Genomic DNA, 57,671 nt, shown 5'->3' with positions numbered 1-57,671 from the left:
TACACATATTTCTCTGTTTCCTAGTATTTCCTTAGCTACCGATAAAGTATTTATCAAACGAGGAACCGTTTCAAAAAAAATCAAAGTAGCCTTAAGATTTACTAGTTCAGAAAAAATCTTTTTCTTACTTTCTATAGTTTTAGGTAAAAACCCGTGAAATAAAAATCGATCAGTAGGAAGAGCCGATAAAGTTAGAGCAGTAACCGGTGCAGATACTCCTGGTACTACGTCTATATGACAATTAAGATTGCGTATACCTCTAACTAACTTATAGCCGGGATCGGAAATTAAAGGAGTTCCTGCATCAGAAATTAAACTTATTATATTGCCCGATTTTATTAAACTTATGATATTTTCTCTATCTTTCTCGTCACTATGATCATTATAAATTTGTAATTTTGTATGAATATCATGTTTTGCTAGCAATTTTTGTGATATTCTAGTATCCTCGCATAAGATAATATCCGAATTTTTTAAAGTCGATATAGCACGAAGCGTTATATCTTCAAAATTACCGATCGGTGTTGAAACAATATATAATCCCGGTTTGGAAAGATATCTAATCATAGTTTTTTAATTTTAAGTAACATTATGGCTAGTATAAAACATAAACTACGAATCGTTCTATCATTTTTTTGCTTGATATATTTAACGTCCTGTCAAACTCCTAAAGAAGAACCTATAAGTTTTCCTAAAAAAGAACAAACAGAAATTGAGATTGCAATTTTAATGCCAAATCAGGGTCCTGATAGTATTGTCGGGAAACAATATAAAGATTTAATTAAAATGGGACTTAACGACGGAATCAAATCTTACATACATGTTACTTCTTACGATGGTTCAGACGAAAAAAACGTTTTAGCTGCTATGGATAAAATAGTAGCACGTAAAACTAAGATTATTTTAGGTCCTCTATATTCTAACTTTACCTCTCTAATAGCCGAAAAAGCAAAGGCAAATGATATTATTATAATAACTATGTCAAATAATCCGGCTCTTGCAGAAGATAAATTATTTGTATTCGGTCATGCACCTTTAAAACAACTGATACGTATCATTAATTATTACGCAAGTAACAACCATAAAGATTTTATGGCATTATTACCTAAAGGGAAGCATTCGCAAACTATTAGTCAAGTAATGCAAAATATATTGATTCAGAACAATGCATCATTATCACGCACTGAATTTTATGAGGATAATCCTGAATCTATAGCAAAAGCCGCAAGAAATATTTCAGACAATACCGATATTATAAATGAACATAGCGACACGACAAAACCGGTTATTTATCTATCAGACAATCCAAAAAATTTAAACCTACTTGCTGATAGTATTCGTAAATATAATTTAGATAAAAAAGCTATTTTAATCGGTGATCATCGTATTGATATCGATTACCCTGAAAATATCGATCTTAGCTTTACCGGCTCTTTAAATTTACTCAATAGCAACGTTCCGGATAGGGCAAAAAACTTAGGTATTAACCATATAGGCTTCATGCATCTTCTTTCTTATGATTTAGGACGTATGACTGCAAACTATATAGGCAATGAATTTGTATCTGAAAGGTTTTTAAATAGAATGAACAGTAGACAACCTTATATAGGTTTATCCGGTAATATTTATTTCATCGATGGAGTAGCTCAGAGACGATATGATGTTATTAGGAAAGAGAATGGGATATATTCTACTGTTTCAGGAAATTAGGGCGTTGTTGTATCTTGGTCACTCAGTAACCTGACCATGTGTTGTACGAATGTTCAGGATGTCATTCCCGCGGAAGCGGGAATAACATTGAGTAGGTTTTTCAAGCCATGCAACAATGCTGGTCAAACCACATGATGACAAAGGGACACTAACTAAAGATTAATTATTTATTTTTATCATTATCACTACCGTCGTCTTTCATGCCGTCTTTAAAAGCTTTAAGACCTTTAGCAAGATCGGACATGACTTGCGGTAATTTGCCGGCACCGAATAATACAAAAATAATTAATAAAACTATTAATAAATGGCTAAAGCTCATTCCCATGATATTTTTTTACTGTATAAGTTAAAATTTAATTATATAAGATATTATAGCTCTAATCTAGGATAAAATAATTAAAGAAATGTTTACTAAAAAACAATTTTCAGAATTTTTTGCTACTTTTTTTTATATCGGGAAAATAAAATACTACCCAGGCACTTTTGGATCGATTGCTGCTTTCCCTCTAACTTATTTCTTAATATATTTTATTGTTAATAACAAAATAATCATTCCTTTCTTAAGTCTTACTCTCGGTGAAGCTCAACTTGTCAGTATATTTATTATAAGCTTTAGCCTATGTTTGATACTCTTAATACTCGGCACTTATTTTACTAAAATATATTTAAATTATACAAATTCAGAAGACCCTAAAGAAGTGGTCATTGATGAAGTAGTAGGGCAAATACTAACTATTGTTTTAGTATTTTTTTCCGCTTTATTTGCTAATGAATCGTATTTAATTAAATATTTTAGTCCGCTAACAATAAATATTATATTACTTTTCGTATTACCTTTTTGTCTATTCCGATTTTTTGATATAGTAAAGCCCTGGCCTATTAATTGGTTGGACAAAAATATTAAGGGCAGTATCGGCATTATGCTTGATGATTTGCTAGCCGCAATATTTGCTGCGGTAACTCAATACGCAATTATATTTGTGTTAATAGATATTCGACAATAGATTTGCTATAAAAAAAGATCATTGACTAATTTCTAATATAATAATATGATACGATAAATATTTATAAATTTTTAAAGAGATAGTTTTCATGTTCGCAGTTATAAAAGCAGGTGGAAAACAATATAAAGTAGACAGAAATAGTATTATTAAAGTCGAAAAAATTGATGGAGAACTTGGCTCTAAAATTCAGTTTGATCAAATTTTAATGATTGGCGAATACTCAAAGCCTTCTTTTATTGGGACTCCAATAGTTAAAGGGGCTGTCGTTACGGCTGAAATTACTAACCAACTTAAAGATAATAAAATTATAGTCTTTAAGAAAAAGCGTAGAAAAAATTATCGTCGTAAAGCCGGTCATCGTCAAGAATTGACGGAATTAAAAATATTAGATATTACCAAACAATAATAATAACTTAAAAGGAATTATAAAATGGCAACCAAAAAAGCCGGTGGTAGTTCTAGAAACGGAAGAGACTCAGCCGGTCGAAGGCTGGGAGTTAAAAAAGCCGATGGACAATATGTAATACCCGGTAATATTATAGTTAGACAACGCGGCACAAAAATTCATCCTGGAACGAATGTAGGGCTTGGTAAGGATCATACAATATTTGCTTTGATAGAAGGTAGAGTAGAATTTTTAACTAAGCGACATCATAAAATCGTGAATGTTAAAGAAATTGCAAGGACTTAAGTATTGCGATTTGATCTACTAGTGTTACGTGGAACGAAAAATGCTTTTTATGGCATTGTTACGTTGATTGGTAAAGTCCACTTGGTCACCCCGTGGCGTGGCTTGACTAAAGGGCCCATAAAAATAATTTAAAGTACTAATATTATTAGTATTTTAAGCTGGATCCCGTGATCAAGTCGCGAGATGACAATTGAAAACCGTTCCATACAATAATGTCTGTAAGTGCGCTAGATGACGACAGGCGGAAATTAATTATATAACATAATATTCTATTAGGCTTTATTTATGGCCTTAATAATTCAAAAGTTCGGTGGCACTTCCGTTGCAAATATTGATAGAATAAAAAAAATCGTTCCTATCATAAAAACCGAAATAGCTAAAAATAACCAAGTAATTGTAGTAGTTTCGGCTATGGCAGGTGTTACTAATCAACTTGTCACATTGTGTAATGAAGTATCAAGCCTTAATAACATTTCTCAATTTGCAGAATATGATGTAGCACTTTCTAGCGGTGAAATAGTCACTGCTTCATTACTAGCGCTCGCTCTTCAAGAAGAAGATATAAAGGCGCGATCATTTCTAGCTTGGCAATTACCGATGCTCACCGATAATAATCATAGTAAAGCTTTAGTAGAATCAATTACTACAGATTTACTAGAAAAATATTTACAGTTAAATACCATCCCTATAATAGCCGGTTTTCAAGGAATTAACAAATCCAATAGGTTAACTACTTTGGGCAGAGGAGGATCTGATACTACTGCCGCCTTAATCGCTGCAGCTATGAAAGCCGATAGATGTGATATTTATACCGATGTAGAGGGAATATTTACTGCTGATCCAAGAATTATTCCAAATGCCAAGAAGATAAAAGAAATAGATTTTTTAGAAATGTTAGAACTAGCATCAAGTGGAGCAAAAGTACTACACCCTAGAGCCGGAGAGTTAGTAATGAGGTATAAAATAGATATGCGTGTTCTGTCAACATTTTCACCGGATACAGAAGGTACGTTAATCACTTCAAAGGATAAAAATATGGAGAATGGGATTATTAACAGCATTACTTCTAATAAAAATTTATTAAAAATATCTGTAAAGAGCATGTCTTTAAGTTTTTTGCAAGTTGCAAATATGATTACACAAAATAATAATCATATTGAGTTTATGCAAGAGATAAAAAATAATGAAGAATATAGTTTTATTACAAATTTAACCGATAAAAATAATTTACAAGCTTTACTGACTAATTTAAAAGATGATAAGCAGATACAAGATTTTACTTTTGATACCGAAATTGCTACAATCTCTCTTATTGGTTATGGGATTAAAAATGATTGTAAATTACTTGAAACGATATTATCAAAGTTAACGAACGATAATATAAATGTTTACATGATACAATTATCAGAAGTTAAAATTACCTTATTCATAAATGATCAAGATACAGAAAAAACAATTTTTAATTTATATAATCTTTTTAAAATATCTTAGATTCTGCATCTGAAATTTAATTTATAGAAAAAGAAGTGGAACAGACATGGCTCATACTACAGAAAAATTTTATAATTTGTGACAAAAAAAGTTAAAATAGATTAATTTAAATTTCATATATAAGACCTAAATACTTAATTCAATAGCTTAATTTATTATTTTCATTATAATTATCTTCTATTTACTATTTTTATTAGTTATATATTAATAAATAAGTCTAAGAGACTATCTATGAAGTTATTTTAACTCTCAATTTTTAGGAAATTTTACAGGAACAAATAATGAGCGAAGATATAAGGTCAAAAGAACGATTTAATCGGATTAACGATATATCAGAAACAAATAAAGATGATCCAGAAGAAATTAGAAATAATTTTAAAAAATTTGTACTGAATATATTAGAAATAGACAATATAACCCCGTATAAGTTAAGTGAAAAAACAGGTACTCATGAAACAGCGTGGAAAAATTTTCTAGATGGTCGTACAAAAATGCCTGATATGGGAGCAATTGTTGCTCTTGCAGATTATAAAAATGTTCCACTAGATGAAGTAATAGGCAGAGATATAAATAAAGCAAAAAAGATAACGGTAGAAATAAAACAAACTCCGCAAATATCGGCATCTATAGCTAAACTACCAAAAGATATACTGCAAGAAGCCATGTTGATAGGAGAAAAAACTAGAGGGTTTATTCATAAACCACAAAATAAAACTGAACAAGTTAAAAGCTCTAATAAACCGAAAGGAAGGTCTATCTAAATAAAAATATGTTTTTCAATATTGAGCCTAATATAAAACTTAAAACCTTACTTGATATTCTAAAATGGAAAATAACTTCAAAACAACCAAAATGGCCGACAACACTGCCGTTTACTTCCACTGATATTCCACCACAAAAAATAACTAGCAGTAAAAATACACAGCTAAATCTCGATCGCTTCAGACAAGATGAATTTAAGGACGAGTCTGCACAGTGTACATTAGTACGTGACTACAGACGAGTTCCACGAAATTCATTAGTATCAAGCGATCGAGATGACGCTGTACGAATAGCCTACGTAGGACATGTAACCTTTTGAATTCAAATAGACGGTTTAAATATCTTAACCGATCCGGTATGGTCGGAGCGGGTTAGTCCTTTTACTTTTACAGGACCAATGCGAGTGGTAAAACCCGGTATTAATTTTACCGATTTACCTAAAATAGATGTTATATTAATAAGCCATAATCACTATGACCATTTAGACATCAGAACAATTAAAGATTTATGGGTACAAGATAACCCTAAGATTATTACACCGCTAATGAATGACGTAATAATCAAAAAACATATTACCGATGCAGAAATTGTTACCTTAGGGTGGGGAGAGTCATATAAAGAACAAGAAATACAGCTAAATTCAAAAAGTTTCTAAGAAGATGAAATTAAAGGCGATGTAGAATTTTATTTAGAACCGACACAGCATTGGTCGGCTAGAGGAATATTTGATAAAAATAAAGCATTATGGGGAACTTTGATCATTAAAACTAAGATAGGAGATATTTGTTTTATAGGTGATTCGGGTTATAACGATAATCTTTTTAAAGAGATCGGAAAAAAACATAATATTGATGAAAATAAGTTGATTACCCCTGAAATAGGTGAATTTTTCCTATTTGATAAAAATGATTTATAGTTTATGCACTTAAATTAGATGTGTTTTGTCTACCCATACTATATGTTTTACTGGATCCCGTGAATAAATCACGGAATGACAGAGAGGAATAATATAAGCCACACCAACCACCCCTGAACGACACAAAATTCAGTTTATAATGGAGATAAAAGCATATTTATTACTGAATAAAAATTGACAATTTCTGATTTATCACAAGAAGAGAAAATAGAGCTACTAAATGGTTGTGCTTGGGGCGTTGCATTAGTCCATAATATTCTACCACCTTTTGCTTCTACTATTCCTATAGACATAAATATATTATCTGCATTACTTACTGAACAACCCAAAGCACTCATTAAAAAGTCATGTGTACGAGCTCCATTATTCTTTATCATTTGCACATAATTAAGTAATACAAATATATCAGCTCCTGTTTTTTCTCCTAACATTATAACAGGTTCACCTCAGGCCATAATAAAGGCGTATATAAAGCAGTATAAGTATTATTATAGGAGCTACGGAAACGAGATACTAAATCACATCAAGCTTTTGTGTTCTAATATCTTTGTTGTACCATAGCTTAACTCTTAAACCATCCTTCTGCATTGCTAAAGAAATTTCTTGCTTCAACAATTCTTCCAAATGATCTTCATAGTTATATTTACGTTCTTTGCAATTACCAATATCTAACGTATATACTTCCGTTTGCATCGGTAAAACTAATATTTCCTTGTATACATAAGATACTAAAAATTATAGATTTATGAAAAATTTTACGCATAACATTTAAAGTTACCGTCAAGATTTATTTTTTACCTATTACGGTTAAATAATATGGTCATAGAATAAGCAAGTACGGCAAACATGCAAAGATATAAAATCGGGAATAGGTTAAAATCAAATGATTTTATTACCTTTGCACAAATATAATTAGCAGTACCGGACATTAACATTGAGCCGATATTATGTCCTAAACTTATAATACGATAGCGTTCTTTAACTACAAAAGACTTAATAACTATACTATGAGCAAGAGAATTAAAAGGTGCAACTGATGCAGCTAACATTAAACTAGCTGCAAGCCCTAAATTAGTCATTTGATATTTTACTGCTATCACAAAAAATACACTTGCTGTAATAGTACATATAAATGCGATTTTTAATACTGAATTAACTCCTAAGCGATCGGCAATAAAACCGGCAATCGGCATGCAAACAGCAAAACATATTACTATTAAGACCGAAAAAGCACTCATAATAATACCGACTGAAGGTAATACGATCGGTAAATAGTGCTTCATAAAGATGATCACAATTTGATATGTTGCTCCAAAACCTCCGGCTAAAAATATTAACGGTGCAATATTTTTCCATTGCTTTTTAATTATAGAGCTAAGTTTTTCAATAGAATCTTGGCTATAGTGTGCTTTTTTAAACTCCGGTGTTTCATCAAATTTCCGGCGATAATAAAGAGTTATTAATGCAAGTGGTAAACTTAGTAAAAACGGAATACGCCAACCCCACTCCGGAAAAATATGAGAATTAAAGAAATTAGTTGCACCGATTCCGCATAATAAACCCATTACTCCTGTACATCTAGTTATTGCCGAGGCAGTAAATCGGTATTTTGCTCCTAAATGTTCAATAACATAAATCGCTGCACCGTCATATTCCCCTCCAATAAAAATACCTTGCATAAAGCGACATAAAACTAAAATTATTGTACTCCAAACTCCTATCGAGGAATAATCGGGCAATAAACCTATTATTAAGGTAGGGATTACAATACCGATAATCGTAAAACTTAAGGCTTTTTTTCGACCGTATATATCCCCTATACGTCCAAAAATATAAGCACCCATAGGCTTTGATAAATATGCTGCTGCATAAACGGCAAAAACATTTACAAGCTTTGTTAATAGATCAGTACTGGCTGAAAAGAATTTATCAGCGATAATTGCCGCTGAAAAACCATATAAACTATAGTCGTAATATTCAATAATAGTGCCTAAAAAAGCACCGAGAACTTTATTGCGTGATTTTGTTTGTTTCATTTTAAAGGTATACTGTGAGTAAACGAAAAGTAGGTAGACGACGAAGTTTAATTTGGAAAAGAGCAAGGCGTTTTGAAGCTGATAACCGCAGTGTACATACTAGTAAGTGAAGATTATCAGCAAAAGACAACGTAACCAATTTTTCAAATTAAACGAGTATACATGACCGCTTTGGCCGTTACTTAAAATCCTTCAAAGACCTTTATGTAAAGGTGGACTTCATATATCTAAACTGAATTAGTATTAGACAGGGACGATGTCCTAAACGTTAGTGGTAGTCCTAGGCTAATATTAAGCTCACGAACCAAGCAGCTAATAGTTAATATATCACTTTCCCATTTTACGTGCAAGGTTTTCTAGGTAACCTGCTATAGTATTTAAGGTTTCTGCGAATTTTTCTTCGTCGGGATGATTTTTTTGAAGACCATTTTTATTAAGTTTTGCTGTTAGACTAGCTATTTCAGCTTGTGCATTAAGTAATGCCATAACTAATAATAGCTCAAAAGAGGCTGTGGGACTACCAAGTTTAATTTCCGCTATTTTATCATTCAATTTATTCGCTAAAGATAGTAATGCTTCCTCATCTCCATTATTACAATATAATTGAAAACTCTTGTTATTTAATGTTACCGTAACAATTGACATAATTATTTTTGCTGTTTTTTTATTTCTTCAAGTTCATTAATATAAATGTTAATTTGATCTAGCATTATTATATAATTATCTTTTAATGCTTTATTTGCGTTTTGTAATTTTTGAACTTCATTTTGATTATTTACAAGCATACTCAACAAATCATCGAGTTTATGTTCTACTTCTTCCATTAATTTCTTTAGACTGCTTACATAACTTGCTTCTAAAGGTAATTTGTACGTCGATCCTGTACTCGCATCCTCATGTACGTCTATGTACGCTGCGGTGCCGCGTTCCGTGTCTCCTTCAAATGCCTCTTTATTAGCTTCATTCTGTAAGCAGTCTAATATTTCATTATCCATTTTCGTTTAAGCGTTAATTATGAATGGATGACTTACAATAATAATTGATAACATTATAATAGATATAAGTACTAATTGTTTTTTACGTTTATAATTTATCACCGTAGCTCTTTTATTATTTAATAATTTTTCGGTTTCGTTCTGTTTAGTAGCTTCTATCTGCTCTGCATTTCTATCTTTTACATTAAGATAATCCAAGTATAATTTTAAGTAACCTCTTACGTATACTTCTCCCGGTAAAACATCAAAATCACCCTCTTCTAAAGCTACTAAATATTTTTTTCTAATTTTTAAATCACTAGATACCTGATTTAAAGTTTTACCTGAATCTAACCTAATTTGCTTAAGCATTGACAACATAATTTACTCAAGTTTCTGTAAGAATATTTCAAATTTCTTGTTTGCTAAAATAATTATATTTAAGTCTATAGTTTCTTGAGCTTTAATTTCTTTAATAAAATCAAGCAAATTTCTAACTAAGTTATTATTATTATCAATCCATAAATCTAAATCAATAGTTGTTTTAGATTTATTAATTATTTTTATTAATAATCTACGTTGTTTGTCATATAAATCATCTTTTAGCGATTGAATACCTAAGCGACGCCAAAATGAATCGTTCAATTGCCTATCACAAGCTTTACGTAACCAATCAAAACTAAACATATCACTTATAACAAAATAAACTTTTGCTATCTCTTTATTATTCCCTGAAGTCTGTTTTGTTACATATATAATGTCAAATACTGAAATTAAATTGTCAAATGTAGCGATAGTAGCAGCCAATGATTCCTCTACCCCGCTAGTGGTATAATAATTTAATTTTTCTTCAAATCTTATTTTAGTTTCTCCGACTAATAAAGTATCTACCGTTTTTCTTAACTTTTGTGCAGGAACTCTAAACTCTTCTATAGTTTCACTAATATTAATAGGATGTTTTAAATTTTTAATAAACCACGAAATACCTCGACGCATTAATTTCGTTATTTCGGTAAACATGTCGATTTTTACATTGTAATCAATATTAGTAGGTAGCTTACTTATCGTTTCCCATATATCATCAAGATCAAAAATTTCACAAATAATGGTATATGACCTTATTATATCACAAAGAGGAGCCCCAATCTCACGCTTTACAATACTAATAAGCGGTCCTCCAAGCTGATTCATTATTTTATTTATAGTAACGGTTTTAATAATCTCATGTTTAAGTGGATGAGACAAAATTTCATTACGAAACTTTTTTTGCATCATTTCAGGAAAATAATCTATAAGACATGCATCAAAATATTTATCATGGGAAAAAGTAGAATTAATTAACTCATGATAAGCAGATCTCTTACTATATGATAGCAATATGCAAAGCTCAGGACGAGTTAATACTTCACCGCTCATAGCTCTGCTATTCAATTCTTCTGCACTAGGCAAGAATTCATTTTCCCGCTCTAATACTTTTTCTTCTTCTAAAATATCTATAAATTGACTAAGTATATTAACAGTTAAAGTAGGAGATAGTTGCATAATTGTTATTGCTTCGGTTTGCTTATAATTATCAAGTAATACTAACTCTTCAACTTGCTTTGTCATATCGTTTAGAAGTTTATTACGTTCTTCTAAAGTAATTTTTCCTGAGGTTATCGCACTACTTAAAGCAATCTTGATATTTACCTCATGATCGGAGCAATCAACACCTGCTGAATTATCAATAAAGTCAGCATTTATGCACCCGCCTTTTTTAGCATATTCAACTCTACCTCTCTGTGATACCCCAACATTACCGCCTTCTGCTATAACTTTTGCTCTAATTTCTTCACCGTTACATCTAAGGTTATCATTTGCTTTATCACCGATTTCTAAATTATTTTCCGTTTTAGCTTTGATATAAGTGCCTATTCCGCCATTCCACAATAAATCAACATCTGCTTTTAAAATAGCTTTAATTAATTCTTCCGGTGATAATTCATTATCATTTATATCAAGTAATTTTTTAATTTCCGGCGATAATTTTATTAATTTACTACTGCGTTCAAATACTTTGCCTCCTTTAGAAATAAGCTTAGAATCATAATCAGACCAATTAGACCCCTTTAAATTAAATAAACGCAAACGCTCATTAAAACTTGATAAAGGATCAGGAGTAGGATCAATAAATATATGTTTATGATTAAAGGCAGCAACTAACTTAATAGTCTCTGATCTGAGCATACCGTTACCGAACACATCTCCCGACATATCTCCTATACCTACGACAGTAATAGGGTCTTTTTGGACATCTAACCCTAAAGTTTTAAAGTGATTAGTTACGGAAATCCAAACTCCTTTGGAAGTAATAGCCATTTTTTTATGATCGTAACCTGCAGAACCACCGGAAGCAAAAGCATCATCAAGCCAATAATTATATTCTCTTGCCACACTATTAGCATAATCCGAAAATGAGGCTGTACCTTTATCGGCAGCAACCACTAAATAAGGATCTTCTTTATCATAAATAATAACGTCTTTTGGATGTACTACTTTACCGTCAATGATATTATCAGTTATGTCTAATAAACCTCTAAGGAAATTCTTATAGCACTCTACCACTTTTTCCATATATTCATCACGAGTAAGCCCTTCCTCAGTAAAATGAACATAAAATCCGCCTTTAGAACCGACAGGGACAATAACAGAATTCTTAGTCATTTGTGCTTTCATAAGCCCAAGGACCTCAAGCCTATAATCTTCTGCTCTATCCGACCATCTAAGCCCTCCGCGTGATACGGGACCGCCTCTTAAATGAACAGCTTCAAAATTTCTAGAATAAACAAATGCTTCGGCAAACGGAACAGGTTTAGGTAAATCCGGTACTTTTGAAGAATCAAACTTAAATGAAAAAATATGTTTATGTGGTTGATAGTAATTTGTTCTAGTAATAGCATTAACTATACCAAACATATTACGTAGTACTTTATCTTCACTACTCATCTCAACGGTTACTAAGTAATTATTTAGTTTATCTTTAATTACGTCACAATTATTATCCGAATGTTTAGGATTAAATTTTATATCAAATAGATTTACCAACATTTTTGTATATTCGGGATGTTTAAGTAACGTTAACTGTACATAGCCTTTACCGTAACTAAATCCCGTTTGATGTAAATATCTTGTTAAAGCTTTGACGAGTTTAACTTGCTTCCAATTAAAACCGGCAAGCACTATTAATTTACTTAAAGAATCATTAGCAAGCATCCCAAGTGCCATTTTGTCTAAAGCTTCTTCAACATTTATTTTTAATTCGGTAATATTATCCTTTACAGGTACAATAGAAGTTAAGATAAAATTATATATCCAGCTTTCTTTGATTTCGAGAGCCTCCTTAATTGCAAAAGTTTGTTCATCAATTGCTTTAAAACCTAAATTTTCTATTGGCGGCAATATGTTAGAAAGTGCAAGTTTTACTTTTGGACTATATATTTTTAAGTAAAATTCCGTTTCATTTACAGAAACTAGATTAAACATACATTTTTGTGACTTACTTGCTTCCGTTAGATATTCAATATCTACTAAAGCTATTTCCGGAGAAAATTTTTGCCGATAATCTGCCGAAAAAACATTATCAAAAAGCTTTAAATTAATACCTGCTTGATATTCGCCGAATTTTTTAGAAAACTTAAAATAAAAATCTTCACTCCAACATGTAGAGATACGATCTAAATCGTGCTGTATTATTTCTGCTTCAAAATTTATTTTATGTTCCCCTTGTGCTTCAAGCGTTACAAAAAGATAAGAAAAATTACCGGCTACTTCAGTGATATAGTTGGATAAAATTTTACTACCGAATTTTTCTGCTAAATAACAATCTATCATATTATGGATTTCAGCCGTTAAACGTTCTCGTGGCAGAAAAATTATGATATTAAGAAAAGAACTAGACCAATCATATTGAATAAATAATTTAAGCTTCTTACTCATCATACTTGAGAGCATATGTAAACACATACAATATAAATCGCCTTGATCAATTTGTATTAAAGCTTCTCTCGGTAACAACTCCATTAAAATTCTTAACTTATCAGCATTATAACCAGATAATGCAAAACCAGCTTTCTCAATTACAAAATTAAATTTTTGTCGTAGGATTGGAATATTACTTATTGAATGGTAATACATATTTGAATTATATATACCGAAAATTATACTTCCCGCAATATATTCACCCGAAGAGTCAAAATTTTTCACTAAGATATAGTCGATTAAATTATCTGAATGGATAAGCGACGCACTATTTATTTTACCGAGTATTATTAATTGATTTTGATATAAAGGATTAGCAGAACATTTTATAATATCATCAATCTCGTCTTTTACTTCTTGCCATATTTTTGCTGCTCCTATTTCATTGCTTAATTTTAAAGATTTTACTTCAAAATCAAGAGTCCCTAATAAAACCAAATTATCGTTTTGTAACCAATTTAAGAATTCTTTAGCCTCTTTAAAATTTAATTTATAATTATCAATTATATTTTTAGATAAATCTTGTAATTTTGTGCGTAATTGCGGTAAATAGCTATAGCTTTGCTCTAACTTTTCTAATCTTTCATTTATAGCCTCGGTTAAAAATGTAGTAGTTTTATCGTCAAAATTTCCTAAAATGGTTAAATGTAGTATTGATTCTGATTTTTCATCCGACACAGAATTTGCTAATATTTTTTCTAATTCTCCTTTACTATTTCGGACACAGTTTATTACCGGATGGAGTAAAAACTTAGTTTGCAAATTCATGTTTTTAAGCAGACATATGATAAAATCAACAATATGCGGCTTATTATCAAGTAATATTAAGACATTTATTGCCGGATCATTTTCGATAACTGCCTTTGTTATTGCTATTTTTCTTGCTCTTGCTATCCTTTGCTTAAAAAACTTAAAGGCTTCATCTGCAAAATTTTGGAATAATTTTGCTCTATTCTCAAAATCATAATCTATCGGAATATAATTTAAAAACTTTTGAACAAAATCTATATATATGGAACTTGACTCACGTTCCTTGCTAAGTTCTAGAATTTTAGTTTTATAATTCGGGATTTGACAATTTAAACAGCTAAAGTTTAAAGAGGTTGTTTTTGGGGTCATGATTTTCTTAATTAATAATAATATGATTATTTCTGTTGTTATTATATTATATAAAATAACTTAAGCAAGAGGCATAGAAAATAAGTGGAAACGATATTTGCACAAAGCTCTGCATTCGGTAAAGCAGGCGTAGCAGTTTTTAGGATTTCTGGTCCTAAAAGTTTAGAAGTTTTACAACTACTTACCGGTAGAAAGGACTTTAAATCAAGATTAATGTATTATCAACAAATTACAGTCCCTGAAACTAAGGAGCTAATCGATAATGTTATGGTTGTTTATTTTAAGTCACCTGGTAGCTTTACCGGGGAAGACGTAGTCGAAATTCACACGCATGGCAGTAAAGCTATATCTATAATGCTGACAAATACATTATTAAATATAGCTGGTATTCGTTTGGCAGAAGCAGGAGAGTTTACCAAAAGAGCTTTTTTAAATAACAAATTTGATTTAACAGCAGCAGAGGGGATAGCCGATTTAATTAATGCCGAAACTATAATGCAGCATAAGCAAGCAATTAGACAAGCAAGCGGCAAACTTGAAGCATTATATAATAATTGGCGTAGTCAGCTTTTAAAAATGATCTCTCTGCTTGAAGCTTATATAGATTTCCCGGATGAAGATATACCTGATACCGTCCTTAATGAAGTTACTAATACTCATACAATTCTTGTACATACAATATCGGAATATCTTAATGATAACAGAAAAGGAGAATTACTACGAAGTGGTCTTAAGCTTGCAATTATCGGTCCGCCAAACGTTGGTAAGTCTAGCTTACTAAACTTCTTAATGCAGAGAGATATAGCGATTGTCTCAAATATTGCAGGAACTACTAGAGATATAATTGAGGGACATTTAGACATTGGCGGCTATCCTATTATTTTACAGGATACAGCAGGTATAAGAGAAGAAAGTAGTGACATTATCGAGCAGGAAGGTATAAAACGAGCTATAAATTCAGCTAAAACAGCAGATATTAAAATTATAATGTTTGATGCCGAAAAATTAGACTCCTCTATAAATGAAAATATTATTAATTTAATTGATGAAAATACTATCACAATAATTAATAAAATCGATTTAATCGAAGCTAGTAAAATCTTTTCTATTGAAAATAAATATAAATGCTTAAGAGTTTCAGTAAAAAATAATATTGCTCTTTCAAGTATATTAAAAAATATTGAAAATATTGCCGAAAATATGGCAGGATTTACTGAAACTCCTTATATAACAAATCAGCGTCATCGTAACTATTTACAACAAGCTCTCTCACATTTAACGGCTTTTAGCTTAGATAATGATTTAGTTCTAGCAACTGAAGATATTAGAATGACGGCACGCTGCATCGGTGCAATTACAGGTGTTATCAACGTAGAAGAAATACTAGGCGAGATCTTTAAAAATTTCTGCATAGGTAAGTAATATTGTATAGCTCGTTCTATGTCATCCCCGCAAGGTATTATTGCATGGACACCAAATCATCATTGCGCGCGACTGTAAGGAGCGTGGCAACCTCATGAAACAGTAGATTTCTTGCATAACCTCCTTCTAAAGATAATTTGTACTTCAATCCGGTACTCACATCCGTTTCCTGTAAATTCCTCTTTATAAGATAGGTTATGCAAGAAGTCTAGTACAAAATGATTGCCAAGTCGAGGCTTTGTCTCTCCTCACAATGACGAAAAAACGAAACATTACAGCATAACAATCATCTTTCTCAAATCTTTCCATATATTAATTTATTTTAACTTTATCTTGACAAAAACATTAACATACTTTAGAAACCACGTTTTATTAATTAAAGGAGTAACATTATGGCATCTATATTAAATATAAATTTTAACTGCGTTATGCCTATATTTAGCAATGAAATAGTAAGCCGTTTACCGGGTAATGTAAGCCACATCATTCATAAATTAAGCAGTACTATATTTTCATCAGTATATAGTACTGTTGAAGGAGCTTTTAAAAAAGGTTATATAGTGGATAATACACAGTGTAATTGGAAAAACATTGAACAATCTTTCAATGAGTCCCCAAATGATTTTTCAATACTATACCAAGAGTGCAACAATGGTTTAAATATTCCAATAAATAATATTTTTATCGATGCTGAAAATAATCCTCATATACTTTTACAACAAGTCGTAACACCTCATCAAAACGATACGGCTAGTATTCTTAGTCAACTTTATAAAGTAATAAATGATTATATATTCTCTCAAGGCAATATTACCGAAACTAGCGGAGCTGATTTCTTAGGTTTAAATGAATGCACTAAAGAAGAAGCTATGAGTGCTTTACAAAACTATAACGCTTATAAAAAAACTTTAATCCCTCGTGAATCGTTTATAAATACTCTTGAAAATACTCTAAATCACTTAGGTCTCTCTTTAGATAATGTCTCTCCTACAGAAATAGGTAAAAATATTTTAGATCAACTCGGTAAAGCTTACACTGACCCTACTACTACAGAAAGACCTAACGATGATACAAATGACGGTGGATATAGCAGCGGTGCTTATATAGCTGGAATAGCATTAGGAACATTAGCTGTAGGTACGATCTTAGGGTATTGTATTAAATATGGATGGGATTGGTATAAGGGAAGAAATATACAAAATGAAAATTTAGCTTTAATAATGAAGAATAAAGAATTAGTATTTGTAGAACAACTATATGAAAATTTTAAGAAGAATGCAGTTATATTCGATGAAGTTATAAAAATAAATAATTTACATGATATTATAAAACTAGCAAAATCTATTAAGGAATATGAATTCTCAATACTACCACTAACTAATTTAAATAATGAAATTGTAAAATTAAATTCCCCATCCGCTATAGCAATAAACTTAGATTCTGCAAGCGGAATATTGCATGAAATATGTAAGAGTCTTGGCGGTGATGATAGTTTTCAGACTATCAGCAACTTTGCACGCTTAATAACAATTATACGAACAACAAATCCCAAGTCTGAAGAATATAAAGAAAGCATTATAGAAATATTTGAGATATTTAATCCTTGTTACACAGATATTAACTATCAAAATTGTGAAATGCCGTTATTAGCCGATGTATCATCACCATATAACTCCTTAGGTATAGAAGCATAGAACGTTGTTAGTACCATAACAAACCATCATTGACTTTTTGAAAGTTATATATAAAATGATGCTTAGATTAGCAAAGTGTTATTTCGAGGTGTCGAAACCTCTGCCAAAAGTGAGAACATTTCTTACAAAACTGATGCAATCCTCGACTTCACAGTCGGGGTTATAATAGTTATGTCCAAGATTTAAAGCTTAGAACCTAAAGGCTATTATGGCTATCGTTGATGGTTTTCTTACTCCCCCGACCACTAAGAGTTTATTTCTCTTCGGTGGTTGAAACTTAAGCAGTATAAGTTTAATTAATCGGGAACAAATATGTCTGACCACAATACTAAAACCATCTCAAGACTCATCATAGAATTTATTTTAAATGAACATAAAAAAAATCTAAGAGCCAAGATAGCAGATTTACTAAAAAGACCTATAACAAAAAGCAATATCGAAAGAATAGAACAACGCTTAACAGAATTAGAAAAAATATTTAGTAATGATTTATAGCCTTGAAAATATCATCATCTCATTTTATTAACTACCTACTATAAAAATAAGCACTACGATCATTATTAACCATTCATGGTAAATAGTGCAAAAATAGCAAAAGACGGTAAGGTGTCTATACCAGTTTCATCATATTAATGTAGAGAGGTAGATACTTTAAAAGGAGGAAGAACATACATAATCACACCCGCCAATATTAGCATGATTATTCCTAGAATAATACCTACTATATTAAATGCATTTATAAAAGTAATATTAACATCCTTAATTAATGCGTAAGCAAATGAAGGTGGTAGTTGTTGAGCAATAATTATTCCTTCACCGATTGAGTCATGAGCTATTTCTGCAATTGATACAGAAACACCGTGAGGCATTACTAGATTGTTACTATATATATAAAGACGTAATACTCACAATAACAGCTATACCTAATACATTACCTAATTCATATGCTGTTTCTTGTAATGCTGCTGCACCTCCAGACCTCTCTGCCGGTACTGCATTCATCATAACTGTTACGGTGTAGAGAGGCATAGACTACTTCCTATACCAAGCAATCCAAGATATATAACATAATATTCGATAATAAATCTCTATAGTCTAATATACTAGGTAAAATCAATGATATAGTAGTAAAGATAAACCCACTAAACATTATTACACGTGCGATAAATCGTGTGAGTAAATATGACATAACTAAAGATGCAATTAAAGCAAAAACTGCTGCAGGCAACATATAAAGACCTGCATACAAAGGACTTAACCCTTTGATAAACTGTAACCATAAGGACATAAGATACATTATGGATCCTAAGACACACGTAATCAGCAAATAAACTATTACTCCTATACTAAAATTGCTAATTAAGAATAAACGCATATCCACTAACGGATCATCACTTTTAAGTTGGCATAACGTAAGGTAACTATTATTAGTAACACAATGCCAATTAATAGCATTCCGCCGGATGCTAGATTCATAATACCGTATTTAGCCAACATCTCAATGTCTTGAACTAAAGCTGCCATCCCAAAAAACGATTGAAATACTCCTATCCAATCCCATGGGTTCATTACTAGGATTAGATGATTTAGGAATCCAAACTATACCAAAAGCAATAATTACTAATGCAATAGGTGCATTTATTAAAAAATGCCAATTGCTAACTTAAAAGCTCAACCAATACTCCTCTCCTAGTACTGGTCCTATAGCTGCTCCTACGGTTGCCATTATTCCCCACACGGATATTGCAATCATACGTTCATGTGTATTATAAAGTGGAAGGCATCATCTCTGATCCTCCTAACCCAAGTAAAGCACGACATAATACTAATCCCCATGAGCTATCACATAAACTAACATTGAAGCGATGGAAAAAACTAAAAGCCCCCAAAGTAATAATCTTTTACGACCAAATCTATCTCCTAATGCACCTGCGGTAATGAGAAGACCTGATAATACTAATGCATATGCATTGATTATCCATAATTGTTGTAAATTAGATGGTTTTAAATCAAGGATTAAGGAATAACAGCATACAAGACTGTAGCATCCATCGATATCAAAAGTAAGCAAATGCTTAAAATAATTAAAATATGCCATCTAAATTTATAAGATATAGATGATGAATTATCTTTAGCGATATATTCAGTTTGCGGAAATTGTGGTACCATATGTGATAAGTTATTTAATAAGGGTTTTACTAAATCTATCTTTTTCGAGCACTATGGGACTGTTAACAAGTAATTTAATTAGCTTTAAAATTTCTTTTGTTAATAGTCCTAGGTTAATTCAGTTGGTAACATAGTAAGCAAGTCCAAATCAATTAACCATAACACAAGTAAATTTAACATCTAAACATCACCTAGTATGGAAGTCAAGATTTAATCTTACAAGCACAATAACATAAATAAAATTTGATTTTTCTTTCTCAAGCTTATATTTTAATTGGTAAGTTTATAATATGGAAATTTATGTCAAATACAGATAAGGAAAGAGCTATTGCCGCAGCACTCGCACAAATTGAAAAAAGCTACGGTAAAGGTTCGGTAATGAAACTAGGGCAGCGTCCGCATGTTGATATAGAGGCCGTATCAACCGGCTCACTTGGGCTAGATATAGCTCTTGGAATCGGCGGTGTTCCCAAAGGTAGAATCATCGAAATTTTTGGTCCTGAAAGCTCAGGTAAAACCACTCTAACATTGCATTTAATTGCAGAAGCTCAAAAAAAGGGTGGTACATGTGCTTTTATTGATGCCGAGCATGCATTAGACCCTGCTTATGCTAAAAAATTAGGCGTAAATATTGATGAGCTTATTATTTCACAGCCCGATACAGGTGAACAAGCCCTAGAAATTGCCGATACATTAATTCGCTCCAGCGGTATTGATATGATAATAATAGATAGTGTTGCGGCTTTAGTACCGAAATCAGAGATTGAGGGCGAAATGGGTGATGCTCAAATGGCTTCTCAAGCAAGGTTAATGAGCCAGGCTTTGCGTAAACTTACTGCATCAATTAATCGCACCAATTGTATTGCTGTTTTCATCAATCAAATCAGAATGAAAATAGGTGTGATGTTCGGTAGTCCTGAAACCACGACAGGCGGTAATGCCTTAAAATTCTATGCTTCTGTTAGGATCGATATAAGAAGAATCGGCTCCATTAAAGATAAAGAAGAAGTAATAGGCAGCCAAACCAAAGTAAAAGTAGTCAAAAACAAAGTATCTCCTCCATTTAAAACTGCAGATTTTGATATAATGTACGGTTCAGGTATTTCAAAAGAAGGCGAGATAATCGACCTTGGAGTTAAGCTTGATATTGTTGAGAAATCCGGCTCTTGGTTTTCCTACAAGAACGTACGCATAGGTCAAGGACGTGAAAACGTCAAACAATATTTAAAAGAACATCCACAAATTTCCAACGAAATTGAGAAAATAATACGTGAAAAATCGTCAAAAATTACTAATATAAATCTTGATCAAACGGAGGAAGAAAATGATTGATTTAACAGGTAAAACTTCCTTAATTACGGGAGCTTCAGGAGGCATAGGCGGAGCTATAGCGAGGTTACTGCACAAACTCGGAAGCCATGTAATTATTAGCGGTAGTAATGAGGAAAAATTAAAATCCCTTGGAAAGGTTGTAAAAGATAATTATACGATAGAAGTATGTAATCTTGCCGATAAGGAAGAATGTAGCAATTTAATATCTAAAGCATCAAAGTTAGATATTTTAGTATGTAATGCCGGTATTACTAGCGATACGCTAGCAATTAGAATGAAAGATGAAGATTTTGACAAAGTTATTGATATTAATTTAAAAGCAAATTTTATTTTAAATCGTGAAGCAATAAAAAAAATGATACAAAACAGGTATGGACGTATTATTAACATATCTTCAATAGTAGGAATTTCAGGTAACCCCGGACAGGCTAATTATTGTGCTTCTAAAGCAGGTTTAATAGGTATGACCAAATCGCTCTCTTACGAAGTTGCAACCAGAGGCATTACGGTTAACACAGTAGCTCCAGGATTTATTAAATCAGATATGACCGATAAACTAAATGAAAAACAAAGAGAAGCTATAATACAAAAAATTCCGCTAGGCACTTACGGTATGCCGGAAGACGTGGCAAACGCAGTTGCATTTTTAGCAAGCGATCAGGCATCATATATTACCGGTCAAACTATACATGTAAACGGTGGTATGTTAATGGTATAAAAATTAATAAGATTATTTTGTGCTAGCATAAAATAATTTTTTGTGCTAGAAGTTCCTTTAAAGATAAAATGCAATGAATATTTTAAATAACTATTCATACAGTTAAAATAAAGTCTAATAGCTGAATAACCACTATTATACGGCATATAAAATTAAATGATTTATGGAGTTCAAAATTATGAGTACAACGGATAAGATCGAACAGAAAGTTATTGAAATGGTTGCTGAAAAGCTAAATAAAGATAAATCGATAATAACTACGGATTCAAGATTTATAGAAGATTTGAAAGCTGATAGCCTTGATACCGTAGAGTTAATGATGGCAATAGAAGTTGAATACGGTATTGATATTCCTGATGATGAAGCCACTAAAATTAAAACCGTATCCGATGTTATAAAATATATCAAAGAACGCCAATCTTAATCTGCATAAAAAATCCCTAATAGATAATAAAAATGTCGAATCAAAGAGTAAATAAAAGAGTAGTTATTACCGGACTTGGACTTGTTACTCCTGTTGGGCTTAATGTTAGCTCATCTTGGAAAAATATTGTAGATGGAGTAAGCGGTATAAAAACTATTACAGAATTTGACACTTCTAAACTTGCGTGTAAAATTGCCGGACTTATAGATAACTCTGAGAAAGATGGATTTAAACTTGAAAATTTCACACAAGCAGATGACATTAATAGACTAAGTAAAATGGATAAATTTATCCATTACGGAGTAGCAGCCGCAACCGAAGCAGTTGAAGATAGCGGCTGGTTACCCGACGATGAAAAATCTCGTGATAGAACCGGCTTGATATTAGGTTCAGGAATCGGTGGGCTTAAAATGATCGCAGATACCTCTATCAAACTTTATCAAGAAAATAACGGCAAAGTTAGTCCTTTCTTTATCCCCGCTTCATTAATTAATCTTTTATCCGGTCTTGTTTCTATAAAATACGGTTTTAGCGGTCCAAACCAAACGGCAGTAACAGCTTGCTCTACAGGGGCACATGCTATAGGCGATGCTATGCGTATGATAAAACACGGCTATACCGATGTTATGATCGCAGGCGGTGCGGAAGCTCCAGTTACACCTGTCGGAGTTGCAGGTTTCGTTGCTGCTAGAGCATTATGTACTAAATATAACGATAATCCTAAAAAAGCCTCAAGACCTTGGGATAAAGACCGCAACGGCTTTGTTATGGGTGAAGGAGCAGGCGTTGTAGTCTTAGAAGAATATGAGCATGCCTTAAATCGAGGGGCTAAAGTTTACGGTGAAGTTATAGGATACGGCTCTACAGGTGACGCCTATCATATGACAGCTCCACATCCTGAAGGTAGAGGAGCTTATAGAGCGATGAGAGACGCAATGCTAGATGCAACTATCACGCCCGATATGATTGATTATATTAATGCACACGGTACTTCTACTACACTTGGTGATGGAATAGAATTAGCAGCCGTACAAAAATTATTTTTAGAAGCGAATCCCAAAGTTTTAATGTCTTCTACTAAATCATCAATAGGACATTTGCTTGGTGCGGCAGGAAGTGTTGAGTTTATCTTTTCAGCTCTTGCAATTAGAGACCAGATTGCACCGCCAACCTTAAACTTAGATACCCCTATGGATGAGGTGAATATAGATTTAGTTGCACTTAAAGCTAAGAAAACTAAGATAGATTACGTGCTTTCTAACTCGTTCGGATTCGGTGGTACTAATGCTAGTTTAGTGATTAAGAATATACTCGTTTAATTTAAAAAATTGGCACAAAGTCCTATAAGCACCGTACTCACGTATTAAGTATACGTTCCGCTCCTCGTCTTATGGACTCCTTGTGCTTTTCCAAATTAAACTTCGTTTACCAACCTTTAACTTAATGTCATTCCTGCTTTCACAGGAATGACATTAAAACTAGCCAATAATCAACTATGACCCCAATTTATTACATTAAAGACGGTAACTTAAGTTTTGCGGATACAGTAATTTTATCTGATTTAGAGCTTTATTTGTACACAGGCGATAAGATTTGTCTTATAGGACGTAACGGCTGCGGGAAATCAAGCTTAATGAAAGTCATATCAGGTGATTATGAGTTAGATAATGGTGCATTATTTCAAGATCCTTTAGTTACAACCGGTTATTTAAGACAAGATATTTCTATAAAAACTCATCTAACTGTTTATGATTTTGTTTTACAACAAACAGATAGTACAAAAGAAATAGATAAATACCAAATCGATATAATTCTAGAAAAATTACAAATCAACGGAACAGATAATTTATCCACCTATTCAGGCGGTCAACTGAGAAGAGCAAGCCTTGCTAAAGCTTTAATATTAGAGCCGGAAATATTATTACTTGATGAACCGACTAACCATCTAGATATTGCAACAATCGAATGGTTAGAAGAATTTGTTAAATCTTATAACGGTGCTATTATTTGCGTTAGTCATGATAGAACATTCCTCTCAAATGTTACTAATAAAATTTGGTGGCTTGATAGAGGAATTTTACGTAAATCCGATAAAGGATTTAAATTTTTTGATGAATGGCAAACAATTATCATAGACCAAGAAGAAGCCGCTCTTCGGAAATTAAATAAAAAATTATCTCAAGAAAATGAATGGTTAAATGCCGGTGTTACTGCTAGACGTAAACGAAATCAAAAGAGACTTGCGGATTTGAAAGCTTTAAGAGCAATAACACAAGAACAAACTGCAAAACTAGCTAGTTCAACACAAAGAGTTAGGGCAGAACTTGCCGAAAATATAGCTAAAAGTAAAGTCATTATTGAAGCAGATAATATTACTTTTAGTTATAAAAATACTAAAATTATCAATAATTTTAGCTTTCGTGTAAAAAACGGCGAGAAAATTGGTATAATCGGTGCAAATGGCTCAGGCAAATCTACCTTTATCAAACTACTAACAAAACAGCTTACCCCTGAAAGCGGCAAAATTATATATGGCGGTAATTTAGATATTTCATATTTTGATCAACATAGAGAAAAACTAGAGTCTAATCATACATTACAACAAACTTTATGTCCTACAGGCAGTGATCAAGTATTTTTGCCACACGGTAAAACCATGCATGTTGCCGGTTATTTAAAACAATGCATGTTTAATCCTAAACTACTTAATGCAAAAACCGCTATTTTATCAGGCGGTGAAGCTAATAGATTATTACTTGCAAAAATTCTAATTAACCCTGGCAATCTGTTAATTTTAGATGAACCGACTAATGACCTCGATATGGATAGTCTGGAAATTTTACTAGATATACTTACAGATTATTCAGGTACTTTAATAGTCGTGAGCCATGATCGTGACTTTTTAGATAGGTTAGTTACTAGAACTTTAGTTTTCGCTCAAGGTAAAATTCATGATTTAACAGGAGGTTATGAAGATTATAAGCAGTATTTTACTACCTCTCCTATAGCCAAAAAAGCTTCAAAACCACTACCACTAACTTCTCAAAAAGAACCTCTAAATAAAAAGCTATCTTATAAATATCAGCGTTTGCTTGAAACATTACCCAACTATATTGAAAAGCTAGAAATATCCATCAAACACTTAGAAAAAGAACTTGAAGACGTTAATCTATATTTAGATAATCCTCAAAAATATAACCGCATTACTAGCCAATTAATTAATGATAAAAAGAAACTAGACGAGTTATTAAATCAATGGCTAGAAATACAAGATTAATTTTTATTAAAATTTTCTTGACTTAATTATTAACTTTTGTTAACATTTTTTGGCGTTAATATTAAAGATGATGAGCATGTCTGATATAACAGCTACATTAAAATATAAATTCGATAATTTAAAAGAGCATCTTAACAATTCTTATTCTCGCTCTCAAATAGAAATAATTCTAGGAGAATTGAGTAGTTTACAAAGCGAAGCAGTTTCATATGGCTTGAATTTTGACATATCCAATCTAAAAGAGACTGCTGAAACTAAGCTCAAGCACTATGAAGTAGAACAATCTATTAAGAAAGCTAGGGTTCAAGAAGAAGAATTTCTAAAATCACAAAGAGCAATAAAACTTACCGAAGAAGAAAAAGAAATCGCACAAAGAATTGCTGCACTTAATAATTTGCATAATAAATTTATAAAAAATATTACTAAAGATACTAAAAGAATTGAAGAAAGTAATAAGCGTTTAGATAAGATAATAAATAAACTAGAAAAGGAAAACATTATTGATCATGAAGAGTTAAATCGTGAAATATTAACTCATGAAGAAATATTTAAACTAAATCAAGCGTATAAAGTATTACATAAAAACCATAAAAAAATAACTGAAGAACACAAACAAGCACATACAGAATTAAATGAATTAAATAAAACAATAACGAATTTATCACAACAATTACAAGAAAAAGGCTTAGCACCAAAAAAAGTTAAAGAATTAAAAGAAGAATTAGAATTTCACCAAGAAATGTTAAAAATACATAAGGCACATGTAGAGAAGATTGAAAATAGTAAAAAAATATTAGATCAAGAAATTATTAAACATGAAAAAGCATACAACATAAATAAAGATAAAATAAAGAAATTAGGAAGTGATATTAAAGAGCGTTATAAAAAAGAACCAGAAAAATATTTAGATGCATATGAAAAATATTTAGTTCTAAAACATCAGCATAAAGCAATTAAGACAGACGGCGTTGTAAAAGATATAGAGCATCATAATAAAGTACTAAATAAAATTAACGTGGATAAAACTAAATCTTTAGCTAATAAAATCAAAGAACAAACACAAGTAAAAGATCCTAATACTAGGAGTTTATCTCCTGCTCGTACTCCTAATATTAAAATTACAAATAATAAAACGAGAGGAATTTAACTAAAGTAGTAATTATTATGTCTAAATTTACAAAATTAACTCCTGAACAAAGAAAAGCAGTTTTAGAAGCTGCAAAAGTACAATTTGAAGAACAACAGCAAAAACATAACGCAGTATTTAAAGAAGCTATGCAAGCGAGTAGTCAAATCCACCAATATAATCAAGATTTAGGTAATTGTGTGGATAATGCTTCCAAAGATATCAAACTTGCCGGTAAAGCTTCTAAAGGCGTATGTGAAATAATATAACATTCTAAAAGCTGTAACTATATAGTTGCAGCTTTTGTATCATTTTGAATTAAGCTCAAAAGACCTATTGCCTGTATTTTTTCCGACAATTTAAAGCTAATCTCACCTGGAAATATTACATTAATTTGATCAAGTTTTAAATCTTCTAAAGATATTTGCATTGATTTTGTAATGCTCAGTGTATTTGTATATTTAATTTCAAACCCCAAGCGTTTTCCATTTTTAAAAATTAAAAGATCTATTTCCGCTCCATTATGAGATGACCAAAAATAACATTCTTCGGGTTCGACTTTATAATATCTAACAATTTGTTCTAAGGCAAATCCTTCCCATGATGCACCTATTTTAGGATGAGTGCTTAAAGCTTCATAATTATTTAAGCCTAATAAAGCGTGATATATTCCACTATCTCTAAAAAAGATTTTTGGAGTCTTAACTTGTCTTTTTTTTTTAGGTTTTCATACCAAGGCTGCAAAATACGGATCATAAAAGTTCCCTCTAAAATATCTAAATAATGCTTTGCGGTATGATATGAGATAGAGAAAGAATTTCCAAATTCTGAAGCATTCAATATATTAGCGTGATAATGGCAAAGCATTAACCAAAACCTACGTAACTGCATAGACGGAATTGTAAAACCTAAATTTGGTATATCTCTTTCTAAAAATGTTTTAATGTAATTCTGACGCCATAAAGCACTTAACTCTTCATCATCTGCAAGATATGATAAAGGAAATCCGCCGCGTATCCATAATTGCTGAGTACCTGACACTTCAGATAAGGTAAACGGTGTCATTTCAATATAACCTATTCTACCTGCTAGTGTTTCAGAACCTTGTTTAATTAAGTCTCTTGATGCACTGCCTAGTACTAAATTTAATATCAGTTGTATCAACAAGAACTCTTAAAATAGGGAATAGATTCGGTTTATACTGAATTTCATCAATAATAACAAATCTTTTTAGATCAGACAAAGCAAGCATCGGCTCATTTAATCTTGCTAAATCTAAAGGATTTTCAAGATCAAAAATATTGATTTTAGGAATATTATAAGCTTCTACGAATTGTTTAGAAAGTGTAGTTTTTCCGCACACTGCCTTGGTCCTAACAAGGCACAAACTTTATGAGTTTTAAAATGTTTTATTATTGATGAAAGGAATTGTTTTCTAAGCATTTAAATTAGTACTCTGAAAATTAGAAACATAACGTCTAATTCTCAGTATAGAAAGAAAAAACGACAAAGTCAAAACGCTTTGTCTCGTGCTGCAACTATAATCGCATGTATTTTTTTAAGCGTCCTGTCAAAGTCATCGTTAGTAACTACATAATCATACTCATTAGCATGTGATATTTCGTTTTGTGCCAACTGCATACGTAATTTTATTTCTTCTTCATTATCGGTTGCTCTATTTCTTAAGCGTTGTTCCAATACTTCAATATTAGGAGGCAATACAAATATAGTAACAACATTAGTAGCATTTTTCTTAATACTCCTTGCTCCTTGCCAATCAATATCAAACAAAACATCCAAGCCTTGATTTAATAACATTTCGACATATTCTTTAGGCGTACCGTAATAATTATCGTATATTTTAGCATATTCAAGGAATTTATTCTGCTTAACTAATTCTTCAAACTCTAGACCGGTCTTAAAGTAATAGTTTATGCCCTCTACTTCTCCTAAACGTGGTTTTCTTGTAGTTGCCGAAATAGATAAACGCAAATTATTATCTATTTTCAATAATGCTTTAGCTAAACTCGACTTACCTGTACCTGAAGGGGAAGATAAAATTATAATCAGTCCTTTAGAGTTCCTCGAAAGTTCTACTTCTAGAGGTAATTTAGACGTCGCTGCGGTGCTACGTTCCATGTCTCCTTTAAATTCCTCTCTATAAGCGCATTTCTGAAGAACTCTTTTATTTTTTGTTGTCATATTTTATGTTTTATTTCGTAGGTACAGCATATTTTAGAAAGATTTAGACAAGATGCATTTAAATGCAAGCCTGCGAAAGCAGTAGGTAAACTACGTGAGTGAGTACAGGCGAGTCATGCAAAATTCGCTTGTATCAAGCTTTATGAATTATTCTGTACTTTTCTTTTTATTACCTCATCCATAGTACAATTAAAATATTTTGCTATTTTTAAAATAGTATCTATTTCAGGGTTGAATTCACGATTAGCTTCCGCTCTCATAATTCTGCTAACAGTAGTATAAGGGATATTAGTGACTTCGGCAAGATATTTACGATCTATCTTTTCTTGTTTTAATTTTTCTTCTAAAAATTCTTTTACTTTAGTAGCAAGTGCCATATTAATAACCTCTGAATAAATAAAGGATAGATATATACAAAGTCAAGTATTACCAGCCTTGTTACATGGATTGAAAAGCCTACTCAATGTCATTCCCGCGTAAACAAAAATCTAGTAAAACCATATAAAAACAAGTTTTTATATGGTTATTTTATCAAATATATAACTTCTGTAGCAATATTGCAGTTATTTTGCTGAATTCCCACCTACACGGGAAAGCTTTGTTGCTAGTATTTTTCATTGTTGTTTGGCCCCCGTGGCCAAGCCATGGGGTGACACACAGGGGATTGTACCGATCCATGCAACAATGCCTACACGGTAATGACATAGAGTAACAAAAACAGAAATTACTCCTTAGGCAATAATACTTGTACAAATTCCGTTTTAGATAGATCAGCTGCTACGTTTACCATAACATCATGTTCTGTCACTTTAGACACATAGCCCACTAAAATACCTGCAGGATAAATATTACCGTGTCCAGAGGTTACTATCTCCTCATCTTTCTGTACTAAATGATTGTTAGGCAAGTATAAAATTTTACTATTATTATTATTACCTGCTAAAATACCTTGTTCTCTTGAAGAATTAGCTTTAATAGGTATTCTAGACTTAACATCGCTAATTAACATTACTTTCGCATAATTATTACTCACTTCTATTACTTTTCCTACTAATTTTCCTGAATTAACAACGATTTGATCAGGTTCAATGCCTTGCTTTTTACCTGCAGAAATCAAAGCAGTTCTAGAAAAGGGATTAAAGGAAACACTCAGTAATTTAGTAGTAATATATTCAAATTCTTCTTCCTCAGCAATCGTTAACAAATCTTTTAATGCAATGTTTTCGGCTCTTACCAATTCTACTTCACTTTGTAAATGTTGTAATCTTGCTATCTCAAGTTTAAGTTCTATATTTTTTCGTTCTAAATCTTGAAAATAAACAAATTTTTGTGTTATTGAATTTATATATTCAAATATATCTTCATACACTGCTAAACCGATTGATACTATACTACCGGTTACTTCAAGTGATATACTAGATATTTTTTTAGGTGTAGCAAAAAATAAATATACAGACAATCCAAGCCCAAATATAACAAAAAAACGCTTAAGAGTATTTGATATTATTCTTATTAATTCTAATGAATTTGAAGAATTTTTTACTCTATTTGCAAGTATTGCCATTTTTAATCCTGTTTAAATAGTACATGTTTTAGCTTTGTAAAATCTTCAAGTACTTTTCCTGTTCCAAGTGCCACACAAGAGAGGGCATCATCTGCAACTATTACTGGCAATTCAGTGGCTTCACTAAGAACAAAATCAAGATTTCGTAATAATGAGCCGCCGCCTGTTAAAACAATTCCCTTATCAACTATATCTGAAGATAATTCAGGAGGTGTTGCTTCTAGTGCTACTTTTACCGCTTCAACAATTTGACTTACCGGTTCAATTAGACTATCAGCAATTTGTCTTGCGTTCAATATCATTTCTTTAGGAATACCGTAAATTAAATCACGTCCTTTAATTTCCATCTTTCTCGGCTCAACATTTTCATCTACATAAGCCGTACCTATTTCTTGCTTTATCTTTTCGGCAGTAGCCTCACCTATCAATAGGTTATAGTGCCTTCTTATATATGAGATAATAGCTTCATCCATCTTATCACCGCCGACTCTTACCGACCTTGCATATACTATGCCCCCTAGTGACAAAACTGCAACTTCGGTAGTGCCTCCTCCAATATCAACAATCATCGAACCAGTTGCTTCCATTACGGGTAGCCCTGCCCCGATCGCTGCCGCCATAGGTTCTTCAATTAAATAGACATCCCTACCCCCTGCACTTTCTGCTGCTTCTTGGATAGCACGACGCTCAACCGGCGTAGAACCGGAAGGCACACAAATAACAATTGTCGGCCCAAAAAAAGAGCGACGATTATGTACCATTCTAATAAAATACTTTATCATTTCCTCTGCACCCTTAAAATCGGCAATAACACCATCTTTTAAAGGTCTTTTTGCTTCAATATCCGTAGGAGTACGCCCAAGCATCATTTTTGCTTCATAACCATAAGCATAAGGCACAAAAGCACCGTCTTTTTTTATTAACGCAATAACAGAAGGTTCCCTTAGAACAATTCCACAATTTTTTTGATAGACAATAGTATTTGCCGTACCAAGATCTATGGCCATACCGGAAGAAAACCCTTCCAAAAATTTCATTATCATTTTATTTTTTCTCTCTAAATTCTAAAAACACTTCTATAGAACTGTTAACAAAATAAACAGTCCCATAGTAAATAGAAATTTAATATAGACGAAGTTTAATTTGGAAAAGAGCGAGAAGCCTCAGAATTTTTGACCGCAGCGTAGAATACTACGTGAGGATCAACAATGAGAAGCGACGATGCCAATTTTTCAAATTAAACTTCGTCTATATTAAATTTCTTTATAATGTAACATAATAAAGTTACTAATAAAAAATATTAGCATACTAGGTAATAAAATAGCAGCAATTAAAGACAAATTATTATAAGTAAGTATTTTTAATAATATTTCTGATAACGAATATGCTATAAAACCTGAAAATAAACCTAATAGCAGTATTTTTTCTTGGGAATTATCACGCTGTTTAAGACTAATAAAACAACTTGCTAAAATTACGGTTGCCATCATCATTATAGGCTTAAATAATTGCTTGTAATAATAAATTTGATAATTAATAGCCGGTAAACCTGAATTTAATAATTCATTAATTAATTTAGGTAAAGCCCAAATAGAAACCATTTCAGGACGAATAAATTTATTTACTAAACTATTAATTGATAAATTTGTCTGCATAGTTAAATTATTGTAAGCCTTAGTTTCCTCTTTTGTGAAAACCTTAACTCTATTTAAATGTAACATTTTATTTTCAATAATACCGTATAATGCATCAATTCTCTTTAAAAAAGAATTATTATGATCAACAAATAAAATTGTAATATTATTTAATTTTTTCTCGGCAACATTAATAAATTGTGTTTGGATAATTTGAGTTTCATCATTTAAAGATTCAAAAAATAATAAGCCTGATTTAGATATTATACCCTCACTCAAGGCTTTTTTAGTTAGTTTTGCTTCTAATAACTCATATTTTTGTAAGCCTATAGTACCGATAGGATTCAATATAGTCGTAAAAACTATACCTAACATTAAAGTTACAATACATGGAATAACAAGCACTTGCCAAATATGAATACCGCTAGATAACATAGCCGTTAATTCATTATTTTTTGTTAGATTTCTAAGAAAAAATAACATAGCGGTAAAACTAATTAATGAAGATACTTGACCTAGTAAATAAGGAATCTTATATAAGATAAGTCTCCAAAAAAAACTAAAAGGAACATAAATATTTTTGAATTTTTGTAAAAGATCAAAAACATTTGAGATACTTAATAGCCCGATTAAAAGAAATAATATAATAAAGAAACACTTAGAATATAATTTAGTAAGGTACCAAGAAAGTGTTTTTAGATTAATCATTATAAATTCAGTGCTACTGCGAATTTAAATAAGAATTTGTGTGGTGGGGCTGGTAGGACTTGAACCTACGACTACACCGTTATGAGCGGCGTGCTCTAACCAACTGAGCTACAACCCCTTTTCATTTGAAATTTATATAATTATTATGCAGTTAAGTCTAGTAAAATTTTTATATTTTTGAGGTATCGCCTAAAAAACAGGGCAATATGGTTCAGTGTTTTCGTCATTGTGAGGAATTACAAAGTAATTGACGAAGCAATCTCAGGCGTTTGTTGTTATTTCATGAGATTGCCACGCAGCCTATGGCCTGCAATGACGGTTTGGTATCCACGCATCAACGCTTTCGTAATAATAACATCAAGTTATAAATAAAAAAAGGCCGAGTAGTAAACTCGACCTTTTAGGATACTATAATTAGTAAATAATTTTAGTGGTGTACAACTGTTACAGCTCTACGATTATAGGCAAAAGCTTCTTCAGTATTACCCATCATAGCAGGTCTATCTTTACCATAAGAGATTGTATTTAATCTGTTATGATCGATTCCTTTATGAACTAAGAATTTTTTCGCTGCTGCTGCTCTTCTTTCACCTAAACCTAAGTTATATTCTTTGGTACCTCTTTCATCGCAATGTCCTTCAACAGTAACTTTTACTTCAGGATGCTTTGATAACCAGCAAGCTTGTCTCTCTAGTTCTTCTTTAGCCTTTGGTGATAAAGCAGAGCTATCAAAAGCAAACCATACTGCATTTCCTGCATGCTTCTCGAAATCTTTCATTAATGAAGTTTCTTCACTTTGGTTCATATTACCGTCAAATTGCGGTGCTCTTTTTGTTGCATTACACCCTGCAAGCACACATAATGCAAGAAAAGCTAATGTAATTTTTGTTTTCATAATTAAACTCCTTGAGATTATAATTTATTAATATTGAATTCATTTTAGCTAGTCATAAAACTAACCAAAAGCTATGTGAGTTAGTATATATCATTATTTTATTAGTTTAAAGGCTAAAATATTATAAAATGCAATTACTCATGTATAAATGTGGTAAAAATATCATTTAATACAAGTATATACTTTGGATAAATAGATAGATGCAGTTTAATGGGGAAAAGAAGAATCGATTTTGAAGCTTATAACCGCAGCGTATATATAATATGTGAGAATTATAAGCAAATAAGTAGTGTTGCCAATTTTTCAAATAGACATCTTCAGAAACTCGCTTATAGAGAGGAATTTGAAGGAGACACGGCACACAGAACCGCAGCGTACATAGAGGTACGTGAGGATTCGAGTACAGGATCAACGTACAAATTACCTCTAGTAGTAGAGTTTCCGAAGATGTAATACAACGAGTATATTCACCATCTCATGAATGCACTGCCCCAAGTAAGACCTGCACCGATAGCTGAAAATAGTAGAATATCACCTTTTTTTATTTTGCCTGATGCTTTGAGAGTACTCAAAGCAAGCGGAATAGAAGCAGCAGAGCAGTTAGCATGTTTGTCTACGGTTTTCACTACTTTATGCTCTTCTATATTTAATAGTTCAGCGAGTTTATTTATAATACGGATATTTGCTTGATGAGGTATAAAATAATCAATATCGCTTACACTGAATTGATTAGCATGCAGTAAATCTTTTATAGATTGTTGCATTTTTTCTATTGCATGACGAAATAATTTTTGCCCCTGCATAACTATTTTGCCACTAATACCGTTCATACTTACACCACCGTTTGTGTATAATATTTCATCATAATCAGCCCCGCTTGAGAAGACATTACTATCTATTAAACCGGAATCATCACTACTACGCTGTAATATTACGCTACCGGCCCCATCACCGAATAAAACGCAAGTAGTCCTATCATTCCAATCTAATAACGACGTCATTTTCTCGGCTCCTATAAGCAAAATAGTTTTATATTTATCTGATGAGATAAGAGAATTTGCTACTTGTAAACCATAAACAAAGCCGGCACATACTGCTTGTAAATCAAAAGACGGTATATTAGTTAAACCAAGATAACCTTGAAGCTTAGAGGCAACCGAAGGGAAGCTATTATCGGGAGTAGTAGTACATGTAATAATTAAATCAATATCATTTACCGATATCCCTGCATCTGCTATAGCTTTTTCAGCTGATTTTAAAGCAAGATGGGAAGTATATTCTGTATCACCTGCTATATGACGCTGCGTAATACCTGTTCTTGTTCTAATCCATTCATCATTAGTATCTACGAATTTTGCAAGCTCGTCATTACTAACTATTTTTGAAGGAAGATACCCGCCACAACCAATAATTTTACAGGTCATAAATCTTTTAGGCTACTTCTTCTTCAGTTTTAATTTTCTTTGTTACTACTAGACGATTATTATAAGTACCGTCGACTAAAGAAACGTGATGCGGAAGCTTATATTCACCGGTTTGCGAATCAACTATTACGTTAACTTTGCCAAGTGCTAAGTGCGAACGTCTCATATTACGTCTTGATTTTGATGTTTTTTTCTTTGGAACTGCCATTATTAGCCTCTCTAAATATAAATTAAAAAGTATTTGTCAAATTAGTGAAGCAGTATATTATAATCTTGTAATAAAATCTAGATAAAATTAAACTTATGAAAATTTTTATAACATACATTTTTAGTATATTAGCCTTTTTTTCCTTAAGCGGCTGCAAAACTATTGAAAATAGAGGGCAATCTATAGATGATTCGGCACTTGTAAAATTAGAGTCTAAAAAACTAAATAAAACAGAAGTCGTAGAGTTAATAGGTACGCCTACTATAGTACCGGAATATTCCCAAAATACCTGGTATTATGTTGAAAGAGTTATGTCTCAAAGAGCTTGGCTCAATCCAAAAATTGAAAAGCAGAAGATAGTAAAAATTACGTTTGATGCTAATAATTTCATGCAGGAAGTAGTAGTAATAGATGATTCTCATAGACAAGATATAGAAATAGTCCATGAATATACTAGGACATATGGAACGGAACTTAACGGACTACAAAAATTTGTTAAAAATTTAGGTAGATTCAATAAAACCACTGACGGAAATAAAAACAAAAGCAAAAATAAGAAAAAGAGCTAAGTACCTTAATCATCATTGCAAGATGGCTTATCTGTGTAGATACCTAATCGTCATTGCAAGCCATAGGCTGCGTGGCAATCTCATGAAATAACAACAAACTCCTGAGATTGCTTCGTCAATTACTTACGTAATTTCCTCGCAATGACAATTTGATACTCACGCAGACGTAACACCAACACCCATAAAACAAAAAACTATCTAATATGATTTCGATATTTAGTAAATTAAAACAAAGTTTATCTAAAACTTCTAATAAAATATCGGAAGGTATCAACAAAATATTTTACAAGAAAAAATTAGATGCAGGAACTCTAGAAGAGCTAGAAGAGCTACTTATCTCAAGTGATATGAGTGTTTTGGTAGTAACTAATATTATTGAAGAGTTTAAAAAGGTAAAATTTGACAAAGAAATAGATAGTGATACAGTAAAAGAAGCCCTTGCTAAATTAATAGAGCAGCAGCTATCAAAATCAGCAATTCCTTTTACTTTAAGCGAAAATAAATTAAACGTAATTTTAGTTTGCGGTGTTAACGGAGCAGGTAAAACCACGACTATAGGTAAGCTTGCTGTAATGTACTCGGCACAAGGGAAAAAAGTAGCAGTTGCAGCCTGCGATACTTTTAGAGCAGCTGCCGTAAATCAGCTAAGTACTTGGACAGATAGAGCAAATGCACTACTTATTACCGGTGAAGAATCGGCTGACCCCGCAAGTGTTGCTTATCGCGGGATGGAAGAATCGATAAAACAAAATATCGATATACTTTTTATCGATACAGCAGGTAGGCTTCATAATAAGAAAAATTTGATGGATGAACTGTCTAAGATTGTAAAAGTTATAAAAAAACTAGACGAGAATGCCCCCACTCATAGCGTTTTAGTCATTGATGCTATTACCGGACAAAATACCTATAACCAAGTAGAACATTTTAATGATGCTACTAATTTGACGGGGCTTATCGTGACTAAACTAGACGGCAGTGCTAAAGCGGGCGTAATTGTCGGAGTAGTACAAAAATTTAATTTACCCTTATACTTTATCGGTATAGGCGAGACGATAGAGGACTTAAAAATATTCAACCAACATGATTTTGCTAGAAATCTAGTGGGGTTGTGAGGTTTTGCTACGTCATTGCCCGCACGAATATTGAGTCGTCATTGCGAGTAGCCGTAGGCTGCACGGTAAATCTCATGCAGTAATAATAAACTCCTGAGATTGCTTCGTCAATTACTTACGTAATTTCCTCGCAATGACGATCTAATTAAAAATAAAATCATAAAATGACTCAAAAAAATACCTTATTGCTCATAGACGGATACGGATTTGTTTTTAGAGCCTATTATGCACAACAGCCTTTAACTTCACCAAAAGGCGAGCCTGTCGGTGCTCTTTACGGTTTTACTTCAATGCTGCTAAAATTACTGAGCGACTTTAAGCCTAAACATGTCGCTGTAGTATTTGACAGCGGCGGGAAAAATTTTCGCCATCAGATTTATCCCGACTATAAAGCTAACCGCCCTCCACCCCCTGAAGATTTAATTATACAATTACCTTTAGTTCGTGATGTTGCAAGTAACTTAAATTTTCCTATTCTAGAGAAGAACGGTTATGAAGCCGATGACATTATCGCAACCTTTGCTACTAAAACTGCTGCACTTGGCGCACATGTAGTCATTATCTCTTCCGATAAAGATTTATTACAGCTAATGACTGAAAACATCAAGATATATGATCCGTTAAAAGGGAAATATATTACGGAGGATGATGTGGTTAAAAAATTTGGCACTACTTCTGATAAATTACGTGAAGTAATGGCTTTAATCGGCGATAGATCGGATAATATTCCGGGTGTACCATCTATTGGACCAAAAACTGCAAGTAGTCTTATAACACAATTTGGTTCTGTAAAAAATATATTTAACTCTTTAGACCAAGTCTCAAGCGTAAAACAACGTGAAACTTTACAAAATTCAAGAGAAGCGGCGTTAATTTCATGGCAGTTAATAGGGCTTAATTCTAATGTTGATTTAGATTTTCAGCTAAATAATTTAGAATGGTCACCTCCAAATAGCGATAAATTAACAGGATTTTTACAGGAATACGGTTTTAGATCTTTATATAAAAGAGTAGAAAATTTATTGGATATTAAAATTAACGACCACAAAGAGATAGCAGATAATAAAGTAACGGAAATAAAAGAACTTAATAATGCTAATGAGTTAGCAGACTTTGCTAAAGAAGCCACGAAAATAGGAATATTCGGGATATATTTATTACAACATAAAGGAGCTAATCTTGCTTTTATTTTATCACTGCAAAACCAAAGCTATATTATTAAAATTTCAAACACTTCTCATGATCTATTTTCTTATAATACTAAAAGTAATAACAACTGGTTTTCGGATATAATCTTCAATTTACTAACCGATAAATCCATAAAAAAAATTACTTACTCTCTTAAACCTCTACTTAAATTTTATGCAAACCAATCTCATGACATTACGGCTATAGAAGATTTAGAATTAATGCAGTATGCATTATCTGCTGGTTTATCACAGAAAAATTTATTTAAAGAAGTTTTGAAAGAACCTTGGATAGAAAATATAATTATCGAATCAGCAAAAATAGTAATAAACTTTATCGCACTTTATAAGCAAACTATATGGGAACTTAAAGACAACAAAACCTTTAGACTTTATAGCAACATTGATTTACCTATTTGTTTTATTTTAGATAAAATGGAGAAAGTGGGTATTACAGTAGATGCTAATTACCTAACACAATTATCCGCTGAATTTGGAACAGAAATTCTAAAACTTGAAGAAGAAATTTTTGCTCTTAGCGGAACTAAATTTAATATTGGTTCGCCAAAACAATTAGGCGAAATCTTGTTCGAAAAAATGCAATTACCTTTCGGTAAAGCTTCAGCTAAAGCAAGCTCTTACTCAACGGGAGCGGAAATACTAGAAAAACTTAGTGAGCATGGATATAATATTGCAAATTTGTTATTAAGATGGAGGCAACTAACAAAATTAAAGAATACCTACACCGATAGTTTGCCGAAACAGATAGACAATATAACACATAGAGTACATACGACATTTTTACAAACTTCTACCACTACAGGAAGACTTAGCTCACAGGAACCTAATCTACAAAATGTACCTATTCGCTCTAGTGAGGGGAATCAAATCAGAAAAGCTTTTATTGCTGAAGAAGGTTATAAATTAATATCTGCCGATTATTCTCAAATTGAGCTTAGAATATTAAGCCATATCGCAAATATAGATGCACTAAAACAAGCATTTATCAATAAAGACGATATCCATACTCAAACTGCTTGTCAGATCTTTAACTTACAAAAACACGAACTAACTAGCGAACATAGGCGTAAAGCAAAAGCTATAAATTTTGGTATCATTTACGGTATAAGTGCTTTTGGGCTTGCTAAGCAATTAAACGTTACTAACGGCGAAGCATCCGAATATATCAAGAAATATTTTGCTGAATATAAAGGAGTGCAAGAATATATGGAGCAAACAAAAGCTTTTGCAAGTAGCAACGGCTATGTCACAAATTGCTTTGGCAGAAAATGTTTTGTACCTCTAATTCATGATAAAAAGCTTAAACAATTCGCAGAACGTGCGGCTATTAATGCTCCGATTCAAGGAACTAATGCCGATATAATTAAAATTGCTATGATCAATCTAGATCAAGAAATAGAAAAACGTAAACTTAAAACAAGATTAGTACTGCAAATTCATGATGAATTACTATTTGAAGCACCGATTGATGAAGTAGAAATTATAACACCTATTATTAAAAAAATCATGGAAAATTCTACTAATATGGCTGTACCGATTATAACCGAAATTAGAGCAGGTAATAACTGGATGGAAATTCATTGAAGGTGTATCATTCCTAGCTAAAGGCGGCGTTATTGCATGACTTGCTGTCATTCCCACAAAAGCGGGAATCCAGAAAAATAACTTCAACATATAATACAGCATACATATTTGATAAAATAAGCATATAAAAAATCATATATTAATATAACATTTGAAGAATTTTAAAAGGAGCGTAATGTATGAAAAATTTTATATTTACGTCTGAGTCAGTTTCTGAAGGGCATCCGGACAAAATTGTCGATCAAATTTCAGATACGGTACTTGATGAGATTCTAAAACAAGACCCTAACGGTCGTGTTGCCTGTGAAACATTTGTAACAACCGGTCTAGTTCTAGTGAGCGGCCTAGTACCTATGTGGATATTGAGCAAATAGTACGTAGCAAGATACAAGAAATCGACTATAATAATCCAAATTATGGATTTGACGGTAGCTGTTGTGTCATAATTTCAGCTATCATTAACAATCACCCGATATAGCTATGGGTGTTGACAATGCAAATGACGATGAAATAGGTGCAGGAGACCAAGGTATGGTTTTCGGTTATGCCTGTAATGAAACGGATAGTTTCATGCCCGCACCGATTTACTACGCTCATTTATTAATGAAAAGGCAAGTATATTTACGTAAACAAAATATCTTGTTTTGGCTTAGACCCGATGCAAAATCTCAAGTCACGTTACGATATGAAAATAACAAACCAATTGCCATTGATACAGTAGTTTTATCAACTCAGCATCATCCGGAAATACAACAAAAAGACCTTATTGAAGCAGTAATGGCAGAAATTATTAAACAAGCATTACCAAGCAATTTACTTCATAAAGACACTAAATACCTAATTAATCTGACAGGTCGGTTTGTTATAGGCGGTCTCGTTGCAGATTGCGGTTTAACCTGTAGGGAAATTATCGTGGACAGCTATGGAGGAATGGCAAGACACGGCGGCGGTTGCTTTTCTGGAAAAGATCCAACAAAAATAGATAGATCAGCTGCTTACATGGCACGCTATATTGCTAAGAATATAGTAGGAGCAGGACTTGCCGATCGCTGTGAAATATAAATATCCTACGCAATAGGCGTAGCTGCTCCCGTATCTGTTTATGCTGAAACTTGCGGTACTAGCACATTAAGCAACGAACAAATTACTAAGCTCATAACACAGCATTTTGATATACGTCCAGGAAGAATTATTAAACATCTTAAGCTTCGCACTCCATGTTATCACAAAACGGCTTCTTACGGTCATTGCGGCCAAGAAGACGCAAATTTACATGGGAACAATTAGATAAAGTAGATATATTGAGGTGAGTAATTATTGACATTTATTCGTAATACATGATTATTTTGATCCCTGCTTAACTAATTAGTTAAAAATATGGTTGAGAATGTAAATAATAATAGCAAGTTCGGTAACTTAGAAAATTATGATAATCAACTTACAAATACTGCTCTAAACAAGAATAACCAAAATAAACTGAAAGAACATTATGAAAATATCACTCAAGCCTTAAATAACATACGGAAATATGAGTATGAAGCAAAAGCAACTCAGTACTGCGAAATGCTTGACGATACCCGTACCTATGATAAATCCACAAAAGATTATAATTTAGGCTCAGTTCATTTTATAACGGCTAAGCGTATAAAGCTTTAAATCCTGACGAAAATACAGGTAAAAAATTAGACCATTTTATGGATGGCTTAGATGAGATTTATAAGCACAATCCTTTTTACGTAAATTAACTAGCTCAACTGAATTACCACCAGCAGAACAGTTAAAAAAATCTTTAGAAAAAACTACAAATGAAATATATGATAAACTACAAAAAACTGGAGAAGCATATTTATCATATTCTAATGCTCCTACTAAATACAGGATTACATACAAATATTATAAAATATTCTAAAGAAAACGGAAAAAATTATCGTATATATATAATGCCGGTGCTGGGGTAAGAGCAGATAATTCAAAACTAAACCAAACACCAAAAGATCAATTAATACAGGAGTATTAGAAGATAAAAAATAAGAAGTTAAAACCAATAATACATTCAATAAAAATTCAGAACCTAAAAAACAAACTATCAAAAATAAATTTTATAAGTATTTAAGTAAATTAACGAGAAAATTGGGATTAAAATCCATAAGTAATTATTTTAAAGAATTAATTAAAGACCCAAATCTTGAGCAAAATATCAATTTAGAAAAAGAAGCAAAGTTAATAGCAGACAAACATCGACTAACAAAATATATGGAACTTAGCGATAATAAAAATAATAATGCAGTATTTAGCGGTAAAAAAACATCAAAGAATATTACTCAATTATATCAATTATAGATTCATTTTACTGTCAATTCAGGTATTGCCTATAAAAAGTTGACTCAAGGTTTCGATGCTGCGAGGCATTGGCTTTGTTTCATGGTTCGGTTTTTTCGTCATTGCGAGGAAAATTACGAAGTAATTGTACGTCCGCAATCTCAAGTTTGTTATTATTTCATGAGATTGCCGCGCAGCCTATGGCTGCTCACAATGACGACCCGATATCCACACAACAATACCTTGCGGGAATGACAGTGGAAAACCGAACCACTCAACAACTACGCTATTTACTATATCCTTTTAAAATCTCAAAATCTTGCCCTTGGAGCAAGAATTTTTCAGATAATATAATTTTTGCTACAAAATTTTTTACATCTGCGCTTTGTAAATAGATTGTAGCTTTAGCATTACTCTGATCTTCATTATTTATACGAGCTGCAAGCAAGGTTACTATCTGCCGTAATTCTTCATGATTTTGTGGATAAAACTGTAGTTCAAATTGTTTATTATTAATTGCATCCTCAATTGATGAAAAGCTTTTTGCCGTTAGTTTTATTCCTCCCTCATCTTTAACTATGTCACAATTAACAACTACCAAACTTTTAACATCCAGTAAATGTACATAATCTTTTAAAACTTCCTCACTAAAAATACTAAGTTCAAAGATATTCTCAGGATCGGAAAGCACGAGCGTCACAAACCTACCTCTTGCCGACATACGAGAATCCTTTTTTTGTATTACACCGGCAAGATTTACTCGGTTAGTACCATCAGGTAAGTTATTATGCAAATCCGCAATATTTAAAATATTTAAACGACTAAATATTTCTTGATATTCCGTAAGAGGATGATTAGAGATAAATAAACCCATAGCCTCAAATTCATAAAAGGCTAAAGTATTTTTATCGGCATAATCGCTTGATACTAAAATAGTTGGACTTAAACTAGAAACTTTAATTAAGCTAAATTGATTAGATTCCTGCTCTTCGTGATATGCAGTTGAATAAGAAAGCAATTTTGGAATGCTTGACAATAATTGCAATCGATTATCATGCAGCTCATCAAAACAGCCTGACTTGATTAAATTTTCCAATAATTTACTGTTAATAGATTTTGGGGGTAATCTTTCAATAAAATCAGTAATTGATTTAAACGCCCCTCTTGCTTTTCGCTCATCCGTTACTAATTTACCGAAATTCGGCGTAACTCCCTTAATAGCACCTAAGGCGAAGATTATTGCACCCGCGATGTCACACCGTGGCTTGACCACGGTATCTTTTGAAATTTCCTGGATACCACGATCAAGTCGCGGGATGACAGGCTTTACGCTATGCGGGATGACAGTGTCCGAAAACTTTACACTAAAATACCCTTCAGAAATATTAATATTAGGTGCAATAATTTTTATGCCGTTATCTTTTGCTTCTTGTAAAAATAAATTAATTTTATCGTGATTATTCAATTCAAGATTTAAGCATGCTACTAAAAATGCAGCAGGATAATTAGCTTTAAGATATGCAGTTTGGTATGAAATAACACCGTAAGACGCAGCATGTGCCTTATTAAAACCGTATCCGGCAAATTTAGCCACGGTCGCAAAAATGGATTTAGCTTGAGATTCCGAAATATTATTAGCAATTGCTCCTTTAACAAAAATTTCTTCCTGCTCCTCCATTTCTTTTTTTATCTTCTTACCCATTGCTCTCCGAAGTAAATCGGCAGCTCCTAGCGTATAACCTGCAAGAACCTGAGCAATTCTTTGTACCTGCTCCTGATATATCACCACTCCGTAAGTTTCTTCTAAGATTGGTTGCAATAGCTCATGTAAATAATCAGGCTGTTGTAATTTATGCTTACAAGCTATATAGGTAGGAATATTTTCCATAGGACCAGGACGGTATAACGCACCAAGAGCTATCAAATCATGTATAGAATCAGGTTTAAGGCGTCTAAGTGCATCTTTCATCCCGATACTTTCAAATTGGAAAACGCCGATTCCTTTACCTTTACACAACATTTGATAAGTCTTATTATCATCAAACGTCATATTGTTAAAATCTACTTCTATCCCTTGCTCTTTAAGCAGTTTCTTACAATCGGTAATAACCGTTAGGGTTTGTAGCCCTAAAAAATCAAATTTAATTAAACCGGCAATCTCGGAATATTTCATAGAATAACCGACTACCAGCATATCGGAGTTAGCATCTTTATATACCGGTACTATATCGACTAAATCAGTACCTGCTATTACGATTCCTGCAGCATGAGTTGAGGAATGCCTATGCAGCCCCTCAAGAATTAACGAAGTATCAATCACTAACTTAATCAACTCCGCTTCACCATCTAAATTATACAGCCCATTACCTTTAGCGGCATTTGCAAGCTCCGGAACTTCACGCATTGCCTGTTCTAAGCTAACTGGATTAACTGCACTAAAAGGGACAAGCTCCGTTAGATAATCAGCGAATTTATAAGGTAAGCTAAGCACACGAGCGACATCCTTAATTACAGCCTTTGCCTGCATCTTACCGAAAGTTATAATCTGTCCTACTCTATTATTACCGTATTTGGAACGTACGTAATTAATTACTTCCTCACGCCTTTCCTGACAAAAATCAATATCAAAATCAGGCATTGAAATACGTTCAGGATTTAAAAATCTTTCAAATAATAAGCCAAATTTAATCGGATCGAGATCAGTAATAAGCAAGCTCCAAGCAACAACCGAACCTGCTCCCGATCCTCTACCCGGTCCGACTAAAATACCCTCTTTTTTACTCCATTTAATAAAATCAGATACAATCAAAAAATAACCGGCAAAATTCATATTACAGATAATATCCAGCTCATAATTAAGACGAGCAAAATATTCGGTTTTCAATTCTTCTTGATGCTCTAACGCAATATTTTCAGATTTAAACTTTGTAGCAAGCCTTGCAAGCAACCCTTCTTTTGCATCTTTTTTAATTAAATCCGTTTCACTAATATCCTTGGTGGCAAAATTAGGCAGCATCGGCGGGTTTGCATGTGCGGCAAAATAACAACGCTCTCTTAAATTCACGGTATTTTGGATGGCACTAGGTAAATCGGAAAAAAGCTCTATCATCTCATGCGGTGATCTAAAATAACAATTTTCGCTAACTGTTTTTCGATCCAGATATTCTTTAGTAACACCGGCTGATATACATAACAATACATCATGTGCATCATGCATGCTTTTCTCACTAAACAAAACTTTATTAGTAGCAACAAGCGGAATAGCAAGCTCGGCAGCAATTCTAATATAACTATCCTCAATAAACTGTTCTTCCGGTAGCTCATGTCTCATAATCTCAAAGTAAAAACGGTCTCCTAAAATTTCCTGTAATTTACGTGCAAACAGCATCGCTTTCTCCTCGTTGCGAGCTAGCAAGCATTTTCCGACAATACCGTCGGTATAACAGCATAATCCTATTAATCCTTCTTGATATTCGATTAAATCTTCAAAATCAATGTGATCGCATATCTTACGATCATTTTTAGTAAAAGTAAGGCTTGATAGTTTGAGTAAATTTTTATAACCAGTTTCATCTTTAGCTATAAGCAAAATTTGAGCAAAAATATCTATATCGTATTTTATATTTAGAATAACTCCGTGTATCGGCTGCAGTCCCTTTTTTACTGCACATAATGCAAACTCTAATGAGCCGAATAAATTTCCCTTATCTGCCAAACAAATAGCAGACATTTTATTCGATGACGCAAGTTCTACTACCTTCTCAATCGTTAATGCACTTTCTAGAAAAGAATAAGAGCTTTGAGTTCTTAAATGAATAAATTCAGGTCGCATTTTAAATTAATGTTAAAGTTTATTGTCTTACTGTATGACTCCTTATGTCATTCCCGTAGACTTTTTATGTTATTCCCGCGTAGGCGGGAATCCAGGGTAAAGCGCGATAAATCGAGCTTTTAAAAAGTTTTAAAGTACTGGATTCCCGCCTACGCGGGAATAACATCGGAAGCCTTAACGACAAGACTACATTTTACTTCCGACTGCATAATATCTAAAACCGATTTTTTTCATTGCTTCATTATCTAGTATATTTCTAAAATCAATGATGATCGGTGATTTTACTAAATCATAAATTTCTTGCCAATTAAGTTCTTTAAATTCTGACCATTCAGTTGCAATAACTATAATATCTACTGATTTACAGGCGTCAACTGCTGAATCTAAATATAGCAAATTTTTATGTTCCAAATTCTTTTTAGCATTTTCAAGACCGATAGGATCAAATGCTTTAACATATACATCTTTATTTAATAAGATCTTTACAATTGCGATGGCAGGGCTTGCTCTTACATCATCTGTTCCTGCTTTATATGTTAAGCCTAAAATTGCTATATTTTTACCTTTTAAATCTCCGTCTAACAAAGTAGCTATTTTATCTACCATATTACTTGGACGCTGCTTATTACTTTTAATTACTGCCTTAAGAATCCTACAATCTATATGATGATTTTCTACAAGATTATTTAATGCTAGAATATCTTTTGGAAAGCACGAACCGCCAAAACCAGGTCCTGCATTTAAAAAATTTTGACCGATTCTTTGGTCAAGTCCTACACCTTTAGATAAATCTTTAATATTACCGCCGATTTTTTCACATAAATCAGCCATCTCATTCATAAAAGCAATTTTGGTAGCTAAGAAACTATTTGAAGCATATTTAATAAGTTCGCTCGTCACTAAATCGGTAACCACAAACTTTACACCTTGTAAAGGTGCATAAATTTTTCGCAATATTTCCTCTGATTCTTTATTATTTACACCGATAACTATACGATCAGGATATAAAAAATCTTCTACCGCACTACCCTCTCTTAAAAACTCAGGATTAGAAGCAACATTAAATGAAAAGCCTCTTGATTTTAAATAAGCTATAATATTACTGCAACTACCCGGCGGAACGGTAGATTTTATGACTATTAAACAATCTTTATTTATATGCTCGAAAACTTTATCAATAGCATCATAAACATATTTTAAATCCGCTTCTCCCAACCCTTTTGAAGGTGTACCGACCGTAATAAATATTGCATCAGCATTTTGAAGTTCATTATTATAAATATTTGTAAATTTTAACCTATCAGATTCTAAAGCTTGCTTAAGATACTCATCAAGTTTAGCTTCATAAATCGGTAATATCTGCTTATTTAATTTGGATATTTTAACCTCATCATTATCAAGACAAGTAACATTATGACCTAAATAGCCCATAATAATACCTGAGACTAATCCCACATATCCGCTACCGATAAATGTAATATTCATAATTTTTTGTGATTTTTATATTAAATTTTTAAATTATACGTTATATTCCAAGTGTATACCTCAAATAAATGAAGAGTAGTATAGACGAAGCTCAATTTCAAAAAGTGCAAGGAGTCCACAAGACGAGGAACAGAGCGTATACTTAATACGTGAGTACCGGAGTACTTGTAGGATGACGTAGCCAATTTTTGCAGTTCTATCCGAGTATATAAAGCTTTTATCATATTGCAATAGATTTACAAGCTCAAATGAATTTTATTAAAAAAACCTTTATTAGTATTTTTATAATTCTGATTTCATTATCTTTGGCTATAACTCTAACTGTTTATAGTGCAAATAAAGGACACTTAAATGAACCTTTGAAAAAAATAATTGAATTTTATTTAAGTAAAAATGATATAAAGGCTGTACTACATAATTTAGAATTTAAAGAAAATCGATTATCCATAGATAAAATTTCCTTAAGTTTTATAGATAATGCTAGAGGAGAAATTAACGATTTTAATCTTTTCTTTAATTTCAAAAATTTCTTCTCTAATTCGTTAATAGAGGCTAATTTTAATATCGATAACATTTCCGTAATTTCAAATAACGATGAAGAGATTATAAATACTTCAACGACCGGTGATTATTCGTTAAATATAATTAAAAAAAATTCCCTAACCGATATACGACTAACTTCAATAAAAAGTGATATCCTAACTGATGAGCAAGGAGCAGACTTACCTCTAGGAAATGCTTTATGCTCATATAAAACCACCTATTCTAAATATAATCCAAAGACTGTTAATTGCAAACTCACCTTTGGGAACAAAGCTTTTTTATCACTAAGCGGTATAATAACCGATAAAAATATCGATGCAAGTGCAGCTGCCGCAAATATGCCTTTAATAATTTATCAAACAGTCGAAAAAATCATTCCGGATAATCCTATAATCTCATATTTACGAGAACATATAAAACAAGGTTATATCCAAAACGGAGAATTAAATATTAAATTAGATAAAAAATTTTTAAAAAAAAATATTTTAGTAGAAGATAATTTAAAAGCAAATTTACATATCTCGAATTTTGAATATAAATATCATACAGATTTACCACCTTTGACTAAAGTTGATACTAATATAATCATTTCAGGACCGGAAATAAAATTTCTAATTAATGAAGCATATAGCGGTAAAAGTGTCGTTTCAGACGGTATTATGACTTTCAAATGGGAAGGACTGGATAAATCACAATTTGTTTTTAATGCTACTGCTAAAGGTGAAATTAATGACTTAATTGCCTTTGTTCCAAATGATGCATATCAAAATATTAAAGCTCAAAATATTGATCTTAAAAAAATCAAAGGAACGGCAAATTCAATAATAGAGCTAATAATTCCTATTAGCCCCAATATCCCTAATAGCTATAATGTTTTGTCGACATTAACAAATATCTCTTTTAACACCTTAGACAATAATATCCTATTACAAAACGGTGAAGCCAAAGGTAGTTTTAAAGATAATAAACTAAATATTAGCGGTAAAGGTAACATTAATCATTATGCAAGTAGCTTTACTTATGATCATGATATATCGGATAAAAATAATGAGTGTTTACTTAAAATAAAAAGCAATATTACGGCAAATAATCAAAGATTTGGAGTATTTAAATTAATTTCAGGCAGCACCGTTTTAAATTTTGAGTATAAAAAACAGCATACTAATGAGAGTTTTATTACCGTTAATTCTAATCTTAATAATTTAGAATTTTATATAGATAAAGTATCTATTCATAAAAAATTATATAAAAAAGCCAATTTATATTTATATACTAAATTAAATGATAAAAATTTCGATAGAAATATTGTATTTAACCTTTCAGGGCAGGATAATCTAAAAATTAACGGTAATGCCTTAATTAAGAAAAATATTTATAATATTAATCTAGCCTCTGTTAAACATAATCATACGGATTTAAAAGGAAACATAATCATAGATAACCATAATCTTAATACGACACTTTATGGAAACAGATTAGACTTATCAAATGCCCATATGATGCAGTTTTTAGAAAAAGCGGGCGATTCTACACGTAATATTAATTTAAAAACTAATATATCAAAAATACTTTTAAAGAATAATATAATTCTAGGTAATCTTGATTTAGCAATTAAATGTGATAAAGTGCGGTGTTTCTCCGGCTTTCTAAATGCTAATATTGATAATAAAAAAGTTAAGATGTTGCTTACTGCTAAGGAAACTTTTGAACAATGGTTTATTAAATCCGATAATGCCGGAGCATTGCTTAAGGGACTTGGAATGTATACCACTATGCAAAACGGTCAAATTAACATCAACTTAAATACAAAAAGATATGAAGTAAAAAAAGGTGAAATAGTGCCAATATTAGACGGCAAATTTTCTATAAAACATTTTACGGTAGTCGATACTCCTTTTTTAACACGGCTTGTTTCCTTTGTGTCGTTGCCGGGTTTTCTGAGTTCAATAACTAATAATAAACATATTTTATTTGAAGATATGAGCGGTAAATTTAATTATAGAGGAAATATAATTACAATTTTTGATACGGAAGCACATGGACCGTTCTTTGATTTTACTATGACAGGTAATATTGATACCAAGCAGCAATTAATTATGGTTAAAGGAAATGTTATTCCTTCCTTTTTCTTAATCAGCACTATTGTAACTAAAATACCGGTAGTCGGTAAAATATTTTCCAAAGTCGCTCCTTACTCCCTAAAAATGAAATATTAAGTAACTATTTAAAGCTATTAGATTTCATGTACAAAATTTTTAATCATTCCTTTATGTCATTCCTGCGAGGCATTATTGCGTGTGTACCTAATCGTCATTGCAAGCGACTGAAAGCGTTGTTGCATGGCTCAAAAAACGTGTTCGGTGTCATACCATGGCTTGACCACGGTATCCAGAAAACAACTAAAAATACTAACAATATTAGTATTTGGGTCCTGCTACAAACTTGCGGGATGACAGAAGTGGAAGCAAGCCATGCAACAAAGCCACAACTGCAAGGAGCGTGGTGGCAATCCAGAAATAATAATAGAATATTCTGTAAATCAGAATTTTTTACTGGATTGCTTCGTCGCAACTTACAGTTTTTCCTCACAATGACGTTGAAGATCAATTCATGCAAGAATGACACAAATAACCATACATATTTAATCGGTATTTTACTTTTAGGCTTAATTTCCGGTCTGACGTTCAATTTAATTTTTTTTACAGTTCCATATCAATTATCCGAAGCAAAATACACCACTGATATAATAGGTTCGATATCACTAGCTGCCTTTCCGTATTGCTTAAAGGTCATATGGTCACCTTTTATAGATAAATACTCTATACCTTTTTTATGTTCTAAATTCGGTCACAGGCGTGGCTGGGCATTGGTATCACAAATATTTTTAATCCTAGCAATGACGGGGTTCTTAAACATAAGCCCTTGTAATAACTTATATATTACTGCAATTATCTTATTTATTATTTCATCCTGCAGTTCTACACAAGATATTGTACTTGATGCATATAGAATTGAGAGACCTACATCTAAAGAAGAGCTTTCAATGGCTTTTACCTTTAGTAGCATAGGGTTTCGTTTAGGTATGTTACTTGGCAGTGTCGGTACTTTATATTCATCAATTATTTTCGGCTGGAATACAGTATATAAATCAGCTCTATTCATTACTCTAATTGGACCTATAGTAATTTTATGTATCAAAGAACCACCATCAAAAGAAATACACCATACAACTACTCATTTAATAGGATTACAACAATATTTTGAAGTTATTAAAAAAAGTATTATCTCCTTAAAAAATGAACAGCAATATTTACTGCTAATTATATTGTTTATCTTTTTATATAAGGCTGCGGATTCTATACCTATGGCTATGAGTTCGCCTTTATTGCTCAATTTAAGTTTTACTACTCATGAAATTGCCGTTATTTACAAAGCTTACGGGTTACTAATCATGATCGTCGGAGGAGCTTTAAGCGGCATTTTAGCTGCAAAAATGGGTATATTTCATAGTGTCTTAATTGGTGGAGTTATTCAATTATTGTCACCTCTTATGTTTATGATTCTTGCTACTATCGGCTATGATATAAAGACATTTATAATAACTGTTACAGTACAAAATTTTTGTGCAGGCTTTGCAGGAACTATTATCTCTATCTATTTTGCTAGCCTTTGCAATAGTGAATTTGTTGCCACACAGTATTCTATTATTGCATCTTTTAGCTCGCTTAGCCGTATTATTCTAGCTAGCCTTGGCGGTATTTGTGCAAAATATCTTACTTGGCCTGTATTCTTTTTAGGTAATACTCTGTTTAGCATGTTATTTATCCCGATATTTTATAAAATATATAGAAAGAAACTGGGCTTTGTGAATATTTCTAAAAAGATATGACAATTATTAAAAAAAGTTTATAATATTGATATATATATTTCTGCGAAATGAAGAGTTAGAATTTTTATGAAACTATATAGTTTTCAAGAACATTTATTAGAATTAAAAATAAGGCTTCTTAGAATATTTACCACTTTTATAATTATATTTGCTATTTGCTATTATTTTAGCGACAATATTTATAGTGTTTTATTAAAACCGCTTGCTAAGCTAAGCGGTGATACGGTACGAAATATAATTTATACAGGACTTACAGAAGCATTTTTTACCTATATTAAACTTGCAACTTTTACTGCTTTTACTATTATTATACCTATAATTGCTTTGGAGTGTTATTTATTTATCAGTCCCGGGTTACACCGCCATGAAAAAAAAATTATCGCTTTTATTCTTTTTATGTCGCCTATTTTATTTTGGTGCGGTAGTATTTTTGTTTTTTACTTTGTAATGCCGAAAGCTTGGAATTTTTTTCTTAGTTTTGAAAAACGTGATATGATCGTACCGATAGTTTTGGAAGCAAGAATTAGCGAGTATCTAAATTTAGTTATTCATTTAATTATTGCTTTTGGAGTCGCCTTTCAACTGCCAGTTGTGATAATGATATTAAATATACTAAAAATAGTTAAGGTACAAACACTTAAACAAAAAAGATGCATTGCCGTGGTAATTAACTTTATTATTGCAGGAATATTAACGCCTCCTGACATTTTAAGCCAGTTTGCTCTTGCAATACCGCTACTTTTATTATATGAAACTTCAATAATGATATGTAATTTTATAGAAAAACTGAGGACACTAAATGTTAAATATCAAATGGATTAGAGAAAATAAAGAATTGTTCGATGACAAGCTTAGCCAAAGATTTATTGAACCTATGTCTAGTAAAATTGCTATGCTCGACGGAGAGAAAAGAAAAATTACGAGTTTAATTCAAGAATTTCAGCATGCACGTAAGGTAAAATCAAAGATTTTAGGTAATATGGCCTCTAAAAGCGGCGAAGAATTTGAAGGGTTACAAAGAGATGTCAAACATATAAATGAGAAGTTGGAAGCACTTGAACAGGATCTCAATAATAATAATAACGAATTAAATGAACTATTAAACATGTTTCCTAATATTCCGGACGAAGAAGTACCTTACGGAATGGATGAAAGTATGAATAAATTAGTTCGTACTTACGGAGAGATAAATCCAAATGCTTTGAATAAACAGCATTTTGAACTAGGTATAAAATTAAATTTAATGGATTTTGAACAAACTGCTAAAATTTCTGGAACTAGATTTGTAACGTTAAAAGGTGATTTAGCAAAGCTAGAACGTGCTTTAATTAATTTTATGATTGATGTTCATACTAAAGAGTGGGATTTCTTTGAGATATCACCTCCGGTATTAGTTCGAGATAATGCTATGTATAATGCAGGACAACTACCTAAATTTGCCAAAGAGTCTTTTGCAACAACCAATGGTTACAGACTAATTCCAACCGCAGAAGTATCTTTAGTAAATATGGTCGCCGATACTATTATACCAAGAGAAAAATTACCGATACGTTATGTTGCTTACACCCCGTGCTTTAGATCAGAAGCAGGTAGTAGCGGTAGAGATACAAGAGGTATGATTAGATTACATCAGTTCGGTAAAGTGGAGCTAGTATCTATTACTACCCCTAAAGAATCAACAAATGAGCATGAATATATAACTAATGCATCAGAGACTATTTTACAAAAACTGAATCTTCCTTATCGTGTTATGTTACTTTGCACCGGAGATATGGGATTTGCGGCAAAAAAAACCTATGATATAGAAGTATGGCTTCCGGGACAAAAGCAATATCGCGAAATTGCTAGCTGTTCTAATTGTGGAGATTTTCAAGCACGTAGAATGAAAGCACGATATAAAGAATTCGGCAGTAACGAAACTACCTTAGTTCATACTTTAAATGCTTCAGGATTACCTATCGGAAGAACTATGGTTGCAATACTTGAAAATTATCAGAATGAAGATGGATCAATAACTATACCGGATGTCTTGATAAATTACATGGGAGGATTACAACAAATCATTGCCTATAGTGAATAATTGTTTATTAAATATAAAGTTTCTAGTTGTTGTTAAATTGGCTTTGTTGCATGGCTCTTATGTCATTCCCGCTTTCGCGGGAATGACATCGAGTAGAGACCTACGGCTGCTCGCAATGACGCCTCTAGCATCCATGCAGGCAAAGTTCATTAGTATATACTCCTGTGAAATGAAGAGTTATTATACGAAGTTCAACTTGGAAAAGAGCAAGGAGTCTGTAAGCCGAGGGGCGGAGCGTATACTTAATACGTGAGCATCCAAGGACTTACAAAGACGACGTAGCTAATTTTTCAAGTTGAACGAGTATACAAAACGATAATTTAAATTCAGGTTATTTGTGTTTAGTGGTTTACGAAAATTTGATAAAGATATATATAATTATAATGCTCCTAATTTTATACCTATAGCATGTCATTATAATGAAAATACTTTACTTACCAAAGACGGTAAATTACTACAAATTATCAAAATACACGGCATTACCTCAGAGAAAATAAGCGATAACATACAAAATTTACGTGAAATGGTTAGAGTTGCTATAACAAAGAATATAACCGATTATGATTTTGCTTTTTGGCTACATACAATACGAGAAAAACAAAACTTAGACGATTCAACTCCTTACAAAAAATTATTACCGGCAAATATTCATACCTTATGGCAAAGAAAAAACCATTGGAATGATAAATTCGTTAATACTTTATATATATCTATAGTACATGATTCTGCTAAAGTTAACATCACAAATTTTAACTCTTTAATAAATTCTTTATCTCATAAATTAATTACTGATTTTGAAAATAACTACTTAGATTCAGCTTTTCAAAAATTAGACAATATCACTAATAATATTTTAAATGATTTAAACGAATTCAGTGCTGAAAAACTCGGTATAATATTTGAAAATGATAATGTTTTTTCTAATCCTTTATTTTTATATAATCGCATAGCTAACCTTAATAATAATGATTGTTTGGTACCTATAATAGATTTATCCGATGCAATAGGTAGAAGTATTTATACAATTAGCAGCGATAAAATGGTAGTTACGGATCATGAGAAAAATAATAAATTCGTTTCTTTACTATCTATAAAAGAATATCATGAAACTCCTTCTAATATACTGGATAAATTTTTACAGTTACCGATTGAATTAATAATAACTGAAATATTTTACTTTGTTAGCAAAAAACAAGTAATATCCAAATTGCGTGGTCAAGATTATATTCTAAAAATTACTAACGACTCAACTTTACTTAATCACAAAGGGATTAATAAGCTTGATGCAGCTAATTTAGATTTTCAATTTTGTAATCAGCAAATTTCAATTGCCGTTATAGAAGAAGATGAAAATAAACTAGATGCAGCCGTAGCTAAAGCATCAACCGAACTTTTTAAACTTGGTATTATTCATGTAAAAGAAGATATTAATATTGAGCAAATATTTTGGTCGCAATTACCTGCTAACTTTGCCTTTATACGTAGAATGTCGCCATTATCCGTAGAGCATATTGCTTCTTTTACCGCTCTTCATAATACTACATTCGGTAATCAATATAATCCTTGGGGTAAGGCTATAACTTTACTGCGAACCGAGAAAGGTACTCCATATTTCATGAATTTTCATGATAAAACGAATAAAGGTAATACTTGCATCTTTGGTACGGGAAAAACCGGCAAAACCGTATTATTGAACTTTTTAATATCAGAATCGACTAAATACGATCCAACAATAATTTATATCTCTAATAATAATGATTCTAAAATTTTTATCGAGGCAATAGAAGGCAAATGGTTAGAACCGGACAAACAAATTATCAATCCATTTTTAGTAGATGATACAGAAAAATCACAAGCATTCATTTTAGAATTTTTAAAATTAATCAGTGGTCATTATATTTCACCTCTTAGCGAAATAGAGATATCCTTTCTAGAGAAATTAAAAAATAAAATTTTATCAATTGAAAAAGAAAAACGTATTTTTTCCGATATTTTAAAATTAGAAGATTTTAAGGAGGAAGGAGGAATACAAATACTTGATAAACTTAAAGTTTTTACCGAAGAACAATTATATTCCGGATTATTTGACGGATCGTCTCTTAACATTGAAGAAGAGAAAGTTATAGGGTTTAATTTATATAAACTTTCTGATGAGCCGTTTTCTAAACAATTTTACCCGACGGAGAGAAAATTTTTAGAACAATTTAATAATAATTTAAAGAAACACCAAAGTATTAGTGCAGCAGTAATTTATGCTTTTACTTATCATTTAAGTCTAGTTGGCACAAAACCTAAAATATTTGCTGCCGATAATTTTGATAAACTTTACAGACCTGAGATTTATTATGATAATATAAATTTAATCTATAATAATTTGTCTCAAAATAACGGTATTTTCGTCAGTAATTTCAATTTTATTTATCTTAAGTCATATCCAAAATATACTATAAAACCTTGGCTTGATTTAATTAATACTAAAATTATTCTACCATCTGACGTTAAAATAGAAGATTTAGATAAAATTTTAGGTTTAAGCAAGCCGGAAATACGAAAATTATCACAGCTAATACTTTCTGCAAGAATGTTCTTAATTAGTAAGGATAATGAATCGATAGCTTCTGAATTAAGTATTGCCGCTTTAATAGGAGTTGTCCGTATTTTATCAAGCAGACAGGAGGAAATGGATATTTATAAAAAAATACTTGAACAACACCAAGGTCCTCCGGATAATTGGGTTAATTACCTATATAATGAGTTAAATACGGACTAATATTTCACTCTGTCATCCCGTGATTTATTATGGGATCCAAAAAAAATTAAAAAGGACTGGATTCCGCTACAAGCTCGTGGGATGACAATAATTTATTAAATTTATTATGAACTATAAAAACAACGAGCATAAAGAATACTCAAAGTGTTAAAAAAATATTTACTATTTTTCTTATTTTCATTTTTCTCATTTAATGTATATGCATCTATTTGGGATGATATAGTCACTTGTCTTAGCGATCCATGTAATTGCGATCAAAGTGAGAGAACGGAAATTTGGAATAAGGATGGAGGCATCAATGCAAAGCCAAGAGGACCTTTTAAACCAGGCACATTATGTCCTCCTTGGAATAAAAGCGACGGTCGTAATAATGATACTTGTTTATTAAAATTTGATTACCCAGGTATATTTATCGGTTTTTTACTCAATAGATGTGCAGAAGAAGCTCCTGATAGTAGTTACTTTACTCCAAAAATTCGTATTAGAGTTCAAAACTGTAATGCCATAGCTTGTTGGCACCAAAACTCTACTTTAAATTGGGATGGAGAATGTGTATTATGGCCTACAGGTTACGGTATACCTCTAACTAGAGTCTGTGCTAGAGTTGCCGTACCGGATATGCCTCCACATCCCGGGATAAATGCCCCACCTTCCCCTGCAGATCCAGGTTATACCGATGGAGTACATCTCAATAAAGTCGGTTATACAGAAACTGATAATAAGATAATCGGTATAGACGGAAAAATAATTGCTTTAAAAC

55 protein-coding genes, 1 tRNA gene, 1 other RNA gene and 3 pseudogenes (2 of these 60 cut by a window edge) are annotated in these 57,671 nt (G+C 32.0%); 34 read left to right on the top strand and 26 right to left on the bottom strand.

From position 1 onward, the window contains the following. On the bottom strand, nucleotides 1-567 hold the 5' portion of the coding sequence (rsmI, locus tag ABVF33_RS00595) for a 16S rRNA (cytidine(1402)-2'-O)-methyltransferase (RefSeq protein WP_499705857.1). The gene continues 279 nt to the left of window position 1, outside the view; only the first 567 of its 846 coding nucleotides appear in the window; its start codon is at nucleotides 565-567; its stop codon lies beyond the left edge, outside the window. A gap of 24 nt (nucleotides 568-591) precedes the next feature. On the opposite strand from rsmI, the gene ABVF33_RS00590 reads away from it, so the two are divergent. After that, nucleotides 592-1,710, top strand: coding sequence for a penicillin-binding protein activator (locus tag ABVF33_RS00590; protein ID WP_499705856.1), 1,119 nt, complete (start codon nucleotides 592-594; stop codon nucleotides 1,708-1,710). Between the two features lie 163 nt (nucleotides 1,711-1,873). Here the strand turns inward: ABVF33_RS00590 and tatA are convergent, their stop codons facing one another. Further along, nucleotides 1,874-2,035 (bottom strand): twin-arginine translocase TatA, encoded by a 162-nt coding sequence (tatA, locus tag ABVF33_RS00585; RefSeq protein WP_004997483.1) that lies wholly within the window; start codon nucleotides 2,033-2,035, stop codon nucleotides 1,874-1,876. Between the two features lie 79 nt (nucleotides 2,036-2,114). On the opposite strand from tatA, the gene ABVF33_RS00580 reads away from it, so the two are divergent. The 8 genes from ABVF33_RS00580 (at nucleotide 2,115) to ABVF33_RS00545 (ending at nucleotide 6,574) form a co-directional block, all read left to right on the top strand. Continuing rightward, nucleotides 2,115-2,714: a phosphatidylglycerophosphatase A family protein gene (locus tag ABVF33_RS00580; RefSeq protein ID WP_499705855.1), complete on the top strand. Its 600-nt coding sequence runs from the start codon at nucleotides 2,115-2,117 to the stop codon at nucleotides 2,712-2,714. A gap of 88 nt (nucleotides 2,715-2,802) precedes the next feature. Further along, on the top strand, nucleotides 2,803-3,120 hold the full coding sequence (gene rplU / locus ABVF33_RS00575) for a 50S ribosomal protein L21 (protein WP_004997480.1): 318 nt from the start codon (nucleotides 2,803-2,805) through the stop codon (nucleotides 3,118-3,120). 24 nt (nucleotides 3,121-3,144) lie between these two features. Further along, nucleotides 3,145-3,405, top strand: a complete 261-nt coding sequence (gene rpmA / locus ABVF33_RS00570; RefSeq protein WP_499705854.1) for a 50S ribosomal protein L27 — start codon at nucleotides 3,145-3,147, stop codon at nucleotides 3,403-3,405. A gap of 285 nt (nucleotides 3,406-3,690) precedes the next feature. Then, nucleotides 3,691-4,896 carry an aspartate kinase gene (locus tag ABVF33_RS00565; RefSeq protein ID WP_499705853.1) on the top strand — a complete coding sequence of 402 codons (1,206 nt, stop codon included), beginning with the start codon at nucleotides 3,691-3,693 and terminating at the stop codon, nucleotides 4,894-4,896. 281 nt (nucleotides 4,897-5,177) lie between these two features. After that, on the top strand, nucleotides 5,178-5,657 hold the full coding sequence (locus tag ABVF33_RS00560) for an XRE family transcriptional regulator (RefSeq protein ID WP_499705852.1): 480 nt from the start codon (nucleotides 5,178-5,180) through the stop codon (nucleotides 5,655-5,657). An 8-nt stretch (nucleotides 5,658-5,665) separates the two neighbouring features. Then, nucleotides 5,666-5,977 carry a palindromic element RPE3 domain-containing protein gene (locus tag ABVF33_RS00555; protein ID WP_499705851.1) on the top strand — a complete coding sequence of 104 codons (312 nt, stop codon included), beginning with the start codon at nucleotides 5,666-5,668 and terminating at the stop codon, nucleotides 5,975-5,977. Then, the gene (locus ABVF33_RS00550; protein WP_499706118.1) at nucleotides 5,978-6,313 is read left to right on the top strand and encodes an MBL fold metallo-hydrolase; all 336 of its coding nucleotides are present in this window, start codon (nucleotides 5,978-5,980) and stop codon (nucleotides 6,311-6,313) included. 99 nt (nucleotides 6,314-6,412) lie between these two features. After that, the gene (locus tag ABVF33_RS00545) at nucleotides 6,413-6,574 is read left to right on the top strand and encodes a hypothetical protein (protein WP_004997461.1); all 162 of its coding nucleotides are present in this window, start codon (nucleotides 6,413-6,415) and stop codon (nucleotides 6,572-6,574) included. 134 nt (nucleotides 6,575-6,708) lie between these two features. Here the strand turns inward: ABVF33_RS00545 and ABVF33_RS00540 are convergent, their stop codons facing one another. The 8 genes from ABVF33_RS00540 to ABVF33_RS00505 form a co-directional block, all read right to left on the bottom strand. Further along, nucleotides 6,709-7,005, bottom strand: a complete 297-nt coding sequence (locus ABVF33_RS00540; protein WP_499705850.1) for a hypothetical protein — start codon at nucleotides 7,003-7,005, stop codon at nucleotides 6,709-6,711. Nucleotides 7,006-7,087: 82 nt separating this feature from the next. Beyond that, entirely contained in the window at nucleotides 7,088-7,267 is a 180-nt protein-coding gene (locus ABVF33_RS00535) for a hypothetical protein (RefSeq protein WP_499705849.1), read from the bottom strand. Nucleotides 7,268-7,368: 101 nt separating this feature from the next. Continuing rightward, nucleotides 7,369-8,610 (bottom strand): MFS transporter, encoded by a 1,242-nt coding sequence (locus ABVF33_RS00530; RefSeq protein ID WP_499705848.1) that lies wholly within the window; start codon nucleotides 8,608-8,610, stop codon nucleotides 7,369-7,371. 159 nt (nucleotides 8,611-8,769) lie between these two features. After that, nucleotides 8,770-8,928, bottom strand: a non-coding RNA gene (gene ssrS / locus ABVF33_RS00525) — 6S RNA. Nucleotides 8,929-8,937: 9 nt separating this feature from the next. Next, a complete protein-coding gene (locus tag ABVF33_RS00520) occupies nucleotides 8,938-9,255 on the bottom strand; it encodes a cell division protein ZapA (protein WP_499705847.1) in 318 nt (105 codons plus the stop codon). 2 nt (nucleotides 9,256-9,257) lie between these two features. Beyond that, entirely contained in the window at nucleotides 9,258-9,605 is a 348-nt protein-coding gene (locus ABVF33_RS00515) for a palindromic element RPE1 domain-containing protein (RefSeq protein WP_499705846.1), read from the bottom strand. A gap of 6 nt (nucleotides 9,606-9,611) precedes the next feature. Then, entirely contained in the window at nucleotides 9,612-9,965 is a 354-nt protein-coding gene (locus ABVF33_RS00510; protein ID WP_499705845.1) for a helix-turn-helix domain-containing protein, read from the bottom strand. Nucleotides 9,966-9,968: 3 nt separating this feature from the next. Beyond that, entirely contained in the window at nucleotides 9,969-14,720 is a 4,752-nt protein-coding gene (locus ABVF33_RS00505) for an NAD-glutamate dehydrogenase (RefSeq protein ID WP_499705844.1), read from the bottom strand. An 84-nt stretch (nucleotides 14,721-14,804) separates the two neighbouring features. Between ABVF33_RS00505 and mnmE the strand changes: the two genes are divergently transcribed. The 3 genes from mnmE to ABVF33_RS00490 all read left to right on the top strand — a co-directional run bounded on the left by mnmE (nucleotide 14,805) and on the right by ABVF33_RS00490 (nucleotide 18,331). Further along, on the top strand, nucleotides 14,805-16,142 hold the full coding sequence (mnmE, locus tag ABVF33_RS00500) for a tRNA uridine-5-carboxymethylaminomethyl(34) synthesis GTPase MnmE (RefSeq protein ID WP_499705843.1): 1,338 nt from the start codon (nucleotides 14,805-14,807) through the stop codon (nucleotides 16,140-16,142). A gap of 392 nt (nucleotides 16,143-16,534) precedes the next feature. Then, the gene (locus tag ABVF33_RS00495; RefSeq protein WP_499705842.1) at nucleotides 16,535-17,836 is read left to right on the top strand and encodes a DUF5460 family protein; all 1,302 of its coding nucleotides are present in this window, start codon (nucleotides 16,535-16,537) and stop codon (nucleotides 17,834-17,836) included. A 312-nt stretch (nucleotides 17,837-18,148) separates the two neighbouring features. Further along, a complete protein-coding gene (locus ABVF33_RS00490; protein ID WP_499705841.1) occupies nucleotides 18,149-18,331 on the top strand; it encodes a hypothetical protein in 183 nt (60 codons plus the stop codon). 134 nt (nucleotides 18,332-18,465) lie between these two features. Here ABVF33_RS00490 and ABVF33_RS00485 read toward each other — a convergent pair whose 3' ends face one another. The 4 genes from ABVF33_RS00485 to ABVF33_RS00470 form a co-directional block, all read right to left on the bottom strand. Then, on the bottom strand, nucleotides 18,466-18,705 hold the full coding sequence (locus ABVF33_RS00485; RefSeq protein WP_499705840.1) for a hypothetical protein: 240 nt from the start codon (nucleotides 18,703-18,705) through the stop codon (nucleotides 18,466-18,468). A 13-nt stretch (nucleotides 18,706-18,718) separates the two neighbouring features. Beyond that, nucleotides 18,719-18,865, bottom strand: coding sequence for an MFS transporter (locus tag ABVF33_RS00480; RefSeq protein ID WP_146709393.1), 147 nt, complete (start codon nucleotides 18,863-18,865; stop codon nucleotides 18,719-18,721). 351 nt (nucleotides 18,866-19,216) lie between these two features. Further along, the gene (locus ABVF33_RS00475) at nucleotides 19,217-19,405 is read right to left on the bottom strand and encodes a hypothetical protein (RefSeq protein WP_041472245.1); all 189 of its coding nucleotides are present in this window, start codon (nucleotides 19,403-19,405) and stop codon (nucleotides 19,217-19,219) included. A gap of 256 nt (nucleotides 19,406-19,661) precedes the next feature. Further along, a complete protein-coding gene (locus ABVF33_RS00470; protein ID WP_499705839.1) occupies nucleotides 19,662-19,934 on the bottom strand; it encodes an MFS transporter in 273 nt (90 codons plus the stop codon). 371 nt (nucleotides 19,935-20,305) lie between these two features. Here ABVF33_RS00470 and recA point away from each other — a divergent pair, with 371 nt between their 5' ends. The 7 genes from recA (at nucleotide 20,306) to ABVF33_RS00435 (ending at nucleotide 27,151) form a co-directional block, all read left to right on the top strand. After that, on the top strand, nucleotides 20,306-21,337 hold the full coding sequence (gene recA / locus ABVF33_RS00465; protein WP_004997434.1) for a recombinase RecA: 1,032 nt from the start codon (nucleotides 20,306-20,308) through the stop codon (nucleotides 21,335-21,337). After that, entirely contained in the window at nucleotides 21,330-22,055 is a 726-nt protein-coding gene (fabG, locus tag ABVF33_RS00460; RefSeq protein ID WP_012736653.1) for a 3-oxoacyl-ACP reductase FabG, read from the top strand. The genes recA and fabG overlap by 8 nt, the downstream gene beginning before the upstream one ends. A 163-nt stretch (nucleotides 22,056-22,218) precedes the next feature. Continuing rightward, nucleotides 22,219-22,479: an acyl carrier protein gene (gene acpP / locus ABVF33_RS00455; RefSeq protein WP_008579292.1), complete on the top strand. Its 261-nt coding sequence runs from the start codon at nucleotides 22,219-22,221 to the stop codon at nucleotides 22,477-22,479. Nucleotides 22,480-22,511: 32 nt separating this feature from the next. Continuing rightward, nucleotides 22,512-23,798, top strand: a complete 1,287-nt coding sequence (gene fabF, locus ABVF33_RS00450; protein WP_499705838.1) for a beta-ketoacyl-ACP synthase II — start codon at nucleotides 22,512-22,514, stop codon at nucleotides 23,796-23,798. Nucleotides 23,799-23,974: 176 nt separating this feature from the next. Then, complete coding sequence (locus ABVF33_RS00445) at nucleotides 23,975-25,756, top strand: ABC-F family ATP-binding cassette domain-containing protein (RefSeq protein ID WP_499705837.1); 1,782 nt, start codon at nucleotides 23,975-23,977, stop codon at nucleotides 25,754-25,756. Between the two features lie 76 nt (nucleotides 25,757-25,832). Further along, on the top strand, nucleotides 25,833-26,903 hold the full coding sequence (gene roaM / locus ABVF33_RS00440) for an actin-based motility regulator RoaM (RefSeq protein ID WP_499705836.1): 1,071 nt from the start codon (nucleotides 25,833-25,835) through the stop codon (nucleotides 26,901-26,903). Between the two features lie 17 nt (nucleotides 26,904-26,920). Beyond that, nucleotides 26,921-27,151 carry a hypothetical protein gene (locus tag ABVF33_RS00435; RefSeq protein ID WP_499705835.1) on the top strand — a complete coding sequence of 77 codons (231 nt, stop codon included), beginning with the start codon at nucleotides 26,921-26,923 and terminating at the stop codon, nucleotides 27,149-27,151. A 17-nt stretch (nucleotides 27,152-27,168) separates the two neighbouring features. On the opposite strand, the pseudogene ABVF33_RS00430 reads toward ABVF33_RS00435, so the two are convergent. The 8 genes and pseudogenes from ABVF33_RS00430 to pal all read right to left on the bottom strand — a co-directional run bounded on the left by ABVF33_RS00430 (nucleotide 27,169) and on the right by pal (nucleotide 33,885). Further along, nucleotides 27,169-28,325 (bottom strand): annotated as a pseudogene (locus ABVF33_RS00430) (ATP-binding protein). Between the two features lie 69 nt (nucleotides 28,326-28,394). After that, nucleotides 28,395-29,084, bottom strand: a complete 690-nt coding sequence (gmk, locus tag ABVF33_RS00425; RefSeq protein ID WP_499705834.1) for a guanylate kinase — start codon at nucleotides 29,082-29,084, stop codon at nucleotides 28,395-28,397. A 140-nt stretch (nucleotides 29,085-29,224) separates the two neighbouring features. After that, nucleotides 29,225-29,461, bottom strand: a complete 237-nt coding sequence (locus ABVF33_RS00420) for a helix-turn-helix domain-containing protein (RefSeq protein ID WP_004997409.1) — start codon at nucleotides 29,459-29,461, stop codon at nucleotides 29,225-29,227. Between the two features lie 347 nt (nucleotides 29,462-29,808). Then, nucleotides 29,809-30,648: a rod shape-determining protein MreC gene (gene mreC / locus ABVF33_RS00415; protein ID WP_499705833.1), complete on the bottom strand. Its 840-nt coding sequence runs from the start codon at nucleotides 30,646-30,648 to the stop codon at nucleotides 29,809-29,811. 2 nt (nucleotides 30,649-30,650) lie between these two features. Continuing rightward, entirely contained in the window at nucleotides 30,651-31,691 is a 1,041-nt protein-coding gene (locus ABVF33_RS00410; RefSeq protein ID WP_499705832.1) for a rod shape-determining protein, read from the bottom strand. Nucleotides 31,692-31,901: 210 nt separating this feature from the next. After that, complete coding sequence (locus tag ABVF33_RS00405; RefSeq protein WP_499705831.1) at nucleotides 31,902-32,990, bottom strand: LptF/LptG family permease; 1,089 nt, start codon at nucleotides 32,988-32,990, stop codon at nucleotides 31,902-31,904. Between the two features lie 41 nt (nucleotides 32,991-33,031). After that, nucleotides 33,032-33,108, bottom strand: a tRNA-Ile gene (locus ABVF33_RS00400). Between the two features lie 309 nt (nucleotides 33,109-33,417). Then, entirely contained in the window at nucleotides 33,418-33,885 is a 468-nt protein-coding gene (gene pal / locus ABVF33_RS00395) for a peptidoglycan-associated lipoprotein Pal (RefSeq protein ID WP_499705830.1), read from the bottom strand. A 210-nt stretch (nucleotides 33,886-34,095) separates the two neighbouring features. Between pal and ABVF33_RS00390 the strand changes: the two genes are divergently transcribed. After that, nucleotides 34,096-34,338, top strand: coding sequence for a palindromic element RPE1 domain-containing protein (locus tag ABVF33_RS00390; RefSeq protein WP_499705829.1), 243 nt, complete (start codon nucleotides 34,096-34,098; stop codon nucleotides 34,336-34,338). A 14-nt stretch (nucleotides 34,339-34,352) separates the two neighbouring features. Here the strand turns inward: ABVF33_RS00390 and ABVF33_RS00385 are convergent, their stop codons facing one another. Then, nucleotides 34,353-35,309: a beta-ketoacyl-ACP synthase III gene (locus ABVF33_RS00385; protein WP_499705828.1), complete on the bottom strand. Its 957-nt coding sequence runs from the start codon at nucleotides 35,307-35,309 to the stop codon at nucleotides 34,353-34,355. Between the two features lie 7 nt (nucleotides 35,310-35,316). Then, the gene (gene rpmF / locus ABVF33_RS00380) at nucleotides 35,317-35,517 is read right to left on the bottom strand and encodes a 50S ribosomal protein L32 (RefSeq protein ID WP_004997395.1); all 201 of its coding nucleotides are present in this window, start codon (nucleotides 35,515-35,517) and stop codon (nucleotides 35,317-35,319) included. Nucleotides 35,518-35,612: 95 nt separating this feature from the next. Between rpmF and ABVF33_RS00375 the strand changes: the two genes are divergently transcribed. The 7 genes and pseudogenes from ABVF33_RS00375 to ABVF33_RS00345 all read left to right on the top strand — a co-directional run bounded on the left by ABVF33_RS00375 (nucleotide 35,613) and on the right by ABVF33_RS00345 (nucleotide 42,333). Next, the gene (locus ABVF33_RS00375; RefSeq protein ID WP_499705827.1) at nucleotides 35,613-36,086 is read left to right on the top strand and encodes an outer membrane protein assembly factor BamE; all 474 of its coding nucleotides are present in this window, start codon (nucleotides 35,613-35,615) and stop codon (nucleotides 36,084-36,086) included. A gap of 203 nt (nucleotides 36,087-36,289) precedes the next feature. Next, nucleotides 36,290-37,201: a signal recognition particle-docking protein FtsY gene (gene ftsY / locus ABVF33_RS00370; protein ID WP_499705826.1), complete on the top strand. Its 912-nt coding sequence runs from the start codon at nucleotides 36,290-36,292 to the stop codon at nucleotides 37,199-37,201. A 164-nt stretch (nucleotides 37,202-37,365) separates the two neighbouring features. Next, nucleotides 37,366-39,993: a DNA polymerase I gene (gene polA / locus ABVF33_RS00365; protein ID WP_499705825.1), complete on the top strand. Its 2,628-nt coding sequence runs from the start codon at nucleotides 37,366-37,368 to the stop codon at nucleotides 39,991-39,993. Nucleotides 39,994-40,172: 179 nt separating this feature from the next. After that, a pseudogene (gene metK / locus ABVF33_RS00360) lies at nucleotides 40,173-41,303 on the top strand (methionine adenosyltransferase). Nucleotides 41,304-41,370: 67 nt separating this feature from the next. After that, on the top strand, nucleotides 41,371-41,649 hold the full coding sequence (locus ABVF33_RS00355) for a hypothetical protein (RefSeq protein WP_499705824.1): 279 nt from the start codon (nucleotides 41,371-41,373) through the stop codon (nucleotides 41,647-41,649). A gap of 38 nt (nucleotides 41,650-41,687) precedes the next feature. Continuing rightward, a pseudogene (locus ABVF33_RS00350) lies at nucleotides 41,688-41,951 on the top strand (hypothetical protein). A 172-nt stretch (nucleotides 41,952-42,123) separates the two neighbouring features. Continuing rightward, nucleotides 42,124-42,333, top strand: a complete 210-nt coding sequence (locus ABVF33_RS00345) for a hypothetical protein (RefSeq protein WP_014365022.1) — start codon at nucleotides 42,124-42,126, stop codon at nucleotides 42,331-42,333. 265 nt (nucleotides 42,334-42,598) lie between these two features. Here the strand turns inward: ABVF33_RS00345 and dnaE are convergent, their stop codons facing one another. Both dnaE and ABVF33_RS00335 read right to left on the bottom strand, forming a co-directional pair. Next, nucleotides 42,599-46,144, bottom strand: a complete 3,546-nt coding sequence (gene dnaE / locus ABVF33_RS00340) for a DNA polymerase III subunit alpha (RefSeq protein WP_499705823.1) — start codon at nucleotides 46,142-46,144, stop codon at nucleotides 42,599-42,601. Nucleotides 46,145-46,330: 186 nt separating this feature from the next. Then, nucleotides 46,331-47,629: a UDP-glucose dehydrogenase family protein gene (locus ABVF33_RS00335; RefSeq protein WP_499705822.1), complete on the bottom strand. Its 1,299-nt coding sequence runs from the start codon at nucleotides 47,627-47,629 to the stop codon at nucleotides 46,331-46,333. A 248-nt stretch (nucleotides 47,630-47,877) separates the two neighbouring features. Here ABVF33_RS00335 and ABVF33_RS00330 point away from each other — a divergent pair, with 248 nt between their 5' ends. The 7 genes from ABVF33_RS00330 to ABVF33_RS00300 all read left to right on the top strand — a co-directional run. Further along, the gene (locus ABVF33_RS00330) at nucleotides 47,878-50,388 is read left to right on the top strand and encodes a transporter AmpG 3 (protein ID WP_499705821.1); all 2,511 of its coding nucleotides are present in this window, start codon (nucleotides 47,878-47,880) and stop codon (nucleotides 50,386-50,388) included. Between the two features lie 137 nt (nucleotides 50,389-50,525). Beyond that, complete coding sequence (locus tag ABVF33_RS00325) at nucleotides 50,526-52,061, top strand: MFS transporter (RefSeq protein ID WP_499706117.1); 1,536 nt, start codon at nucleotides 50,526-50,528, stop codon at nucleotides 52,059-52,061. 66 nt (nucleotides 52,062-52,127) lie between these two features. Next, nucleotides 52,128-52,883 carry a twin-arginine translocase subunit TatC gene (tatC, locus tag ABVF33_RS00320; protein WP_499705820.1) on the top strand — a complete coding sequence of 252 codons (756 nt, stop codon included), beginning with the start codon at nucleotides 52,128-52,130 and terminating at the stop codon, nucleotides 52,881-52,883. After that, complete coding sequence (gene serS / locus ABVF33_RS00315) at nucleotides 52,861-54,141, top strand: serine--tRNA ligase (RefSeq protein WP_499705819.1); 1,281 nt, start codon at nucleotides 52,861-52,863, stop codon at nucleotides 54,139-54,141. The genes tatC and serS overlap by 23 nt, the downstream gene beginning before the upstream one ends. Before the next feature lie 37 nt (nucleotides 54,142-54,178). Continuing rightward, nucleotides 54,179-54,394, top strand: a complete 216-nt coding sequence (locus ABVF33_RS00310; protein ID WP_083762129.1) for a palindromic element RPE5 domain-containing protein — start codon at nucleotides 54,179-54,181, stop codon at nucleotides 54,392-54,394. Nucleotides 54,395-54,478: 84 nt separating this feature from the next. Further along, entirely contained in the window at nucleotides 54,479-56,911 is a 2,433-nt protein-coding gene (locus ABVF33_RS00305; protein WP_499705818.1) for a VirB4 family type IV secretion/conjugal transfer ATPase, read from the top strand. A 144-nt stretch (nucleotides 56,912-57,055) separates the two neighbouring features. Further along, nucleotides 57,056-57,671, top strand: partial view of a hypothetical protein gene (locus ABVF33_RS00300; protein ID WP_499705817.1) — the beginning only. 2,873 nt of this gene lie beyond the right edge of the window; 616 of the gene's 3,489 nt are visible here — the first part of the coding sequence; the start codon lies at nucleotides 57,056-57,058; its stop codon lies off the right edge, out of view.

The sequence above is a fragment of the Candidatus Rickettsia barbarica genome (assembly GCF_041477405.1).
GTDB classification, from domain to species: Bacteria; Pseudomonadota; Alphaproteobacteria; order Rickettsiales; family Rickettsiaceae; genus Rickettsia; species Rickettsia rickettsii.
Note: the sequence above shows the minus strand (reverse complement) of the source record. Positions and strands in the feature narration are given on the sequence as shown.

Bases quoted from the DNA above. Each gene is read 5' to 3' on its own strand.
- ABVF33_RS00580 (WP_499705855.1), top strand. From the start codon at position 2,115: ATGTTTACTAAAAAACAATTTTCAGAATTTTTTGCTACTTTTTTTTAT.
- ABVF33_RS00510 (WP_499705845.1), bottom strand. From the start codon at position 9,965: ATGTTGTCAATGCTTAAGCAAATTAGGTTAGATTCAGGTAAAACTTTA.
- dnaE (WP_499705823.1), bottom strand. From the start codon at position 46,144: ATGCGACCTGAATTTATTCATTTAAGAACTCAAAGCTCTTATTCTTTT.
- ftsY (WP_499705826.1), top strand. From the start codon at position 36,290: ATGATTTCGATATTTAGTAAATTAAAACAAAGTTTATCTAAAACTTCT.
- ABVF33_RS00505 (WP_499705844.1), bottom strand. From the start codon at position 14,720: ATGACCCCAAAAACAACCTCTTTAAACTTTAGCTGTTTAAATTGTCAA.
- rpmF (WP_004997395.1), bottom strand. From the start codon at position 35,517: ATGGCAGTTCCAAAGAAAAAAACATCAAAATCAAGACGTAATATGAGA.
- ABVF33_RS00475 (WP_041472245.1), bottom strand. From the start codon at position 19,405: ATGAACCCATGGGATTGGATAGGAGTATTTCAATCGTTTTTTGGGATG.
- mreC (WP_499705833.1), bottom strand. From the start codon at position 30,648: ATGGCAATACTTGCAAATAGAGTAAAAAATTCTTCAAATTCATTAGAA.
- recA (WP_004997434.1), top strand. From the start codon at position 20,306: ATGTCAAATACAGATAAGGAAAGAGCTATTGCCGCAGCACTCGCACAA.
- ABVF33_RS00590 (WP_499705856.1), top strand. From the start codon at position 592: ATGGCTAGTATAAAACATAAACTACGAATCGTTCTATCATTTTTTTGC.
- ABVF33_RS00355 (WP_499705824.1), top strand. From the start codon at position 41,371: ATGGTTGAGAATGTAAATAATAATAGCAAGTTCGGTAACTTAGAAAAT.
- ABVF33_RS00410 (WP_499705832.1), bottom strand. From the start codon at position 31,691: ATGATAATGAAATTTTTGGAAGGGTTTTCTTCCGGTATGGCCATAGAT.
- fabG (WP_012736653.1), top strand. From the start codon at position 21,330: ATGATTGATTTAACAGGTAAAACTTCCTTAATTACGGGAGCTTCAGGA.
- tatC (WP_499705820.1), top strand. From the start codon at position 52,128: ATGAAACTATATAGTTTTCAAGAACATTTATTAGAATTAAAAATAAGG.
- ABVF33_RS00495 (WP_499705842.1), top strand. From the start codon at position 16,535: ATGGCATCTATATTAAATATAAATTTTAACTGCGTTATGCCTATATTT.
- ABVF33_RS00420 (WP_004997409.1), bottom strand. From the start codon at position 29,461: ATGGCACTTGCTACTAAAGTAAAAGAATTTTTAGAAGAAAAATTAAAA.
- ABVF33_RS00435 (WP_499705835.1), top strand. From the start codon at position 26,921: ATGTCTAAATTTACAAAATTAACTCCTGAACAAAGAAAAGCAGTTTTA.
- ABVF33_RS00515 (WP_499705846.1), bottom strand. From the start codon at position 9,605: ATGGATAATGAAATATTAGACTGCTTACAGAATGAAGCTAATAAAGAG.
- acpP (WP_008579292.1), top strand. From the start codon at position 22,219: ATGGAGTTCAAAATTATGAGTACAACGGATAAGATCGAACAGAAAGTT.
- ABVF33_RS00535 (WP_499705849.1), bottom strand. From the start codon at position 7,267: ATGCAAACGGAAGTATATACGTTAGATATTGGTAATTGCAAAGAACGT.
- ABVF33_RS00335 (WP_499705822.1), bottom strand. From the start codon at position 47,629: ATGAATATTACATTTATCGGTAGCGGATATGTGGGATTAGTCTCAGGT.
- ABVF33_RS00490 (WP_499705841.1), top strand. From the start codon at position 18,149: ATGTCTGACCACAATACTAAAACCATCTCAAGACTCATCATAGAATTT.
- ABVF33_RS00540 (WP_499705850.1), bottom strand. From the start codon at position 7,005: ATGTTAGGAGAAAAAACAGGAGCTGATATATTTGTATTACTTAATTAT.
- ABVF33_RS00405 (WP_499705831.1), bottom strand. From the start codon at position 32,990: ATGATTAATCTAAAAACACTTTCTTGGTACCTTACTAAATTATATTCT.
- ABVF33_RS00330 (WP_499705821.1), top strand. From the start codon at position 47,878: ATGAATTTTATTAAAAAAACCTTTATTAGTATTTTTATAATTCTGATT.
- ABVF33_RS00470 (WP_499705839.1), bottom strand. From the start codon at position 19,934: ATGGCATATTTTAATTATTTTAAGCATTTGCTTACTTTTGATATCGAT.
- ABVF33_RS00445 (WP_499705837.1), top strand. From the start codon at position 23,975: ATGACCCCAATTTATTACATTAAAGACGGTAACTTAAGTTTTGCGGAT.
- ABVF33_RS00530 (WP_499705848.1), bottom strand. From the start codon at position 8,610: ATGAAACAAACAAAATCACGCAATAAAGTTCTCGGTGCTTTTTTAGGC.
- polA (WP_499705825.1), top strand. From the start codon at position 37,366: ATGACTCAAAAAAATACCTTATTGCTCATAGACGGATACGGATTTGTT.
- tatA (WP_004997483.1), bottom strand. From the start codon at position 2,035: ATGGGAATGAGCTTTAGCCATTTATTAATAGTTTTATTAATTATTTTT.
- ABVF33_RS00485 (WP_499705840.1), bottom strand. From the start codon at position 18,705: ATGCCTCACGGTGTTTCTGTATCAATTGCAGAAATAGCTCATGACTCA.
- ABVF33_RS00375 (WP_499705827.1), top strand. From the start codon at position 35,613: ATGAAAATTTTTATAACATACATTTTTAGTATATTAGCCTTTTTTTCC.
- serS (WP_499705819.1), top strand. From the start codon at position 52,861: ATGTTAAATATCAAATGGATTAGAGAAAATAAAGAATTGTTCGATGAC.
- gmk (WP_499705834.1), bottom strand. From the start codon at position 29,084: ATGACAACAAAAAATAAAAGAGTTCTTCAGAAATGCGCTTATAGAGAG.
- rpmA (WP_499705854.1), top strand. From the start codon at position 3,145: ATGGCAACCAAAAAAGCCGGTGGTAGTTCTAGAAACGGAAGAGACTCA.
- ABVF33_RS00520 (WP_499705847.1), bottom strand. From the start codon at position 9,255: ATGTCAATTGTTACGGTAACATTAAATAACAAGAGTTTTCAATTATAT.
- pal (WP_499705830.1), bottom strand. From the start codon at position 33,885: ATGAAAACAAAAATTACATTAGCTTTTCTTGCATTATGTGTGCTTGCA.
- roaM (WP_499705836.1), top strand. From the start codon at position 25,833: ATGTCTGATATAACAGCTACATTAAAATATAAATTCGATAATTTAAAA.
- ABVF33_RS00560 (WP_499705852.1), top strand. From the start codon at position 5,178: ATGAGCGAAGATATAAGGTCAAAAGAACGATTTAATCGGATTAACGAT.
- ABVF33_RS00555 (WP_499705851.1), top strand. From the start codon at position 5,666: ATGTTTTTCAATATTGAGCCTAATATAAAACTTAAAACCTTACTTGAT.
- fabF (WP_499705838.1), top strand. From the start codon at position 22,512: ATGTCGAATCAAAGAGTAAATAAAAGAGTAGTTATTACCGGACTTGGA.
- rplU (WP_004997480.1), top strand. From the start codon at position 2,803: ATGTTCGCAGTTATAAAAGCAGGTGGAAAACAATATAAAGTAGACAGA.
- ABVF33_RS00385 (WP_499705828.1), bottom strand. From the start codon at position 35,309: ATGACCTGTAAAATTATTGGTTGTGGCGGGTATCTTCCTTCAAAAATA.
- ABVF33_RS00565 (WP_499705853.1), top strand. From the start codon at position 3,691: ATGGCCTTAATAATTCAAAAGTTCGGTGGCACTTCCGTTGCAAATATT.
- ABVF33_RS00480 (WP_146709393.1), bottom strand. From the start codon at position 18,865: ATGCCTCTCTACACCGTAACAGTTATGATGAATGCAGTACCGGCAGAG.
- ABVF33_RS00390 (WP_499705829.1), top strand. From the start codon at position 34,096: ATGGGGAAAAGAAGAATCGATTTTGAAGCTTATAACCGCAGCGTATAT.